This is a genomic window from Acinetobacter sp. AOR14_HL (assembly GCF_027855175.1).
In the GTDB taxonomy this organism is placed as follows: domain Bacteria; phylum Pseudomonadota; class Gammaproteobacteria; order Pseudomonadales; family Moraxellaceae; genus Acinetobacter; species Acinetobacter calcoaceticus.
In genome coordinates this window covers 115,343-173,013 of the sequence record NZ_JAKTII010000004.1, presented here as the reverse complement: position 1 = coordinate 173,013, position 57,671 = coordinate 115,343, and the positions used below count along the sequence as shown (strand labels likewise).

Sequence of the window (57,671 nt, the reverse complement as noted above, 5' to 3'; positions counted from 1 at the left end):
GTATCATTTACGCGTAAATAGACTTCATAAAAATAGAGAGACTCATCTGCCCAGTCTTCCCATAACTCTGCAAGTGCCTTTTGATTTGGATCTTCTGGATAGAGCCGAGGCGTATCTGGATAAGTTTCATCCAGATAACGAGCAATTCGAGTACTATCTTGAATACGCTGACCATTATGGTCAATTACAGGCACCTTGCCCACTTTACTCAATAAAGGAACTTTAGCTCCCAAAATACCGTTATAGTTAACTATTTCAAATGAAATTCCTTTAAATTTCAAAATTCTTGAAACTTTCTGACAAAATGGCGAAATCTCCCATTGATGCAAAATAATATCCGACATTTATTCACCTTTATTTTAATTGCCTGTTTTGCTTGCTAGTTCTTTTTTAGAACTAACCAATAAATATACAGTATGTATTTTTAAGTCAAACTGTTTTTGATGACGGACAAGTTTCAAAAAACTAAAATCATTTGATTTATATCGTTTTATGCTCAGCCAATTTTAATGAATATAATTAAAATTACGCGGAACCATTTTTACTAAAATAGAACCGCGTATATTTGATAAATTAATAAGTCACTGTAACAACTACACTGTCAGAATAGTTTCCTGGTGTACTTGCGATGGAAGTACCTTGTGGAATTTTTCCATAGACAGGTGTACTTTGAGCGCTACCTGTTCCCGTACCAGACACTCCACCGGCTCCCCCAACATTGGTTACGCCACCTGTGGCATCCCACACCGTACTATAGTTAGAGTCTTTATATAACTGATAGGGAATATATTCATTATTACCATTGGTCATACGCCTAAATCCGCCAGGAATACGGTTATTGCCATCGCCTAAATAAATGCTATATGGCGTTCCATAATTACAGGTCGAATTTACAGCTCCTTGTGCTGTGTAATCACGACTAGTGGTACTAATATCATTAATATTGCTGAAATCTACAGTTGAGGTTGAGTTTAATTGACACATACTTGGTACCACAAAGTTTGCTGTTAGTAATGCATCACCTGAATCCCAGCCACCAATTAAATCACCGCATGATAAACCCAAAAGATCCATATCCCAATACAACCGAACCGAAGCCGTATATGTTCCTTTAGGATATGCAATGAGTGACCCCGTTCGAGCTGGAACTTTCACATTTACCGAGTAACTCACAATATTATTTGATGCCACTGTTGCTACTGGACCATACCACACATTGGAGGTTTGGTTGGTGGTAGAAGACCCAGCTCCACCTACAGTTGCAGTGACCGTATATGGTAAAGTCACACTATTATTCGCAGTGGTTGCTCCTGTAAATACGGTTTTCATACACATGAAATTAGAAATTTGGGGAAGTCCTAAATTCGTGCAAGTAATTGTGCCTGAAAGGTTTACAGTTGCATCACTATTAATATTTGCTGCCGTGTAGGTAAAAGTACTATTAGTAGTTCCGCTTACTGTACAAGCAGCATGTGCTGGGCTAAAAAAAGCATAAACGAGATAAAATAAGCAAATGCCTATAAAGTATTTTAAAGCCAATGAAAATTTCTTATAGCTCTCTATTTGAGCCTTATTCATAATATTTAATGACATACATAAGGTCCCAATTTTTTAGTTGAGTACTGATTACTGTTATATGTGAAGTCAACTTGGCATGAGCCATGATCCAGAAGATCGACTTCAAGCTTGTTTTGTTTTAATAGGTTTTGAATAAATACTTCACCGTCGTAGCCAACTACCCCATCTTGTTGCCCATTAATTCGAACGCTATAACCCGGCAATAACGCTGAGTTATTCGAATCAACAAGTTTGACTAATCCAGAAATGACCTGATGAGCGCCAAAATCAATAAGACCACCTTGGCGATAACCTACAACTGTTTTCTGATCTGTAGACTTCACGCTCCAATTCAAAGGCAGATACGATGGATCTAAATAAATATGGTTCTCTTTATATGGCATGAGACTAGGAATCAGAAATCTTCCAGAATTATCGGTTACGCCTAAATTTACCCCGCCATTTATAATCTGACTTTGCGGCCCAGCATTGGTTACAACAGCGTAACCATCTCCAATTTCATTGGCCGCAAAAATCCGCCCTGCTGCCGCAACCAGTGATCCTGTCGCTGAAAGTGCAACTTGGTCATTATCCCCAATTTGGTTATATCGACCTGTTAAGTAAGCCGCCCGAGCACGGTAAGATGCATAGATAGATGCATTGTTTTGATTCGCATCTTGATCACGCTCAACATAGCCTCCCCATCCAAATGAACCGATTTGTGGTTCTGATAAACCGAATATCTCTTGACGGTAACTCAGTCTGCCAGCATCACTAGATACACTTGTAATCGCATTCACTCGGGTAGACGGTGTGTAACGCAGCGCAAAGTAAATTCCATAATCCTTACGGTTTTCATAATCTTTATATGCTGAGGTATAAAAGCCCCAGTTTTTGTTCAGACTCCCACTTAGGTTTGTAGAGAGTAATTTATAAGAGTTGTCGCTATATTTGATCTGGTTATATCCCAGATAGGCGCTATACCCTTCGTAAAAGTTATAGCTCATCCCCGCCCTAAAAATCTCATCTGCCAGTGCGCTGTAGCTCAAATAATTTTTGGGTTCAGCATCGGTTTGATTATCTTTTAAATATCGAATTTGAGAGACACGGGCAAGGTCAAAATAGTTATCGAATACTTTACGGTAACTGGTATTAAACGAAATATTCTTACTAATCCGTCCTTCTAAACCAACCAAGGCAGAATAACCGTTTTCATCTTTATATTGACTCGCTGCAATGTCAGCATTAATTACCCCAAAACCAAACAGGTTCTTGGCAAAGCCTGCGCCCAGATTTGATAGGCCATCTGTAGAAGCTTCTGCACCACCGCTTAAGGTCAATGAGTTGCTGTAGCCGTATCGGATCGCACCCGAAGCAAAGGTGACATCGTCGTAATCGTTCGAATACAGCCCATAGTTATAGCGTGGAACCCCGACATCTACTGAAAATTCTTTAATGCCTTTTGCTAAAATTTTAGATGAAAAATAGTAAGCTTGTTTGGTAATGCTCTGCTGACCCGTTGCATCGGTGGTCACAAGCGTGACTTCATTTCCGGAAATAAACGGTAGCTGCTTAATATCAAATGGGCCTGAGGGAACAAGTCCTGAATAAATCTTTTGTTGGTTGACATATAAATCTAATGTCGAAGGCAGTGCAGCCGAACCAGAAAATTGTGGGAGTGCCGAAGTGACAATATCTCCTCGTTGGGTGTAAGCACTCGACCACTGAAAACCAGCTAGACGTACACTACTCCCCCAGTCAGAACTATTGGAAATAAAGTCCCCTAAGGTATATATCCTGATCTTTTCAGGATCTACGTACTGCCACTTACTTTCCAGACGTACCCACTTTTCATGGCTATAACTAGTTTCATTACTGCCGTTGTATAAAACCCCTGATGAAAAATTACCGATTGCGCTGTTAAAGATCCCTTCTGCAGAACCGGAGAAAACATTCTCGTCATTGGTCAGGGTGTGATACAGGCTATAGTTCAAAATGGCTGCGTTTAAAGGCTTCATTTTTAGTAAATGAGGACTGGTAATCTGCTGGCCATTTAAATCAACTGAATAATCCGTCAACATGCTGGACGGAACTTGTAAGTTTAGAGATTGCTCATTCTCGATATATTTAAACTGGATTCCTTTTAGCTCATTAATACACACCCATTGGCTATCAGCAACATGCTCATCCATTTTCACTCTTAAAGTTTTTAAGGTCCCAGAGCGAATATATAGCTTTCCATCCTTAGATTGCTTCACAGCAACCAAGTCTTCAGCAGCATTTGAATTAATAGAAACAACTAAAAAAAGCTGAGTAAAATTAAGATATTGTTCCTCTTCATTTATATTCCCCTGTGTATATTTATTATTGCTATCTATAGATTTAGGAACACTGGGAATTGGAGTGTTGGTATTATCTTGGAGTTGCTCAGCAAAAGAATACGCCGGAAGATATGCAACACATAAGACACCTATAATGTATTTCATATAAGCCTCTTAAAGTGTGGTTTTCTTACCATTAACTGTCAGAGAAACGCTGTATTTATGATTTGGCTGATACGTAAAATTATTAATAGAGTAGCTTCGTGCCTGCTCCGCAAGAATATAACCATTCACGGTATTTACTTTAATCGGATAGCTTTTATTTGCTGTGGTATCCACAAGCGTTAAGTCATTTAAAAGTGCATGCCGGTTTCCAATATTGCTAATATTTAAGGAAGGCACCTCCTGATTAGCATCAATTTTCCAATTCAATTGAGTAATCGCGTCTTTATTTACTACAAATACAGGCAATGACGAGCGTAAAAGCACGTTAACCCCTTGAGCTGCTTTACGGCTATCAATCGGTTTTGGTAGTTCATCAATAATAATGCGATACGTTTTTTCACCAGAAACGGGTGCTGGATTAATTCTAACTACACGCAAGTTATAAGAATCATTAGACTGTAATTTTAAAAATGGTGGACTAATTGCGATCTCATCTGTAGGTGTTAACTGATCCTGTCCATTTTTTTGAGTCCATTCAAATACGCGAATCTGCAAATCAGTACTTTCATTTGACTGATTAAATAAACTAATTGAAGACGCGTTTTGATTACTTAATATTTCTACATTCACAGGTGAAAGACGAATTGTAGCGGCGTTAATAATGCTAGAAAAAGATAAGAATAATCCCGTAATAATAAAGATATTTTTTTTCATGATTTACTCAAATATAACTTTTTTAATGTGTTAGCCCTTTCAAAAGGGCTAACAATATTTCTAATTTATAAAAATTAATAAGTTACTGTTATTGTTACTGTATCAAGATAGCTACCCGCACTCGGCAGCGTTGAGCCAGCTGGAATACGGCCATATACATTCACTGTTTGTACTGCACCACTACCAGTTCCACTATAGGCAGTCGTTGCAATGCCGATTGCTGTGGCATGCCCCGAATCTGAGTAGAGGTTATAAGGAATATATTCGTTGCTTGTTGCTCCACCAATCATACGACGTTGAGTCGTCTGCGCATTTTGCCCAGCATCGAAAGCCAAGGTCCACGGCACAGTGTTGTTACAAAGGACTTTGATTGAGGTACCACCTGTCGTTGTAGTGTCTGCATCGACGTTGCTAGCAAGAGAACTTAAAGTCCCAAAGTCTAAAACTGCATTCGCTGTTGTACCTGTAGCGGAAGTATTCAATACACAACTATTCGTTACTGTTGCCTTAACAGTTAATGTACCCGTTGCTGTAGCTGCATTTGCTGAATTGAGAGAAAATAATGCTACAGCTATTACTGATAAATGAAAAAAATTCTTTTTCATAGTCAAAACCTTTTAAATTAAATTATTAAAACTAATAGATATAAAAAATTTAGCACTTATTCTTACAATCATTTTTTATTTGACTGCTCCTTTTAAAGTTTATTTTTTTACCCTATTTTTTAACATCATACATAAAAACAATTAAAATGCATGACCTTATTATTATTTTAATTTCTAATTAACAAAATATAATTACTCAAACCAACTTCACAGATACAAAAATTAACATATCAAAAACTCAACCTATTGATTTAAATAATTTAAATAAAACCTTCACAAAGTTTATTAAGTAAAATTTAAATAAATATGTCAAAAATTTAGCTAATTTTATGAAACTAAATGCTAAATACAGATTTACTTACTTTATTTTTATATTATTGCTCTCTTAAATTTTGATTGTATATGATTACTTAACGATAAATTTCGAACAAACTATGAAACATTATAATTTAAATAAAAGTAAAATGATGAGCAATGGGGCTAAAGACGAATCACTATAAGGAAAGTTTTATTTTTTAAGCGTTAAATCACTATAGAGATATATAAAAATAAAGGCCTCTTACGAGACCTTTATTTTTTATATTTAAGTCTAATTAAACACTCAACATACTATTTAAAGTTTCAGAGACATTTTTCGATTTCACTTTAGGCTGCAATGCTTGCAAAGCCTGTTGCACTTGAGTCCGCTGAGGTTCTGCCAAAGTGTACCAACGTGACAATACCTGTAACAGTCGTGAACCTAAAATTGGGTTCTTCTCGTCTAGATATTGTGCAAGGTTAATAAAGTGAGCTACACCAAAGCCCCACGTGTTTTCAGGATTATTTGATAATCCTCCACTCACCGCACGAATACGATTTGGAGTTGTTAAATCATAATCTGGATGTTGAGTAAGGTATTCAATTGTTTCAGTTGTCGCATTCGGGTTTGCAGCCTGAATCATAAACCACTGATCTAAAGATAAAGCTTCATCTTTAAAACGATCATAGAAATCAGCAAGTACATCTTGAGCTTGAGGCGCATTTTGCCAAACCAGTACACGTAGCGCACCTAAACGTTCAGACATATTACCTGTGTTTTGGTATTGCACATGTGCGAGTTCAAATGCAGTTTGATCACCCTGACGAGCCATCATCATCAGCATAATGTTCTTTAACGCACGCACACCCATTGCCAAAGAAAATTCTTTTTGCAGATCAGGGTCAAGTGTAAGGTAAGTATCTTTCCAGAATGAACCCAACTCTTGTGCTAAACGATTGAGCAATGCTTCACGTTTTACATGAATATCAGCTGGTGCATAGTTTTGATCGATACGACTACCCAAATAACCTTCGCTTGGTACATCAAACAAACGCGATGCTAAAAGCGGGTCGCGACCGACTAACTCAGGCAAAGTACTTTGAATTGCCTGAATGTATGCATCAGCAGAATGGTCTTCTAACAAAATACGTTCAAGCAAAGTTTGCGTTGCTTGCCATTGGTTAAAGCCGTTTGTTTCGTGCTGAATTAAGAAAGCTAATTCTTCATCGGTATAATTAAACACAAGATTTACGGGTGCAGAGAAATTACGGAGTAGCGACACAACTGGTTGTTCAGTCACACCTGTAAACTCAATGGTTGCCTCATCTTGTTCAAACAAATACACGCCATCTTTAACATCGTTTACAAACAAGCTTTCACTATGCAATGTATATTGCTCACCTGTTTTAGCATTAAATAGTGCTAATGCCACAGGAATCGGAACAGCTTTTAAATTTGGATATTTAGGATGTGCTTTTAGGCTTTGTTTAAAGCTTAAACGGTAAGTTTGTGCTGCTGCATCATATTCTCCTTTTGCCTCAAGCTTTGGAGTTCCTGGTTGGTTATACCAAGTTAAAAAGGCAGATAAATCGACACCTGAACCCGCAGTTAATGCAGCAACCCAATCTTCTACAGTCACGGCTTGTCCATCATGACGGCGGAAATATTCATCCGTTCCTTGACGGTATTTTTCTTTACCTAACAAGGTCGACATCATGCGGTTAATTTCCGCACCTTTTTCATAAACAGTCGCCGTATAGAAGTTATTAATTTCCACAAAGTGATCTGGACGTGGTGGGTGCGACAATGGACCTGCATCTTCAGGGAATTGATGTGATTTCAGCACAGCTACGTCATCAATACGTTGAACCGCAGCAGATTGTAAATCTTCAGAAAAAGACTGATCACGGAATACGGTTAAACCTTCTTTTAAGCAAAGCTGGAACCAATCACGACAAGTAATACGGTTACCTGTCCAGTTATGGAAATATTCGTGAGCAATCACAGACTGTACACGCATAATCGCAGCATCAGTCGTATATTCTTCATCAGCAAGCACACACGAAGTATTAAAGATGTTTAAACCTTTATTTTCCATGGCACCCATGTTGAACTGGCTAACAGCAACAATCATATAGTTGTCTAGATCATAAGCACGGCCGTAGTGTTCTTCATCCCAACGCATAGAATGCTTTAATGCTTCCATCGCGATATGGCATTTTGGAATGTCTTTCTCGATTGCATAGATTTCTAAAGCAACATCACGCCCTTCCGAAGTCGTATAACGATCTTTAAGAACAGCTAAATCCCCAATGACACAAGCAAATAAATAGCTCGGTTTTTTAGTCGGGTCTTGCCAGATTGCAAAGTGGCGGTTTTCACCAACCTCACCTGTTTCAAGCAAATTACCATTGGCAAGTAATACTGGGTATTTTTTGTCTGCTTCTACACGTGTCGTAAAGACAGAAAGTACATCTGGACGGTCTGGATAGAATGTGATTTTACGGAAACCTTCAGGTTCGTTCTGCGTTACAAACAAGTCATCTGCTTTATATAAGCCTTCTAATTGAGTATTCGTTTCAGGATGAATAATGACTTGCGTTTGTAAAATGACTTCATCTGGTGCATTAGTGATCACCAGTTGTTCACTATCGAGTGAATATTGTGCAGGAGTGAGAATTTGTCCATTTAACTGAACAGACTGTAATTCTAGGTCACGGCCTAATAGCACCAGATCTCCAGCAGTTTGACGCTTCATCACTAATGTCGAATCAACAATTGTTTTATCATCATATACTTGGATATCAAGATTAATTGATTCAACCAAGAACGCAGGTTTTTGATAATCTTTTAAATAAACTGTCTGATCTGCCTGAACTGGAGGCTGCGCCGCAATATTCATCTTTATTCCTTATATACTCGTCTAAACGGTAGTATGAGTCGTCATGAAATATCATACGCCAAGTCATACATACTGTATTTGATTACCTTTATGAAATTAATGGGACTTCATTTATACATTTCAAATTAGAATCTTGTTTTATTAGCACAGATTAGACCAAATTTACGATAATCGTTGTTTATATAAGCAATCTATACAATAAAAATAAAACACCTTTAGCTTTTAACATTTTTTAGAGTCAGCTTACATTTTGGGCATGGTTCTTGCCTAATTAAATATACCAATATGGGTATCTAAATTAGAACAAGAGGTGTCAGCATGGAATTTAAAGCACATTTTCATCGACTAGAGAACATTAAAGCTATTCATGATCTATCAGCAGCAGGACTCGATCACCATGTGATTGCCGTGTTCTTATCTGCGGAAGGTATTTCCATTACCACTCAGGAGGTTACTTCTATTGTTAATACTTACGATGCGTTAGGGAAATTGAAATTACCAAGTAAAAAAGTACAGGCGCTTATTAAGGCCAAAAAGCTTGGCCAAAATGATGAGAGCTTGCCGTGCCCTGTTTAATTCAACTTTTTAGCCCACTATGAAAACCTAAAATCGAAACATAGATTTTAGGTTTTTCTATTTTAGCAACAAACGAAATTGGCAATCTCCGCCATCTACAGCGCGGCTGTGTATAATAGCCCCATCATTTTTATTTTATGTTCGGAGCAAAATGGCCTTACAAATTCTACAGAAACAGCTAGATGAAAGTAGCCATTGTCCTCTCTGCCAAGCCTCAATGTACTGGGTAGATGCCGAGCAATTTGAACAAGACATTCAATTCCATGAATGCAGTCATTGTCAGCACCGTCTATTTAAAGATCAAAGAATGACTTGCCACTGTGATACATGCACAAAACAACGGAAAAAGCTTCTACAACAAACACGTCTACAAGAACAACGCCAATTTAAGTCAAAAGAACAACCACAACGCAGTCTGGAACAGCTCAGCTTTTTACATAAACTTTTCTTGCTAAGTCTCCTAGACGACTATGCCCGTGAAGAAATCGCTCATGATGAATATATTCATTGGGACAAAATTAAATACCATCACATCACGCCTAACTGGATGTTTCAGAGCTATTTAATTAAACAGTTGCATAAAGACGGCATTTTGAATGCAAATGACCAAACTGATGACCCACAATGTTTTCACTTAAATATTCGTTTAGATGGCTACAGCGATCCAAGTTTATTTAGTGTGGCTCAACAGTTACGTAATTGGTTTTATGAAAATTTAAGCTTTGGTATTCCTTTTCGTAGTGCAGATGAAGTGAAAGACGTACTTTTTCAGGTGCTCTATCAAGAAATTATCCAGTTTATGCAATTCTACTGCCGAACTTGGGGTATCCAGATTGCTGGGAATTCAAATTTTCAAAGCTTTTGCTATCGTTTAATGGATTCACTCGCAATTGGACAGATTTATTATCTTGTACAAACTGCACTAGAATATCTGTATAAACAAAAAGCTTTACAGCCTCGCAATGATAAGTTTATTAATACCAATCTATTAAAGAAGACTTTAGAACAATATCGCGAAAGAGCCGTGACCGAAAAGTGGGAAACCTCTATGCTCCCCCGTCCTCACAATATTCCTTACAGTAAAATGAGTTATATTTTGCTTAATCGTTTCTTGGGTTACGACGAACAGATATTTGTGCAACCTGTATGGAAAGCATGGCGAAAAATTGAACCACGTTTAAACTTTTATTCTGTCAAACGTTGTATGTATTGTGGTTCAAATGATTTAACCGTTGACTATGATGCAGCAGATTATGTTTCTTTGATTTGCCAAAAATGTAAGCATCAAGACCACTATTTTACCCACTAAATTTATAATCACTTTGGCTTACTAGGGATAATAATATGACATCGACATCTAGTTTGATTGAACAGGTCATTGAAGCTTGGCACAACATGCAAGCCAAAACGCCTCTTGTACAATGTATTACCAATAGCGTTGCTGCAAACTATACTGCCAATGTATTACTCGCGTCTGGTGCCTCGCCTGCGATGATTGATAATCCTTACGAAGCAGAAAGCTTTACCAAAATCGCATCGGCCTTGAGCATTAATTTAGGTACACCCACCACTGAGCAAATGCAAGCCATGCAGATCTCAGCTAAAACAGCTCAGCTAAATGATATTCCATGGGTACTTGATCCGGTTGGCTATGGGCCAATTTTAGCTTGGCGTAGTCAAATGACAGATGAGCTTTTGCAATTTAAGCCAAGCGTTATTCGTGGTAATGCTTCAGAAATCAGTACGCTTGCAGGTAATCAGGTTCAATCTAAAGGTGTAGATAGCACCCTAAGTAGTGATGATGTCTATCGACAAGCTTACGCGCTATTAGTACATACAGACTGTATCGCAATTTCAGGCGAGTCTGATTACATTCTATCTAAAGAACTAGATGTCGTTATCCAAATTAATGGCGGTAGCCCCTTACAACCTAAAATTACAGCAACAGGATGTGCTTTGGGTGCGTTAATCGCTGCATATAGTGCGGTAACGTCTCCAACCATTGCAGCACTTTCAGCTCATATACATTTTGCAATTGCGGGTAAACTTGCATCTAATCAGGCACAAACCATGGGAAGTTTTAGTACCATTTTTATGGACTATATTCATATGTTAGATGCTAACCTGATTGAGCAATATGCGAATATCAAACTATTTGGTTTAAAGGCATAACTACAAGAAGTTATGCCTTTGTGGGTAACGGACTACTTTAAAAGTAAGTAGATGTCTGTGATAAGATCGCATTCTTTCACATCATGCACAAAGTTATGATAATGAAAGAAAACTGGATAATCTCCAGCTTCTTCAGGCTGCTCAGGTAACCAGTTTTTAAAAATGTAATACACACTTTCTTTAATCTGGTCATGGCTACCAAAATGTCTTACGGTCGCGTAACGTCCAGCAGGAATTTCCCCTGTTTGTACGCCATAAATATTTTCAGGTACAGCCGTTTCAATTGACCCTGCAATGTCAAACCTAAACGCGTCTGATGGTGTTTGTTCAGGGTCAGAAAAAGGAATGCCATACGTTCTTGATTTAGTCACAGGTGATAAACCCGTTTCTTTACGCCAAGCAATAAAACGTGCAGCAGTTTCAAAAACTTTATCTGGACTTCCCAGATGCGACAGATACGCAATCTTCTGGGCAGGACGCTCAACAATATTTACATTCATTTTTAGCTCACTTTTCGGAAGTGTAAAAACAAACTTCTGGTGCCAAGATTCCCAGTCCGGTTTATCTCTAAAAGCCCGAGGAGTTTGATCAAATGAACGCTTAAATGCACGAGTAAATGCCTCTGGACTATCAAACCCTGCTTGTAATGCAATCTCAATAATTTTGAGATCGGGTTCAAAAGCCAATTGAAAAGAGGCCCGCTTTAAACGAGAAAGTTGAATAAACCTCATCACATTTAAACCAATATGAACGGCAAAAATACGATGAAAATGAAATTTGGATAAGGCTGCAATCTGGCTCAATCGCTCAACATCTAAATCTTCATCTAAATGTCTTTGAATATAATCGCAAACCAGTTGCAGCTTTTGTGTATATACAGCCATACATTTATGTCTGTTCATTCGATAGCACTACTTTTACATAGTGCTGATCTCTATTCTTGATCGAAATTGCGCTTTTTAAAATTATACAACTTGCTTAAAATAATCTTCTTTTGGCATATCAACAAGTTCAACACACAATTGAATTTCTTTATTAAACTCTTGTTGTAGATAATTTTTATTGCTGAGTGCCGCTAACAACTGATCACCCATCAGTTGTTTTTGCTCTGCATTTCTTCCCGACAAAATATAAACTTTTACATGAATATAAGCCTGTTCTAGTCCCAAACCAATTAGGAAAACATCATCTTTACGCGCACGGCTTTTAATGTCTTCTGGGCTAAACAACTCTGTTTTAATGAGCGTTGTATTAATTTCTTCAAGTAATTGTTTTGCATTTAATCCAGTTAAGTTATCTGAATAATCAACTACAATGTGCGGCATAGCCACCTCAATTTATGTAATAAGTAATTAAGCTAATTAAACTTTACTCAATAAATAATAAAGCTAATCGAACCTGATCATATCCCATTCGAGGGCTGGTTGCTTCAACGATTGGTCGTAGTTTGATCGAACCATCATCAGAAAAATGATCTGGATTTTGGCGCTTTTTCAGTTTCTTATAAATTTTTCGGATTTCTTCAACTACTTCTTCTCCAGGATGGGCAACCGAAATATCCAGTTTTTGTTCTTTATGCAGTCGCGCCAAATGGTTAATGATTGTTGCTGGGGTAAGGCCACGTTCATGCGCAATATCTTCAATCTCATAGCCTTCTTCAAACAACGCACGTGTTTCGTCTAGAGTTGCCGAGGCATAATTTTGTTTCGCACCTTTTGAGAGTTTTTTCTCATTACGAGAAATCTCAGTTTCATTTAAAGTTCCGCCACAATGACGAATAAATGCTTTGTGCTGAGCAGTTAAATCTACATCTGCAAAGTTGTCCTCTGCTTCTTTAGACAACTCTTGGAAACGACGATCGGCTTTTACAGCCAAGCTATCTAGCTCTAGAGCTTGCTCGTTAATCCCTAATAACTTTAAGCCTGTTAAAGATTTCAAACGCGACAATGCCACATAGCCCTGACCTTTTTCAAAGGTATTCGTGAGGTTAATTTCAGCAGCTTCTAAGGTCATCCCTTGGCTTTTATGAATGGTAATCGCCCATGCCAAACGAAGTGGAATTTGCTGGAAACTGGCAATCACTTTACCTGCATCATTTTCAACTGACCAAGTTTCAGGCGCAACCAGCAATGTCGTGCCATCGGTTAGTTTCACCTTTGGCAACAATCCGTTTTCATCATCTTCTTCAAAACCAATGACTTCACCTAAACTCCCGTTGATATATCCCATATCAAAGTTGTTTTTTACAAACATGACTTTTGCATGTTTCTTTAAGGTGAGCTCTTCTGGTGCGCGAACTGAAGATTTTAAAGTTTCTACCAGTTTTTCATTACCATCTAAAACCGCATTGAATTGATGCCCTTCATTATCAATTTCATTTAAGTGCTGATAATTGATATTGTCGACATCCATATTGTGCGTATAGAGACGAGTAAAGGTCTCACCAATATCATGCGAGCGTGATTGACGTAATGCGTGTAAATGATCTGATTGAATATTTTGTGCGCGAATGGCATTTAAAATCTGGTTAAGGATTTCATCATCTTGGCGGTGTTGTTCTGTTAAATAACATACGCGAAATTTAGCTTCAACCCATGCATCAGACATAAAACAGAACTTGTCACGGTTGGCTTCACTATTACGTCCAACTGGTGGCAACTGAAAGAAATCTCCGGCAACAATGACTTGGATACCACCAAATGCCTCATCGCTTTCTTTAAAATATTTTAAAACCTGATTTACCAGATTAAGCTGTTTGGCATGGAGCATCGAGATTTCATCGATGACGAGAACTTGCGCATTTTCAAGGTGTTCCTTGAGATATCTACGCTCTTTCATACGTTTTAGGTCATCATCAGTTAACTGATCTTTAATCCCGATGCCTGCCCATGTATGAATCGTCATGCCGTTCATATGCGTTGCAGCAATACCTGTAGATGCCGTAATCGCCACAGGCACTTTACGTGCTTTTAAGTATTGGATGTACTGATTGAGTGTATAGGTTTTCCCTGCACCAGCCGAACCGGTTAAAAAGACATTTTCACCTGCTTTAAGCAGTTTAAGCGCAGTTTCCTGTTTCATAATCTCATAAGTACATCTTCAACAGCCCATAGCTTAACGACTTTCCCGAAAAAATTAAATGAATGCGCCAGAATTTCTGTAAAATCAATATAAATCAACAATTAACATTAAAATAATATTTGGTAGGTTTTTGGTAGGTAGGAAAATAATCTTCACATCACAATACTAAGGCCATGGTGAGGCTCACCTGTAATAACAAACAATGGATTTATGGAAGAAGGAATCACTCCATGGCTTTTAAAAATATTGCAGATCAAACAAACGGTTTTTATATTCCCTGTGTATCACTCTTTGGACCAGGATGTGCCAAAGAAATAGGTACAAAGGCACAAAACCTCGGCGCAAAAAAAGCATTAATTGTGACCGATGAAGGCTTATTTAAATTTGGTGTCGCAGATCTTATCGCAAACTATTTAACTGAAGCAGGCGTTGCTAGCCATATTTTCCCTGGTGCTGAACCAAACCCAACCGATATCAATGTCCATAATGGCGTAAATGCCTATAACGAAAATGGCTGTGACTTTATCGTCTCGCTAGGTGGCGGTTCATCTCATGACTGTGCAAAAGGGATTGGCCTAGTTACTGCTGGTGGTGGTCATATTCGTGATTACGAAGGTATCGATAAAAGTAAAGTACCGATGACGCCATTGATTGCAGTGAATACAACGGCTGGTACTGCTTCTGAAATGACTCGTTTCTGTATTATTACCAATACAGACACTCACGTAAAAATGGCAATTGTCGACTGGCGTTGTACCCCACTCATTGCAATTGATGACCCGAAACTCATGATTGCAAAACCGGCTGGTTTAACGGCTGCAACAGGTATGGATGCTTTAACCCATGCTGTTGAAGCCTATGTTTCTACAGCAGCCAATCCAATTACCGATGCGTGTGCAGAAAAAGCTATCACCATGATTAGTCAATGGTTACAACCTGCTGTAGCAAACGGTGAAAATATCGAAGCACGTGATGCAATGAGCTATGCACAGTACTTGGCTGGTATGGCATTTAACAATGCATCTCTAGGCTATGTACATGCAATGGCGCATCAATTGGGCGGTTTCTATAACCTACCTCACGGCGTATGTAACGCAATCTTGTTACCACACGTGTGCGAATTTAACTTAATTGCTTGTCCAGATCGCTACGCAAAAATCGCAGAGTTAATGGGTGTAAAAACTCATGGACTGACCGTGATGGAAGCTGCGTATGCTGCAATTGATGCCATTCGTAAACTGTCTTCATCCATTGGTATTCCATCAGGATTAACAGAGCTTGGGGTAAAAACTGAAGACCTTGCGGTTATGGCCGATAATGCTCAAAAAGATGCATGTATGCTGACCAATCCACGTAAAGCAAATCATGCACAAGTTGTGGAGATTTTCAAAGCAGCACTTTAATCTTGATGTAATGGCACATCCCTCTAGTAAGTCAAACCCCTCCGACCGTTGACTTACTTTTTGGGGAATACTTAGCTCCAGCGGTATTCCCTTTTTTTAAACCTCTATTCCAATCCAACCTCTAAACCTGATTGACAATTCGCCCATTTCATTGAAGGATACTCAGCATGTCTTAATTACAATAGCTCGATAAAAATGAATACATCCTCAGCTACTCAAAATTATGTTCCAGATATTTTAGGTACTGGCTACGAACAGCTCACACTCAACTTTCCCGATGATTACGAAGGTAAAGTTGTTGCCACATTGGTTCGTAAAAAGGCCGCTCAATCTACTCAAAAAGCTGTGCTTTATATTCATGGTTTTTTAGATTATTTCTTTCAAACTGAAATGGCTGAACAATTCAATGCACATGGTTATGACTTCTATGCACTAGATTTAAGAAAATATGGTCGTTCCAAGCTACCCCATCAAATCTTCTATAATGTGCTTGATTTAAGTGAATACGATGCCGAAATTACTCAAGCATTAGATATCATTGCTAAAGAACAGCACACTCAAGTATTGCTTGCAGGCCACTCGACTGGCGGTCTGACAGCAACGCTTTATGCTGCCCATCACCCAAACCATCCTCTTGTTAAAACGCTGTGGGCAAACAGCCCGTTTTACGACTTTAATTTAAGCTTGGTCGAAAAGAAATTTGGTATTCCAGTACTCAGTCGAGTAGGAAAATATCTACCTAAAGTTAAATTCCCAAGCCAACTGAACAAATGGTACACCGCGAGCCTTCACAAACAGCTCAAGGGCGAATGGGACTTTAATCTGGACTGGAAACCTACCTCTGCCCCTACGGTTCAACTCAGCTTTCTACATGCGATTCATACGGCACAAAAAGAAATACATCGCGGGGTTAAACTCGATATCCCTGCACTGATTATGCATTCTCATCAGACTAAAAACCCTAAAAAATGGGGAGCAGATGCGACTCAAAGCGATGTAATTTTAGACGTTAAAGACATTGAAAAATTTGGTAAAAAAATCAAAGGCGATGTCTCTGTTGTCTCTATTCACAATGGCTTGCATGATTTAGTCCTTTCGGCCCAGCCAGTACGAGAACAAGTCTATCAACAATTGTTCCAGTGGCTGGATCAAAAAATCACTTAACTGAGCTTAGGTGAGTCAAGGTATTTCATCAGCAATTGATGCGCGGGATGTTCACTCGGTACTAACTCCATAAGACGTTCTACCGCATCGATTGCTTCAGGAAAATGAGCTAAATGCTTAAGTAATAAATCTGTTTCTTGCGTTTTAAAAATTGCATCGCTCAAGCGCGATTCAAGGCAGTCACGCCATGCACATAAAAACGGGCTTTCAGTTTTTGCCAGAAAAACACCTGTGTAAAGCTGCAAAGCAGAAGCCGCATATCCCGCATCCAGTGCTTGTTCAGCTTGTAAAAAATCGGCTTCAACATGTACAAGCAAACGATATGGCCGAGATCCAAGTAAACCACCCAAAATATCTCGAAGTTGAGACATTTCAGCTTTAAGCGTACCCATACTCACTTTACGTTCGCCATAGAGCGCCTGATAGAGATGCTCTAAAGTTAAACCATGTGGACATAACGCCAATATGGTTAAAATTTCAATTTGACGCGGTGTTAATAATAAACTTTTGCCATTAAATTTAACTTGTGGTGTTGAAAAAGCACGAATATGTAATTGCTGACGCTGCTGCTCTAGCAAGGCAGATTGAATAATTGATGCACAACGTTCGGCAGCCAATATTCCTAAACTATTATGGTTCTTCCAAGTAGTCGATAAATCAACGACACCTAGAGTTTGTTTTGAGTATGGATCGATAATTGGCGCGGCATAGCACACCCAATCATGAATCGATTCCATATAATGTTCATTAGAAAAAACACAACTTGATTGCTGAGTTTTTAAAGACAAAGCCAATGCATTGGTGCCAACAAATTCTTCACGCCATTGCCCACCCTGCACAAAGTGAACACGCTCAGCTGCACTTTGCATTTGAGCACTTGTTGCCGTCCAAATGATCGTACTACCAATGTCACCAACAGCGATCACCATTGAGGATTGTTCAGCGATATGACGTAAGTCGTTGGCACACTGACTTAAAGCCATATCTAAAGCATTTTGTGAAGCAGATTTTTTCTCGACTAATGGAGCCGCAAAACGCTCTTTAGGAATCGCAGCAGAGGCTGAACGTTCCCATGAGCTTGCAATACTTTGACCCAGTTTGGCAGCATTTTGAGGAGAGAGACTATTTTGCGTACGCAGTTGATCAATCAACGTCCGTTGCTGCAATAAATCCTTTTTTGTGAACATTTGTAAATTCCTTATATATCCACATTTCTATTCCAACCTTTCTCCAACCTTCTTCTTTATATCCTAATTATACAAAGTACGAAAGTACCTACTGACAGGGTTCTTGTTAGTCTTTAGTCCTAAAAAGCAAAGGAATATTTATATGCGCTATATCGATCCAAATCAACCAGGCTCAAAAGTTCAATTTAAATCACAATATGAAAATTTTATTGGCGGTGAATGGGTTGCACCTGTAAAGGGTGTATATTTTGATAATGTATCTCCTGTTGATGGAAAAGCTTTCACCCGTATTCCACGCTCTAGTGCCGAAGATATTGAACTCGCTCTAGATGCAGCACATAAAGCGAAAGCAACATGGAATAAAGCCTCACCAACGGTACGCTCTAATATACTTTTAAAAATTGCTGATCGTTTAGAAGCAAATCTTGAAATGCTTGCTGTTGCAGAAACTTGGGATAACGGTAAAGCGGTTCGTGAAACTTTAGCAGCAGACCTACCACTTGCGATTGACCATTTCCGTTATTTCGCAGGTTGTATTCGTGCTCAAGAAGGCGGCATCTCTGAAATTGATGAAGATACCATTGCCTACCATTTCCATGAGCCATTAGGTGTGGTTGGCCAAATCATTCCATGGAACTTCCCAATTTTAATGGCAGCATGGAAACTTGCTCCTGCTCTAGCGGCTGGTAACTGTGTCGTGATTAAACCAGCAGAGCAAACACCAGTAGGTATTTTACTGGTTGCTGAACTCATCCAAGATATCTTACCGCCGGGTGTACTTAATATTGTTAATGGTTTCGGTGCAGAAGTCGGTCGTCCGTTAGCGACAAACCCACGTATTGCCAAAATTGCTTTCACAGGTTCGACTCAAACTGGACAAATGGTGATGCAATATGCGACCGAAAATATTATTCCAGTGACATTAGAACTTGGCGGTAAGTCACCAAACCTTTTCTTTGAAGATATCATGGATAAAGAGGATGACTTCTTAGAAAAAACACTTGAAGGTTTTGCCATGTTTGCCTTAAACCAAGGTGAAGTATGTACTTGCCCTTCTCGAGCTTTAGTACAAGAAAGTATTGCTGATCAGTTCTTGGAGTTGGCTGTAGAGCGTGTAAAACGTATTAAAACTGGTCATCCACTTGATACTGAAACCATGATTGGCGCTCAAGCATCTCTACAACAGCAAGAGAAAATCTTACGTTGTATTAATACGGGCCGCGAAGAAGGTGCAGAACTCTTACTTGGTGGTAGTGGCCGTAAAGAAGTAGGTGATGGTTTCTATGTTGATCCGACTATTTTTAAAGGTCACAATGGCATGCAAGTTTTCCAAGAAGAAATTTTTGGACCTGTACTTGCTGTGACAACATTCAAAGACTTTGACGATGCAATTAAAATTGCCAATGACACCATGTATGGTTTAGGTGCAGGTGTTTGGTCACGTTCAGCACACATTTCTTATCGTGCTGGTCGCGCTATTGAAGCGGGTCGTGTCTGGACAAATTGCTATAACATCTACCCTGCTCATGCTGCATTCGGTGGCTACAAAAAATCAGGTATTGGCCGCGAAAACCACAAGATGATGCTAGATCATTATCAACAAACTAAAAACTTGTTGGTGAGTTATTCAACTAAACCTATGGGCTTCTTCTAAGTTCTGCACCAAGTTGATACCAGACTATCAGCACTAGAAAGAAGTAAGATCATTAATTATGTAAGAAGCCAGTAATTTAGATTACTGGCTTCTTTATTTAGTACTGTTAGTTCTCAAGTTTTTATCATTTGGAATAAAAAAGCGTCATCTATTATCTAAAGTGCTTCATTTAGGCATTGCTTTTGCATTGATTCATACAAACCCACTCGCAGGAGTATTGTATGAATCAACCAGAAACAGCTTCCGTTATTGCTTCAAGCGCAGAAGTTTCATCAGCAGAATATTTTGCTCAGCGTCAACTTAAACAAGGTACGGTTGGTTGGTTACTCCTGATTGGTTTAGGCGTAGCTTATGTGATATCGGGTGATTTTGCTGGCTGGAACTTCGGCATAGCCCAAGGTGGTTGGGGTGGCATGTTTATTGCCACTGCCCTCGCTGCAATCATGTACCTGTACCTATGTCTTTCTATGTCAGAAATGTCCACCATGATGCCTACAGCAGGTGGCGGTTATAGTTTTGCACGTGCAGCTTTTGGTCCTTTTGGGGGCTATTTAACAGGAACAGCGATTTTAATTGAATACGCAATTGCGCCTGCTGCTATTGCCGTATTTATTGGTGGTTATTGTGAATCTTTATTTGGCATTAATGGCTGGATGATTTACCTCGCCTGCTATGCCGTTTTTATGGGCATACATTTAAAAGGTGCCGGCGAAGCCTTAAAAATTATGTTTGCAATTACTGTTGTCGCAGCAGTTGCTCTGGTTGTGTTTATTGTCGCAATGATTCCGCATTTTAATGCACAAAACCTGTTAGATATTCCAGTCGGTACAGCAGCTGGCGCTAGTCGTTTCTTACCCCATGGTTACTTAGGTATATGGGCAGCAGTTCCATTTGCAATCTGGTTTTTCCTTGCAGTTGAAGGTGTTCCTTTAGCAGCAGAAGAAGCAAAAGATCCTGCAAAATCATTACCGCGTGGTTTGATTGGTTCAATGCTAATTTTAACTGCCTTTGCTATGCTCATTTTATTCTTGGGTGCGGGCGCAGCAGGTGCAAGTACTTTACAAAACTCAGGCGCTCCTCTCGTCGATGCTCTGGTTAAAGTTTATGGCAGCAACACTTGGCTTGCGACCTTTGTAAACTTTGTTGGTTTAGCAGGTTTAATCGCGAGTTTCTTTTCAATTATCTATGCTTATTCACGTCAAATCTTTGCATTGTCACGTGCTGGCTATTTACCAACCTCACTCTCTTTAACCAATAAAAATAAAGCCCCTTATCTCGCAATTATTATTCCGGGCATTATCGGTTTCTTGCTTTCACTTACCAAAGAAGGCGACTCACTGATTTTAATCGCGGTTTTTGGTGCCACCATTTCTTATGTGTTGATTCTTTTATCCCACATCAAACTACGCCTATCTAAACCCGACATGCCTCGTCCCTATAAAACACCAGGTGGCATTGCGACCTCAAGCATTGCATTAGTTTTAGCAGTGGCTGCGGTAGTTGCAGGTTTTGTGGTTAACCCTAAAGTCTGGTTTATTGCTGCTGCTATTTATGCTGCATTTATTGCTTACTTTTTATTCTACAGTCGCTATCATTTAGTCAAGGGAACACCTGAAGAAGAGTTTGCAAATATTAAAGCTGCTGAACAAGAGCTATAAATAAAAGGATGCAACCATGAGTTATCGCAATATTGTCGCCAATCAGCAGTATCACTTTGCTGACCTAAAAACTTTAATGGCAAAAGCAACGCCATTACGTTCAGGCGATGAGTTAGCCGGTGTAGCTGCCAGAGATGCAACTGAACATGTTGCGGCACAAATGACACTGGCCGATGTACCACTTAAAACCTTTTTAAATGAAGTTGTAGTCGATTACGAAACCGATGAAATTACACGACTGATTATTGATGAACATAATCTGGCAGCCTTTGCCCCTATTTCACACTTCACAGTAGGCGATTTTCGGAATTGGTTACTTGGAGAAGAAGCAACTGCACAAAGCTTAAAAGCATTAGCATCAGGTTTAACTCCAGAAATGGTAGCTGCTGTCAGCAAAATTATGCGCAATCAAGATTTGATTTATGTCGCTAGCAAATGTGAAGTGGTCACCCAATTTCGCAACACGATTGGTTTAAAAGGCCATCTTTCTACCCGTTTGCAACCCAATCACCCTACCGATGATGTACTCGGTATTTCCGCCAGTATTTTAGATGGCTTGATGTATGGCAATGGTGATGCCGTGATTGGTATTAACCCTGCGACAGATAATTTACATAATTTGTCAGAGCTACTGAAATTGCTTGATCATGTAATTCAGGAGTATCAAATTCCGACGCAGTCCTGCGTGCTCACGCATATCAGCTCAGGTATTCAACTGGCTGAAAAAAATGTGCCGATTGATTTAATGTTTCAATCGATTGCTGGCACCCAACTAGCTAACGAAGGTTTTGGAATTTCACTTGATTTACTGCAAGAAGGATATGAAGCCACACTTGCACTCAAACGTGGAACCATTGGACAAAACGTTATGTACTTTGAAACTGGTCAAGGCAGCGCCTTATCAAGCAATGCACATCACGGCGTTGACCAACAAACATTGGAAACTCGTGCCTATGCCGTAGCCCGTAAATATAACCCGCTGTTAGTGAATACAGTCGTCGGTTTTATTGGCCCAGAGTACCTTTTTAACGGCAAACAAATTATACGCGCAGGTCTAGAAGACCACTTCTGCGGCAAGTTACTTGGCGTCCCCATGGGATGCGATATTTGTTACACCAACCATGCCGATGCAGACCAAAATGATATGGATGTTCTCCTTACCCTATTTGGCGCGGCGGGCATCAACTTTATTATGGGTATTCCAGGCTCAGATGATGTCATGCTCAATTATCAAACGACTTCGTTCCATGATGCCCTTTACCTAAGACAACTCTTAGGTTTAAAACCCGCTCCTGAGTTTTCTGCTTGGCTTGAACAACAGGGCATTTTTAAACAACAAAACTCTCAAATTTGTTGGGCGGACCACATGCCTGACCAATTCTCTCGTCTGCTCATGAATTAGGGAGAACACTATGAAACTCAGTCGAGATATTCAATATCCCTCCTCTACCCATCAAGATCAGTGGGAAAAACTCAAACAGTTTACCGATGCCCGTATTGCTTTGGGTCGTGCGGGTTGCAGTATCCCAACACGAGCCTTACTCGAGTTTCAGCTATCTCATGCACAAGCAAAAGATGCGGTTTATCAAGATATGGACGTTTTTCATTTATCTGAACAATTACAGCAACAGCAGCTTCCAAGCATTCATGTACAAAGTAATGCATCTAATAAAGAAATTTATCTCAAACGCCCAGATTTAGGACGTCAGCTTTCAAGCCAATCAAAAGATGTCTTAATTAAGGAATATGCAGAAAATCCACAACAGTACGATGTGTGTATTGTGGTAGGTGATGGACTCTCTGCAAGAGCAATTGAAGCGAATGCTGTGGCATTTATTGCAGCGCTGAGTGAACAAATTCAGCAAGAAAACTGGAGTCTTGCACCAATTGCACTTGCGACAGGTAGCCGAGTTGCTCTTGGCGATGAAGTTGCTGAAATCTTTAAGGCATCCATGCTTGTTATGCTTATTGGCGAACGTCCAGGACTAAGCTCTCCGGACAGTATGGGCATTTACTACACGTTGAATGCATATTCAGGCTGCCTCGATGCGAAACGTAATTGTATTTCCAATGTTCGCCCAGCAGGCTTAAGTATTCCAGTTGCGGTACAACGTTTAATCGCATTAATGAAAAAATCAAAACAACTCGGATTTTCAGGCGTTAATTTAAAAGACGAACATCAACTTTCAAACATAGGCCTTGAGGAAACTCAAAAGCTATTATTTTAAACAGTAGAATATGTTTAGGGATTTATTCATAAATAGATAATCCTTTGCATAACAACATCATTTTAACGAAAAATATCAATTTTTGGGTATTGGCGATTTATACAGATATTCTCTTCTTTATATTTATCGCTATACTCCACGTATTGATCTTCTATGAATCATTTGTATGAGCACAACAAACGCCTTCCCAAAAACTATTTATGCCATTCAGCATCTTGCTTTCGAAGACTTAGGTTCATTAGAAGATGTCTTTTATCAACTCGGATTTCGCGTCCGTTATTTTGAGGCAGGTGTTGATGATTTAACCCCTGCTTTTTCACATGAAGGTTTAACCATTATTTTAGGTGGCCCAATCGGAGTTTATGAAACTGACGATTATCCATTCTTAAAAGATGAAATTGCTTTACTCAAACAACGTTTAGCCGCTGATAAACCTACTCTGGGCATTTGCCTAGGTGCACAGCTTATTGCTCATGCACTTGGTGCAAAAGTATATGCAGGACATCAAAAAGAAATTGGCTGGGGTCCACTGAGTTTAAGCCTACGCGCTAATCAAGTTTTATCTGGTTTGCTTAATAATGTGCATGTTCTACATTGGCATGGTGACACTTTCGACCTTCCTGAAAATGCAGTGCTTTTAGCAAGTTCTGATGTTTATACTAATCAGGCATTTGAAGTCGGGAATAATATTCTTGCGTTGCAGTTCCACATTGAAACCACTGAAGAGCATTTTGAAAAGTGGTTAATTGGTCATACATGTGAACTTCGCCATGCAAATGTTTCGATTCCAAAGCTTCGCGAAGATAATTTGCAATACGCTCAAGCGCTCGAACATGCTGCATTTGAAATTATTCAAAAATTTCTCAAACGTATTGGATATAGTGGTTAATCGCTTTTTTATTACTACAAATAAGTTTAAATGCTTTTTTATTAACCAAAAGGTAGCGTAACAACCTATCTTTTGGGACATTTTATATTAAATTAAGTCTACTGCTTCACTATACTTTTCTTCACAAATATAAATAGTTAAATCATTATGGAAATCCTGAAATTTATTAAAAGCTTTAATACGGTGAATACCTATTTATCGCTAGCGTCTATTCTTCTTATAATCATTGTCCTTTATTTTTATGTGGTTAATCCAGCCTAGCTTATTTGCCAAAGCACCATAAAGCATAATATATGTAAGAAAATAGATATAAAAAAGCCCAACTGAGTTGGGCTTTTTTATATCTGCTATTTACTTAAAACCTGTTACTCGTCGTGTTACTTTTTCTCAGGCTTAAAGCTATCTTTCAAATCAAGAATACGGTTAAACACTGGTTTTTCAGGTGAATGATCGTGCTGATCTGCAACGAAATAACCTTCACGTTCAAACTGGAAACGATCTTCAGGACTCGCTTGTGCCAAAGCAGGTTCAATTACAGCTTCTAATACTTTCATCGAATCTGGATTTAGGTTTGCCAAGAAATCATCACCTGTTTCAGGGTCTGCTTCTGTGAACAAACGATCGTAAATACGTACTTCAGCAGGAATACCTTTGGTTGCAGATACCCAGTGAATCACGCCTTTCACTTTACGACCTTCAGGGTTTTTACCTAAAGTTTCAGGGTCGATTGAACATTTCAGCTCAACCACTTCACCATTTGCATCCTTAATGACTTCATCACATTTAATCACGTAAGCATGACGTAAACGTACTTCGCCGTCAGGAATTAAGCGTTTAAAGCCTTTTGGAGGTACTTCCTCAAAGTCTTTACGGTCAATATAGATTTCCTTAGTTAAAGGAATTACACGATCACCCATATCAACGTTAGGATGGCGAGCATGCGTAAGATCCATATCTTCTGGCAAATTGGTCAAAGTCACTTTAAGTGGACTTAAAACAGCCATACCACGCGCAGCTGTATTTTCCAAAGATTGGCGAATACAGAACTCAAGCATTGCAACATCTACAATACCATCAGTTTTTGACACACCTACACGTTTACAGAAATCACGTAAACCTTCTGGAGTAAAACCGCGACGGCGCATACCTACTACTGTTGGCATACGCGGGTCATCCCAACCATTCACATGACCACCTTCCACCAACTTACGTAATTTACGTTTTGATGTAATGGTGTAGTCCACGTTTAAACGTGAAGATTCATACTGATGTGGAACTGCTTTAGATTTTACCTTTTCTACAATCCAGTCATAAAACGGACGGTGATCTTGGAACTCTAATGTACAAAGCGAATGAGTAATCCCCTCAATAGCATCAGACAATGGATGAGCATAGTCATACATTGGATAGATTTTCCACTTATCACCTGTTTGGTGATGCTCTGAATGCAATACGCGATATAAAATTGGATCACGCATGTGTACGTTTGGGCTTGCCATATCAATTTTGGCACGTAAAACAGCTTCACCCTCTTTAAATTCACCACTGCGCATTTTTTCAAAGCGAGCAAGGTTTTCTTCAACAGATGCATCACGGTATGGTGAATTTTTACCCGGTTCAACAAAACTACCGCGGTTTAACTTAATTTCTTCTGGAGACTGTAAATCAACATAAGCATCACCTTGCTCGATTAATTGAACAGCCCATGCATATAATTGATCAAAATAACTTGATGCATAGCGTGGCTCACCATTCCAGTTAAAACCAAGCCACTTCACATCATTTGCAATACCGTCAACGTACTCTTGTTCTTCGGCATCAGGGTTTGTATCGTCAAAACGTAAATTACATAAACCATCAAACTCTTCAGCCACACCAAAGTTTAGGCAAATCGCTTTTACATGACCAATATGCAAATAACCATTTGGTTCTGGTGGAAAACGCGTTACGATCTGATTTGCACGTCCAGCAGCCAAGTCTTCAGTAATGACTTGGCGAACAAAATCTAAGCCAGCCTGTTGTTCTTGCTGCGCAGAATCGACAGAGGCATGAGTATTCGGTGTCGGGTTATTTGGCAGGCTCGAGACAACATCATTAGGCTTCATAGTGTATCAATCACTTCTTTGTAGATAAAATTTCGAAAAATTTAAACGCTATCTTCATTTTTAACAAAGATTTTAACGTTTTTTACTTGCCTTGTAGTTTACAGTTTGCTTATGCTTCTCTCAACCAAAAACCCATGGTCATAAGCCCATGTTTAGGAGATTAATGTAATGAGTTTTCCTCAAGTCGAATTAAACACCAATAAAGGTCGTATTGTTCTTGAACTGAATGCTGAAAAAGCACCTAAAACAGTAGCAAACTTTTTAGAATATGTACGTGACGGTTTTTATGACGGCGTTATTTTCCACCGCGTCATTGATGGTTTCATGATCCAAGGTGGCGGTATGGATGAAAACTTCAAAGAAAAAGCAACACGTGATTCAATTGAAAATGAAGCTGATAACGGTTTAAGCAACGACGAAGGTACGATTGCAATGGCGCGTACTCAAGCTCCTCACTCAGCGTCTGCTCAATTCTTTATCAACGTGAAAAATAACTCTTTCTTGAACCATACCTCTAAAACTGCTCAAGGTTGGGGTTATGCTGTATTTGGTAAAGTTGTTGAAGGTCTAGACATTGTTGAAGCGATCAAAGGTGTTCGCACTGGTAACCGTGGTTATCACGCTGACGTTCCGTTAGAAAACGTTGTAATCGAATCTGCTAAAATTATTTCTGAATAATTTTAGGATAAAGCTGTGACTTATCTGTTTATCTCAGATTTACATTTGTCACCTGAACACCCTCGACTCGTTCGAGGGTTTTTAGACTTATTAGTGCATTACCAAGATAAAAATACTCAACTCTATATCTTAGGCGATTGGTTTAATGCCTGGATTGGAGATGACTATTCAGCACCATGGCTTGATGAAATTGTTGAGGCCCTAAAAGACTTTAACCAAAAAGGAAATCGAGTTTACTTTCAAGTAGGCAACCGTGATTTTGCTCTTAATCAAGTTTTCCTCAATAAATTTAATGGCGTTTTACTCCCTGACATTTATTCCCTCAATATTGCAGGACATCAATATCGTCTAGAACACGGCGATGCATTATGTACAGATGACGTTTCCTATCAAAGATTTAAAAAGATTATTCGAAATCCTCTATTAGTCGCTCTTTTACGTCGAACTCCACTCAGTTTTCGCACTAAGTTGGTTAATGGCTTCCGCAAGAGAAGCTCCGCGGATAAACAACAAAAAAGCTATGAAATCATGGATGTGAATGAGCAAGCAGTTCTGTCTGCTTTAGCAGATGTAGATACACTGATTCATGGGCATACTCATCGCCCTTCAATTCATCAAGTGCAAGATAAACAACGAATTGTTCTTGGCGATTGGCGTGAGGATCAGGCTTATATTTTAGAAATTGATCCGTCTTCAAATATGCAACAGCTCGAATTGGTTGTCTGGAATTATTAGCTAGAAATTAGTCACTTTTTATTTCAACTTTCAATTCTTTAATTTTTTTATTTAAATCAGAATCGTAAATCACACACATGCTGGCAATAAATATAAATTTCCAGCTTATATGTGCATGATCGTGATACTCAATGTATAAAATAAGAAGACTCAATACAAATATAAGAATGATAAAGGCTTTAACAATTCTAATTTCTCGCAGCTTACTCTTTGCACCTGTTGGCATTAAATCAATCATTTTCAATAGATTACTAAACTTTTATATAAACATTATATTTCTTTATCAAATTACATAGGAAATGTTTTTGAATAAAATAGCGTATGATGACAAAGATTAAATTCTCTCAATTGCCATAAGATTGATATGGAGCACGCCTATGGACCTCTTGAATTCTGTTAAAAGCCGCTATACAACAAAAGCGTATGATTCTGAAAAGAAAATCCCCCAAGAAAAAATTAATAAATTATTAGAAATTTTACGTTTTTCACCTTCTTCAGTGAATATACAACCTTGGCACTTTTTCGTTGCAGATAACCTTCCTGCTAAAGAAAGAATAGCGAAAGCCTTAACAGGTAAATATGCTTACAATGGCCCCAAAGTGCTTGAGTCATCACACACACTTGTATTTTGCACAAAAACAGATATTTCATCTGAATACTTAAATCAATTACTTGAACAAGATGATTTAAGTGGCCGTTTTAAAGATGAAAAAGCTAAATTAGGCCAAAAAGATACTCGCCATGGCTATGTTGAGTTCTATCGAAATGAGCAGAAAAATTTATTTGGATGGATGGAAAATCAAACATTCATTGCTCTGGGACAACTGCTTTTTGCTGCGGGTTTAGAAGGAATTGATGCAACCCCAATGGGCGGCTTTGATGAAGACATTTTAAATAATGAGTTAGGTTTAACTGAAAAAGGCCTACGTAGTTCAGTCATTGTTTCTCTAGGTTATCGTAGTGAAAACGATTTTAATGCCAAACTACCAAAATCACGCCTACCAGATGAAGTTATTTTTACCTATTTATAAAATTAGAATAGTTCAAGAGATTCAAGTCTCTTGAACTATAAAGCCATTGCCCTAGCTAAACAAATCACGCCACTGATCCCAAATAAAATACCTAAAGTGGTCGGCCATTTTAATTTTTCTTTATATAAAATAACGCCACTTGCAATGCCTAATAGCACCACAAGAATATTCATACTTGCAAAAACAATTGCAGGTGAGTCCTTTAAAAGAATATGAGCCTTCACATATAAAGCAATATTTGAAAAATTAAGTACACCTAATATCAACCCAGCTATAGCACTTTTAAACTGCCATTTTTGGGTTTTCTGCACCAATAAATATGAAAGTGATAATATAAAAGCTGTAATAAAAATAAGATTCAAAGTGAGTGTAAATTGAAGACCTAAACTACTCGTATATTTTAAGAGAATATCTACTGCGGCATATCCACACCAAACACTTAATAGAGCAAAAATTGCTTTTCGAGATTGATGATTCGAAGAATTACTCATTTGTCCAAAAAGAACAAGTAAAACAGCAAAAATTCCTAAACCTATTCCCCATAGCTTTAATGCATTAAATTGCTCATGAAAAAAGAAATAAGCTGCGAGTAAAGAAAGTACGACAGAAAGACGCTGTGCAACTTCGGTCTTAACAATTCCTGCATATTCTAATGACTTGGCTAAACACAGAAAAATACTGGGCAAAATCAGTCCCAATGCAATAATTAACCACCAAGGAGTCTTTGATATTGAAATGTGTTGAATATCAGGCTGAAACCACCAAAAGCAAAGAAGACTTGCGCTCGCATAGTTCCATGCAATCATTTGTAACGGCTGATACCCTTTTTTCTTTAAGTTTTTTAGTAGAATAGACACCAAGACACTACTTAAAGCAGCAGCCAATATTAATATCATCGATTAAAACTCTATTTATTTAAATATATGAGTCACCATGGCCAAATTATGACCTTTGATGAATTTAATATTTTGAATTAACTTTTAAATAAACATAAAAAAACCAGTCATTATCTGACTGGTTTCTTTTTTAGATATCAATTAACGATTATTTTCGTCTTCTTGACCATCTTCAAATTTAGTATCGTTGTCAAAACCACCTTGATGACCACCGAAGCCGCCTTGACCACCGAAACCACCGCCTTGACCACCGAAGCCACCTTGACCGCCGAAGCCGCCACCTTGACCACCGCCAAAGCCGCCTTGACCACCGAAGCCGCCTTGAGCGCCACCGAAGCCACCTTGAGCACCACCAAAGCCACCGCCTTGACCGCCACCGAAGCCACCAGTAGGTTGACCACCAAAACCGCCTTGTGTGCCACCTTGTGCTGGGAAGCCTGTACCTTGCGCGCCTGCTGGGCGTGGGTTACGAGCTGGAACAACAGTTGAAATCGCGTGTTTGTAAACCATTTGACTTACTGTATTTTTTAATAAAACAACATATTGGTCAAATGATTCAATATGACCCTGTAATTTAATACCGTTCACAAGGAAAATAGAAACAGGGATACGTTCTTTACGGAGAGAATTTAAGAACGGATCTTGTAAAGTTTGACCTTTAGACATTTTTAACTCCAAAAAAAAATTTTTAAATCAGCGCAAAAAAACTATCTTTATTTTTCAACTAAAAATTATAAAAAGACAGTGTGCAAATTTTGCTTTATCCATAAGAGTTTCGCAAGTCTTCTTTCGCCTGCTTTATCGTCAAGTAAGTTTTAAAATCGTGTATTTCTTGCAAAGAACGTAACCACGTATATTGACGTTTGGCAAGTTGTCGTGTTGCAAATAAAGCTTTATCCTCCATTTCACGTTTACTTTTGAGACTTATATCACTTTTTAATAGAAATTCTAGTGCTTGTCGATAACCCACCGAACGCATTGAGGGTAAATTTTCATCTAAATCGTATTTTTCAATTAGAGCTTCAACTTCACTCAAAAAACCGATATCCCACATTTTGCTTAATCTTTGCTCAATGCGTTGATGTAATTCTACCCGATCTGGAAGTAAAGCATAATTATGAAATATGTATCGATATGGTACGTTTTTTGGTTGTTCTGCCTGCAATTTAGTAATTGGCTCACCCGTAAGCTTATAAACTTCGAGTGCTCGAATAATCCTTTGCTTATCAGTCACATTAAATTTTATAGCCGCGGCAGGATCTACAGAAACTAATTCGTCATAAACAGCCTGCCACCCTTCATTTAAAGCTTTTTCTTCAATTGACGCTCGAACTTGGGGATCTGCACTCGGCAAATTACTCGATAGACCTTCTAATAATGCCTTAAAGTACAACATTGTGCCTCCTACTAAAATAGGAGTTTTCCCACGTGAATGCATGTCATCAATCAACTTAGACGCATCTTCAACAAATTGAGCAGCTGAATAAACTTCAAGAGGAGTAATAAGATCAATGAGATGGTGAGGATATAGCGCTTGTTCTTCACGAGTTGGTTTAGCAGTACCGATATCCATATCTTTATAAACGAGAGCAGAATCAACAGAAATCAGCTCAAAATTTCCACGTTCGTATAATTCACATGCCAAAGCGGTTTTACCACTTGCAGTTGGTCCCATTAAATTGATGACGGGCAATTGATTTGACATGTAAAACTACTCTCCTCGAGCAAATAATTTATCTAATTGAGATAATGGGAATGCACGCCAAGTTGGCCGCCCATGGTTACATTGGCTCGCAAATTCAGTTTGTTCCATTTGGCGAAGTAAAGCATTCATTTCTGAAAGACTGAGTTGTCGATGTGCACGCACTGCTCCATGACATGCCATTCCAGCTAATAACTCATCTCTTTTTTGAAGTAATCCTTGTGCTTCATCATTTGGGTCTAAATCATTTAAAAGTTCAGGAATAAGATTTTCAAAGTCAGCTTTTTGTAATATGGCTGGCACTCCCCGAACAATAATCTGCTCGTCTCCATATAAATCAATTTCCAGTCCTAAACGTTCCAGTTGAGGTTTTAACTCTTCTACCCGCACTGCCTGCATACGGCTAATAGAAATGACTTTAGGTATGAGTAACTGTTGAGATGTCCAAAACTCTGGTTTGTCCCAAGCATTTTTCATTTGCTGTAATAAAATACGCTCATGTGCTGCATGCATATCAACAATAATCAGCCCTTCTGTATTTTGCGCTAAAACATAAATTCCATGAAGTTGAGCAATTGCGATGCCTAACGGAAATTCATCGACTTTAGTTACTGGCTCAATATCTTCATTCACTGAAAAATTAGCAGGTTGATCACGCAGTGGCGCTAAGTATGTCTTTAACGCATTATTTAACTGAGGAGAACCGTTATATTTTGGGGTTTGATCTGCATAGTGAACAGCTTGCGGACGACTAGCGTTAAAATCGGTTAATAACTCTGTTGGTGCGTGCTGAGTCTGTGGCTCACTATCTGCATTTAAAGTTTCATTTGCTCGGTGTAATGAAAATTGTTCTTGATATTTAGGCTGCGGTTGTACTGAATAATCAGAGTTTTCATCTACTTTCATCGCTTGAGCTAAATCAGCGCTCGCTGTCTGAAATTGCGACAAAGTTTCTTTCGCATAATGTCTTACAAACTCATGCACTTCTCTCTGATTTAAAAAGCGAATTTCATGTTTTGTAGGATGAACATTCACATCGATATTTTCAGGGTCAACTTCTAAGAAAAGTAAATATGATGAATGTTGGTGGCCGTGTAAAATACCGTCATATGCCATACGTAGTGCATGTGAAATCGTTTTATCTTTAACAATACGACCATTTACATAGACATATTGCATATCAGCCTGCGCACGAGCATCTGAAGGATGGCCAAGCCAACCTGATAAACGCATGCTAATACTTTCGGCATCCATCCAATATGCATTTTGTACAAATTGCGAACCTAATAATTGCTGTACTCGCTGAAAACGAAGTTCTCCGCTATCTGCTATAGGTAAATTAATTCTAATATTATCATTATGTTCAAGCACAAAACGTATATCAAAATGCGTTAAAGCCAGACGACGAACAATCTCTTCAATATGACCAAATTCAGTCGTTGGTTTCTTTAAAAATTTACGGCGTGCCGGTACATTAAAAAATAAGTCCTGAACACGTATGTGAGTCCCCTTTTGAGCAGCAACAGCTTGTACTTCTTGATGATCAAAGGCTGTACCATTGACTTCAACCTGATGGCCAATACCACTTTCATCTTGGCTACTAGTCAATGTCAATCTTGAAACTGCGGCAATCGAAGCAAGGGCCTCCCCGCGAAATCCTAAACTCACAATAGCGTGTAAATCTTCTGCAGTTTTAATTTTACTTGTCGCATGGCGCATGACGGCTAATGCCAAATCTTCAGAATGAATGCCATGCCCATTATCAATAATTTCTATGAGGGTCGAACCACCTTGAGCGATCCGTACAATGAGTTCAGTTGCACCCGCATCGATGGAGTTTTCTAATAATTCTTTAACAACAGATGAAGGACGTTCAATCACCTCACCAGCAGCAATCTGGTTGGCTAACGCTGCGTCTAAAGTATGAATACGACGTTGTGTTAGCTTTTCATCAGTCATGAAGCTGTTCCTGCAAAGTCTGATACAAATGTTCTGTGGGTAGAGTTAAAGTTACAAAACGACTCAGCTCATCCTCTGACTTTTGAATATCGATGATGATATCTGCCTGAGGAATTTCATCACCACCTTTTGATGGCCATTCAAATAAAAATAATGCATCTGTGACATCTAGATAATCACGGATTCCCATTAATTCAAGTTCATAAGGGTCATTCAAACGATATAAGTCAAAATGAAAAATTTCTTTCTCATTGATTTTATAGGGCTCAACTAGTGTATAGGTTGGACTTTTAACAGAGCCTTTATGATCCAAAGCCTGTAAGAAATAGCGCGTAAGTGTGGTTTTACCCGCACCTAAGTCTCCAATTAAATAAATCACACCTGACTGAACATGTTGCGCCAACGCTTGAGCTAGACGCCCAGTATCTTCTTCATGATTTAAGACCAATTTCAATGAATACGACATAGCACACATAACATGATTCAAAATAATCGATATGATAACATTGCCCTGCCTTAAAAGCCTACTCAAGCCCTAGAAGTTGGCTTTTTTATATCAATTCTCTTACATATTTATACTTTTTTATGTCTAGTCCGAACGATTTTTTGCCACCTATGGTTGATGGTGTAAGCGCAAGCCAAGTTTATCTTCCTGCACAAACAAATACTCAAACTATTTATGAGTATCTATGCCAACATTTTCAACATATTAAAGTTCAAGAGTGGCAACAACGATTTCAGGATGGACTTATTTATGGGGCAAATGGACAAAAATTAACATTAGATAGCCCCTATCAAAGCAATACCCATATTTTTTATTATCGATTTCTTGCCTATGAGCCACATGTTCCTTTCGAGCATCGAATTTTATTTGAAAATGATGACTTACTGGTGGTCGATAAACCTCATTTTTTAACAATTAGCCCAACTGGACAATATGTACAAGAAACATTATTAGTTCGACTTAAAAAACAGACAGGTAATGAATTTTTAACACCGATACATCGATTAGACCGTGAAACTGCTGGGGTGGTTCTATTTTGCAAACGGGTTGAATCGCGAGGTATTTACCAACAATTATTTGCAGAGCGTCAAGTCAATAAAACTTACCACGCTATCGCGCCTTATAAAAAAGAATTAAAACTTCCTCAAACATTACATTTGCATTTAGATAAAGGGTCTCCTTTTTACACCATGCAAGTTGTGGCAAATGCTAAAGCAAACACTCAGACCTATATTGAGCTTATTGAACACAACCAGATTTGGGCTAAATATCGTTTAACACCGACGACAGGTAAACAGCACCAGCTTCGTGTACATCTTAATTATCTAGATATTCCGATTAAAAATGATCCATTTTACCCGACTGTTCAACATAAGGCAGATGATGATTTTTCAGAGCCACTACAACTTTTAGCGAAGCACATTTCATTTGTCGATCCACTCACGAAAGGGGAAATGTTTTTCAATTCTCAGTTTGAATTGACGTTGTAATGTAAGCGTAATGACAAAAAGATTGTTTTTTATGCCGAAAAACATTGAAATTACATTGCGATGGTTTAAAATAAATTCCTAAAAATTAAAAATCATTTGGTTTTGTTATTCATGCGAAAAACAGAAGTTTATCAGGTTCGACTGGACTCCCAAGAGAAAAAGCAGGCTTTTGCTGTTTTTAAACAATTGGGAATTACCCCTGCCCAAGCGGTACGACTTTTTTTTAAACAGGTCGTATTAACTAAATCTATTCCGTTTGCGATCGAAAATCAGAGTATTAATATGGAACAATTATTAAAACTCCGAAAAGCAAAAGCATCTTCATTAAATCAAAACCCATCGACTTTAAGCGAAGATGATGATCATGAAGATTTGTTTGAAGAACTAAACGCACTTCTTGGTGAGAGCGACAAAACTTAACACTGTTGCATTTATAAACAAGTTTTAACGTCAAAAAGCTCTTTTTTTCGTTATGCTCTCTTTGTAAAAATATAATGATAAGTTACAAGGAGTACCAAATGATCGTTAGACGAGCGACTTTTGAAGATTTAGACCAACTCGCCGTTTTGTTTGATGAATACCGCCAGTTTTATGGGGCCTCTTCTAATTTTAATGAATCACTTTACTTTCTTAAACAACGTTTTGAGAATAGAGAAAGTGTTTTTTTTATTCATATTAAAGATGACAAAATCACCGGATTCGTTCTACTCTATTTAGGTTTTTCTTCAGTTGCTTGTTCAACATATTATATTTTAGATGATGTATATGTTACGCCAATTTTTCGTCGCCAAGGCTCAGCCAAACAGTTAATCGATACTGCCATTTTATTTGCAAAACAACAAAATGCCCTACGCATTAGCCTAGAAACTCAAAGTAATAACCATGAGTCTCATCGTCTATATGAACAAATGGGCTTCATTCGGGATAGTGAGTTCCAAACCTTCCATTGCTTTCTTAAATAATATTTTGTGCTAGCTGCTTTTGCTGCTCTGATAAATAAATCCATTCCCCATCTGCTATTTCAGGTAAAACCAATTGACCTACTTGATGGCGATGCAATGCTTCTACTTTATTTCCTACAGCAGCAATCATTCTTTTGACTTGGTGATAAACACCTTGATGAATGGTCATCGTTAATTGGTGAGTTTCCAACATTGCTACATCGGTTGCAGCAAAAATGCCTTTTTCCTGATGTAAGCTGACACCTTCGCTTAACATTACGATTTGCTCAGGTGTCACTGGATCGAGAGTCGTAACATGATAAACCTTTGGAACATGTTTACGGGGATGGGTTAAAGCTTGAAGATATTTACCATCATCAGTAAGTAAGAGTAAGCCTGTTGTGTCTTGATCTAAACGCCCAATTGCTTGGACGCCTCGATGAATCATGATTTCAGGTAAAAGACTAAAAACGCTTTGATGATGCTGAGGCTGATGTGAACATTCAAAACCTTTTGGTTTTTTTAATGCAATATAAACTTGTTCTCGATATTGGTAAGTTTGCCCAAAAAGCGAGAATTCTAAATTTTCAGGAGAAAATTGCTTTTTGAGATCATCTGCAACCTCTCCATCAACACTTACAGAACCATTTTTTATTAACTGCTGACAATATTTACGTGAACCAAACCCTTGTGATTGTAAAATTTTTTCCAGCAGCATGGAGTTTCTCTTTAGAACAAAACACTCATTTTAACGCAGTTTCAACTCCCTACTCACTACTCTTTGCATTTAGTTCATTAAACTGCGCTCTATTCTTCAATTACTCGATAAATATTTTCGTTCTGTTCACTTTCGAACAGTAATTCAGTTGTAGGTAAAATAATTTCATTATCAACAATAATATGTTCAATACGTTGGCTTAGCTTTAAAGTTTCATTTTCGTGTTCAACTAAATTTTGCTTTAATTGAGCCTTGGCATCATGAATCTGATCAAACTGATCTTTAATTTTGATATCTACAATTTCCATAGTCATTATCCTATGTTCATGAGTAATGACTATTTTTATAACACAACTTCAAAAAACTATAAGATTTAACTTGTTAATTTATATAACATTGTGTCCAAGCGTAACCGAAAATTAAAACTCTTTATCAATGAGCGATATACAATAAAATTTTATTAAAGATAAAATCCAAGATCTGCTGAATCTTTTAAAGCTTTCACATTCCTACTCTTAAATATTATACAATTCCATTTTATTTACTTGCCCACCCCGCTCCCATGCTTGCCCAATTTGATGTTAATTTAGTTGTCCTTCTAGTTCTACTTATCTGTGGTTTACTAAGTCAAAATGCAGCTGTAACCATTGCAGCAGGTGTGCTCATTGTCGTTAAAATTACGCCTTTAAATCAGTTTTTCCCTTTTATTCAAGCACATGGTCTTAATTTAGGAATTCTTATTTTAACCATTGGGGTACTCACACCCATTGCCAGCGGAAAACTGAGCGGAGAGAGTATTTTAAAGTCCTTTGTTAGTATTAAATCACTGGTTGCCATTGCAATCGGTCTGTTAGTCGCATGGTTAGGTGGTCGCGGCGTAAAACTTATGTCGAGTCAGCCTGATGTTGTTGCAGGTCTATTAATTGGCACAGTTGCAGGCGTCGCCTTGCTCCGTGGTGTACCTGTCGGCCCTCTTATTGCAGCAGGCTTGCTCTCGTTATTTATCGGTAAATAAATTTTTTCGATATAAAAAAAGGCGCCATTGGGCACCTTTTTTATGCTTAAGCTAAATGAATTGCTCTAGCCAGAATAATACGAAGTTCGTTTTAAAGAGAATTTTTCTAACTGCTTTAAGAACCCTTCAAAATAACTTTTTTCTTTTTCTTCAGTTCGATAGCCCGCATATAACGTCCGTCGTAAGCCTGTAGGTGAAACACAATCTAAACGGCGACTCGTAACCCATCCCTTTTGTTCATATTCATTCACTACCCAATCAGGCAATGCCGCAATGCCCCTCCCACTTGCTACAAGCTGAATGAGCATTTGGGTTAAATCTGTTGTTCGTATTTGTTTAGGCTGAATATTTGCCGGAATGAAAAGTTTAGACATAATATCTAAACGATGCTTATCAACTGGATAAGTAATTAAAACTTCTTCTGCTAACTCTTGAACCGTAATATTTTCAGCACGAACCAATGGATGTGTGTTGGATAGAACCAAACGCGATTCATATTCAAAAATAGGAAAATACTCAATTCCTTTTAATGCAATTGGATCGGCTGTAATAAGCAAATCAAATTCAGCATTTTGTAAAAGCTCATGTGGATTAGCTTCAAATCCAGAAGCAAAGTCTAAATCAACATCTGGGTATTGATGTCGATATTGATTCAATAACGGCATTAACCAATCAAAGCAGCTATGGCATTCAGATGAAAAGATAATTCTACCGGTCTGTCCATGCACAATACGAGTAATATCACTATGTGTAATCTGGATTTGCGGTAAAACATCATCAGCTAACTTAAGTAAGCGTTGCCCAACATTAGAAAAGCTAACAGGCCGGCTACGTCGATTCACCACCTCTACCCCATACCAATGATCTAATTCTTTTAATTGGTGAGAGATAGCCGAGGGCGTTAAACAAAGATCATTCGCAGCAGAAACTAATGAACCATGTTCACGTAAGGCAACTAAAGTTTTAAGGTGGCGTATTTCTAACATGGGCCCAAGCCTAAAAAAGAGATTTATCTGTGAGTGTCTTAATCTCATCTTTGCTTTTCAGCAAATAGGATAACTGTAGATAAATCTTCACTAATGAATATTATTCATTTTACCATGGAATTAATTAATTTGTCTCAACATGAATTATTTTTCATAATTATTCTATCAGATGAATTTTTTTAATTTAAAGGTACAACTGTGTAGCTTATTACTGCTTAATTGAAATCGAAAAGAATTTTATAAAAACAAAAAATAGACCCAATCTAGGTCTATTTCTTATGAAAATTAATAATTACTGCGCCCACACATTTAAGCTAATAATCGTATAACTTTGATTTTTAGGTTTTACCTTTAAATTTAGTGGAGCTGTTACTTCTACTAAATACTCTCCAGCCTTTGGAAATTTAAGCTCAACCTGACCGTTGCTATCTGCTTTAAACTGCTGCACTTGTTTATCAGTCGCGCCTTTTTCTCTTAAATTAATTTCAGCATTCGCGAGACTCGTTCCTTTCTCACTTATGGTTAATTTAATAGGTTGAGCAACTTTAATTGCGTTGGGATGTACAGAGAAGTTAACTTTAATCGGTGTGTTTGGAAGTTGAATATCTGAAACTTTTCCTTTAGAAAGATAACTTTGTAATACCCACTCTCGTGTTACTTCTTCTGTTTTAATATTTTTCGCTTTAATGTCAGCTGGAATTAAATATTCACGTTCTGCTTTCGGTGGGGCTTTATCAGCTGGCATATCAAAAAATAAATGCCATGCTTTTTGGTCATATACATATTTTAAAGGATAACTTGCTTGTGTCTGAATGATATAAGTTCCCTCTTCCGGCAAATCGACATCAAAAACCGTGGCCGATTTATGCAAAGCTTCCGCAGTAATCGTCTTAAGCTCATTTTTAGGAGTAATTACGGTAAGTTTGGCATCCTTTAAAGCATACTCACTATTTAATGCTTCTTCGGCATAACCAGCAATTACGGGTACTTGAGTTTGTTCTGTTTTATAAGCTAAAGGCGCTACATAGGGCTCATGAGCAAAGCCTGTGGTACATATAAATGCAAGAGGCACAATTAAAAATTTATTCATTCTTACAAAATCCTGTTGTACACAAAGTTAAAAAATTTCAGACAAAAGATACGCAGCTACAGTATACATAAATAAAAATCATTATTATTATCATTTAATATTCAAATTTAAAATTCTCTAATCTTTTATTCAAAAAGAAAGAGGCCCACAGGCCTCTTTCATCTACATTATTGCTCTTTTACTTTTGGAAATGCCTCATTAAAATCAATAAGCTTATAACTTTTTACTAAATCATCTGGTCCGTAAGATACTTCGTAAGATGTTTCTTTACCGTTAAAATATGCTTCAGTCGGCGTCCCAAATACTTCCCAAAGACCGATTGAAGCAACATCTGCTACACCATGACCAAAAGCTCTGCCGACTTTCACCCACTTTGAATAACCTTGCTGAAAAGTATAGATCTCAACGCGTGTTCCATCACGGTATTCTGAAAGTACAGGCGCACCAAACTCGGCAATCACATAATTACGAGAACTGCCTGGATTTAGAACATTTAAATTTTTTTTACTTGGTTGATTACCCGCCATAAATACTGCGCAACCAGACATAGATAACATAGCCATACCCATAAGGCAGGTAATAAATAATTTTCCCACGTTTTAGCATCTCTATTTTTAGATATTTATACAACTTGTTGTAATGCTTAAAGTATTACGCGCTCATCATATATAATTTTTAAAAGTTTTTCGATGAATTATTCCATATAAAAATTTAAATTTACTTCATTTGAATATGTAATCCTTATCTCAATATTTTAGTTTTTTATTATTCTGTACTCTTTTCCCTTATACTTCTCTTTTTGAGTCTTTTCTTAACCTATTATGGCGTCCCCGCAATCTCCTCTATCTACACATCAACACTATTCACTATTTTTAGCAATTTTCTCACTCGCTGTAGGTGGTTTCTGTATTGGAACCACCGAATTCGTCGCAATGGGACTGATTCAGGAAATTGCCAATAACTTAAAAATTACAGTACCAGAAGCTGGACACTTTATTAGTGCTTATGCATTAGGTGTGGTTATTGGTGCTCCCATCATCGCTATTCTTGGAGCTAAAGTTCCTAGAAAAACGTTATTACTTGGCTTAATGCTTTTTTATGGTATCGCAAATGCCTGTACCGCTTTAGCCCATACACCTGAAACTGTTTTAATCTCACGTTTTATTGCAGGTTTACCGCACGGAGCATATTTTGGTGTTGGTGCATTAGTTGCAGCTGAACTAGCTGGTCCTTCACGAAGAGCATCGGCTGTTGCCCAAATGATGATGGGGCTTACAGTTGCAACTGTGATTGGTGTACCTTTGGCAACTTGGTTAGGTCAAAATTTTGGTTGGAGAGCTGGCTTTGAATTTTCAGCGACTATCGCTTTCTTCACCTTAATTGCTGTTGGCTTCTTTGTACCCAATATTCCAGTCCAAGCAAAAGCAAGCATAAAAACAGAATTAGCTGGCCTTAAAAATATCAACATGTGGTTAACACTAGCGGTGGGTGCAATCGGTTTTGGTGGCATGTTTTCTGTTTACAGCTATGTTTCACCTATTTTGACTGAATATACACAAGTGAATATCCAAATCGTCCCTATCGCTTTGGCTATTTGGGGTATTGGTATGGTTATTGGTGGCTTAGCCGCAGGATGGCTTGCAGATAAAAATCTGAATAAAACGATTGTAGGTGTACTCATTAGCTCAGCTATCGCTTTTGTAGTGGCTAGTTTCTTAATGAGTAATATTTATACTGCTATAGCATCTTTATTTTTGATTGGTCTTACCGTAATGGGATTAGGTGGAGCATTACAGACTCGTCTAATGGATGTCGCTGGCGATGCTCAAACGTTAGCAGCGTCACTCAACCACTCTGCCTTTAATATGGCCAATGCATTAGGTGCATTTCTAGGTGGATGGGTACTGAGTCACCAAATGGGCTGGATCGCGCCAATCTGGGTCGGTTTTGTCTTAAGCCTCGGTGGCCTTATCATTTTACTTATTGCCTTTGCAGTAGAAAAAACAAGTAAGAAAATTTAATCAAAGAAGAGGCTAACTAATTATTTCTAATCAGTTAGCTTACCGCCACAGTGAGGACAATAACATTTTGTCTCTCTAACCGATTCTTCTTCCTCTAATACTTTTTCACGCATAATTTGAATAATCAGGTTATGCGCTTGTTCTTTTGGCAATCCCACTTTTTGACGTATCCGCTCTATTTCAACTTCGTCATGTAAAATATCAATCCCTCGTACTTGAAGTAACTCACGAAACTCTTGCTCTAGTCTTTGATTCCGTTGATTGAGTTCATTTGCAAGCCCAGATGCTAAAATACCAGCTGGTAACGCTGCAATACCAACACCTAAAATGGTAATGAGTGCGCCTAATAACTTTCCTAAACTGGTCACTGGGGTGACATCGCCATAACCTACTGTGGTTAAAGTAACCACCGCCCACCACATAGATTTAGGTATTGAACTAAAGGCTTCTGGCTGAGCTTTATTTTCAACCACATAAATTCCAGAAGCAGTCATAATAATCATGATAATTAAAATAAAGATAACTGCCTGAAAAGAACCCTTCTCACGCTTAATCACACATAACAATATTTGTAGTGAGATAAAATACCGTGTCAATTTTAATAAACGAAGTAAACGTAATATTCTGAGCATACGAAGATCGATTCGTACGAAGAAATTAAGATAAGCAGGTAAGATTGCCATCAAATCAATAATTGCTTCCCCACTTTTCATCCAGTTCAAGCGGATTTTCCATGCAGATTGTGTCGTATCTCGATCTGCAACACTCCATAGTCTTAATAGATATTCAATACTAAAAATTGCAATTGAAATAACTTCAAAATAGTCGAACCAAACATGATAGCTTGTGTACAAATCATTTACTGTTTCTAACAAAACGGCAGCGACGTTGCCAACAATTAAAACAACTAAAAAATAATTAATACATCTACTTACCGTAGTTTCATAGTCATGGTTATGAAGATTATTATAGAAAAACTTACGCAATCCCTTCCAAGCTGAATTTTGCATAGTGATCTGACCACTTGATATTAAAGATATAGTAAGCTCTCGCCCTCTATTCACCAATATAGTCTTTAATAAATTTTCCTTCACTCACTTGAGCATTTAAAATTTTCTACTTTTTTCTCAGGTCAAGTCATTGCTACACATCGGAATTCATTTTCTTCCCACCACTGCACATCATAGATGCCTGGGTGTGATTTCAAAATAAGATTAATATAGTTTTGCAGCAACATAATGTGATGAGTAATATCAAGCTTTCTAAATAAAAACTTTCTTAAAATAGGTGTATTTGGAGAAATAAAAATTGCGAATCCATTACTATATTCTTCATAGACACTGATTCCAAGATACATGGTTATTTCGGGCAAAAGAATTTCAATTTGCCATCCCCAGTTTTCACTATATAGCTCTATATTTAAATGATATCTATTTTTCAAAATACTAAAAATATATTGTGCAATATCTTCAGTTTTTTGAACTAAAACACCTTCTTCATCAGAGTATGTTTTTTGATCATATCGTTGATAATCATCAAATTTAAATTCAACAATTGTCTTTAGCATTCTTAAATTCCCTATATAAAATACCCATATTTTTTTTAATTATTTTTAAGTTCGTTTAATTATTTTAAAACAAAAAACCAGTTAATTTCTAGTACTATATTTAATTTTATATATATCAAATTAAAAAATGTCATATTTAGTATTTTTAAATAAAAATATGAACCAATTCACACTTTTAATAAAAACAACAATTCATAAAGTCTATTTTTTACCCAAAATTATATATAAGTTATTTTATTAAATAATTTTTTCACTCTTTATATCTTAATCTAGATATATAATTTATTTTCTGATCTTTAATATTTTCTAAAAATTAGTATTAGAATATATTAATTTAATTAGATATCTTTATAGCTTTTTCTAAAACTAACAATACTAGGTACTATTTATTAGGCTGATATCCATACAGAGAATTTATAATTTTTGAATCAATTTCAGAGTCAAAATTTCAGAAAAACTTAATAATACCAAATAAAACAAAGAAATTCTTAACACAAAATTTTATCCCTTTTATTAAGATGAAAATTAGTACTTCCCACTCGTTATTTTTAAGTTTTTTGAATTTTTGTATCATTTAATCGATAATAGAACTTTAATACTTATTTTCTTTAGCGATTCACTCATAAAGAACTTTATTTTTTTTAAACATATGAAAACAAGGGGAAATTACATGGGATTTAAAGCCCTCCCTACACTTATTTCTTTATTTATTACATTGTTAATCTGGTTTGTGATTCCTGTACCTACTGGAGTCGACCCTGATGCATGGCATTTATTGGCGATGTTTGTAGGTGTGATTGCCGCAATCATCGGTAAAGCTATGCCAATCGGTGCAATTGCGATTATTGCTATCACCTTAGTCGCTGTGACAGGTGTTACTAATGACAGCCCAAGTGGAGCCATTCAAGATGCCCTAAGTAGCTTTGCTAACCCCCTAATCTGGTTGATTGGTATTTCCATCATGATCTCTAAAGGTTTGCAAAAAACTGGATTAGGTGCACGCTTAGGCTATTTATTTATCGCAGTTTGGGGCAAAAAAACCATTGGTATTGGCTATAGCATGGTGCTTTCCGAACTCATTCTCGCCCCTGTAACACCCAGCAATACGGCACGTGGTGGTGGAATTATTCATCCGATTGTACTGGCAATTTCTACTAGTTATGACTCCGATCCTGCTAAAGGCACTGAAGGTCGGATGGGAAAATACTTATCATTGGTTAACTACCAAGCCAACCCGATTACCTCTGCAATGTTCATTACAGCAACTGCTCCTAACCCATTAGTAGTTGATTTAGTGGCAAAGGCGACCAATAGTGAAATTTCTTTAAGTTGGAGCACTTGGGCACTGGCGATGTTAGTACCTGGATTAATTGCTTTAATCATCATGCCTTTGATTATGTATTTGATGTATCCACCCGAAGTCAAAGAAACACCTAATGCAGCTCAGTTTGCTAAAACTAAATTAAAAGAAATGGGACCTGTCAGTAAAAATGAAATCATTATGCTTAGTGTATTCGGTATTTTATTGATGCTATGGGCAGGTATTCCTGCCATGATTTTTGGCTCTACTTGGGCTGTTGACCCAACGACGACTGCTTTTATTGGTTTAGGATTATTGCTACTTACAGGTGTGCTGACTTGGGATGATATTCTGACTCAAAAGAATGCGTGGGATACTATTACTTGGTTCGCAGCATTAGTCATGATGGCGACTTATTTAAATAAATTGGGTTTAATCACGTGGTTCTCGGGTGTTTTAGAAACTAGTATTGGTCATTTAGGTCTAAGCTGGATGCCTGCTTGTTTATTGTTAATGCTGGCTTATTTGTATGCACATTATATGTTTGCTAGCACTACGGCACATATTACCGCGATGTTTGCTGCTTTTTATACGGCTGGGCTTGCACTCGGTGCACCGCCAATGTTATTTGCCTTAATGATGGCAGCGGCTTCAAGTATTATGATGACATTAACCCATTATGCGACTGGCACTTCCCCTGTAGTGTTCGGTTCGGGCTACACCACACTGGGTGAATGGTGGAAGGCTGGCTTTGTTATGAGTGTCGTTAACATCATTATCTTTGTGGTGATTGGCGGACTGTGGTGGAAAGTGTTAGGTTATTGGTGATTTTATAAATATGGAGGAACATTCTTATGCTAATAGGAATGTTCCTCTAAATTTAAATGCGAATGTATAAATAATATTACCATCAGTATAAATATCTCTTAATCTTAAAAATCTTTTGCCTAATTTTAATTTAAATAAGAATTCTCTCTATCAATCAAGGCATTCCACTCTTCATGACTATAAAGTTTAAGATTGGTCAATTGGGTACCTACTAGTAAAAAGTGATCATCCCATGTCAATACTTCTCTACTGTCCTCTAACGTTCTGTTTGAAAAAATGGGAAATAAAATCTCGTTAAAATGCATTATTCCAATTTCAAGCAAGTGCTTCACCTCTTTAGGATTCTCAGGAATTGAATAAAAGACAGGTATATTTTTAATTAATTTAGAGGCGATTTCGCGCGGTTCAGAATAGAAATCATCTAAATACCATTTTTCATCATCACATCTCCATAAATATGCATCAAAACTATTTTGCTTAATTAATAAGGTTTCAGTAATGGCATTCGGGTCTTGATACCAAACAATAAACTCTAGAGCCTTTGTTGGAATTATTGAAAATTTCGGTAATTTTAGATAAGGATAATCTTTTAATATTATGGAGAATAATTGCTGAATTGAGCTTTCCAACTCTTCAATTTTTTGTTTTTTATTCAAAATATTTTCTAATTCAAAAATATTTTTTTCTATATTTAAAATGCTTTTCATTATAAAAAATAAGGGCTGATTACTCAGCCCTTATTTTATCTTTTTGCTCAAGCAAATCATAGATTTGCTCTTGCGCTAGGGAAAAGCCTTTCGGCTTTTCTTGATCCTAGCTCATTAAGTCAATTGAGCAGCTTGGATTTTCTTAGTATCAACTTGATCAGCTTCTTTAGTATATTCGCTCATCTTGTCGAAGTTTAAGTATTTGTAGATCTCAGCAGAAGCGCTGTCGATTTGCGACGCGTACTGTTGATATTCTTCTGGGCTTGGTAATTTACCAAGAACCGCAGCTACAGATGCAAGCTCAGCAGACGCTAAGTAAACATTTGCACCTTGACCTAAACGGTTCGGGAAGTTACGAGTAGAAGTCGATACACATGTTGTGTTCGGTGCTACACGTGCTTGGTTACCCATACAAAGTGAACAACCTGGCATCTCAGTACGCGCACCAGCACGACCATAGATGTTGTATAAGCCTTCTTCCATTAATTGGTGCTCGTCCATACGTGTTGGTGGAGCCAACCATAAACGAGTAGACAATGAGCCACTAGGTACTTTGTCAAGTAACTGACCCGCTGCACGGAAGTGACCGATGTTAGTCATACAAGAACCGATGAATACTTCATCAATCTTGTCGCCTTGAACATCAGAAAGAAGTTTAGCGTCATCTGGATCGTTCGGGCAGCAAAGAATTGGTTCTTTGATGTCGGCAAGATCGATTTCGTAAACTTTTAAGTATTCTGCATCAGCATCAGCTTTTAACAAGCTTGGGTTGTCTAACCACTTCTGCATGTTTTCAGCACGACGCGCCATTGTACGAGCATCGCCATAACCTTCTGCAATCATCCACTTCAACATGGTGATGTTAGAACGTAAGTATTCAGCAACTTTCTCTTCAGAAAGTGTGATTGAACAACCAGCAGCAGAACGTTCAGCAGATGCATCAGAAAGTTCGAATGCTTGCTCAACAGTCAAGTCATTTTCCATTTCTGATAAATCGATCTCAAGGATACGACCAGAGAAGATGTTTTTCTTACCTTTCTTCTCTACAGTTAAGTCACCCGCTTGAATTGCGTAGTAAGGAATTGCATGTACAAGGTCACGTAAAGTGATACCAGGTTGCATTTTACCTTTGAACTTAACAAGTACAGACTCAGGCATATCAAGTGGCATAACGCCAGTTGCAGCTGCGAATGCAACAAGACCAGAACCCGCAGGGAAAGAAATACCGATTGGGAAACGAGTATGTGAGTCACCACCAGTACCAACTGTATCTGGAAGTAACATACGGTTTAACCAAGAGTGGATAATACCGTCACCTGGACGTAAAGATACACCACCACGGTTCATGATGAAGTCAGGTAATGTATGGTGAGTTGTTACGTCAACTGGTTTTGGATACGCAGCAGTGTGACAGAAAGACTGCATTACCAAGTCAGCTGAGAAGCCCAAGCATGCTAAGTCTTTTAACTCGTCACGAGTCATTGGACCAGTTGTATCTTGAGAGCCAACTGTAGTCATCTTAGGTTCACAGTAAGTACCCGGACGAATACCTTGACCTTCAGCTAAACCACATGCACGGCCAACCATCTTCTGAGCTTGCGTGAAGCCTTTACCAGTATCAGCAGGTTGTACTGGTGTACGGAACAATGTAGAAGGTGCAAGACCTAATTCTTCACGTGCTTTAGTTGTCAAACCACGACCAATGATCAAGTTAATACGACCACCAGCACGTACTTCGTCTAAAAGTACTGGAGTTTTAAGTTCTGCTTCTGAAATTTGTACGCCATCTTTAAAAGCAGTAACTTTTGCAGCAGCGTGGTCAATTTTCAATACAACTTCGTCGCCCATGTTCATGTTAGCAACGTCGATTTCTACAGGTAATGCACCTGCGTCTTCCATTGTATTAAAGAAAATTGGAGCGATTTTAGAACCTAAGCACACACCACCATCTTTTTTGTTTGGAATGTGTGGAAGTTCGTCACCGAAGAACCAAAGTACAGAGTTAGTTGCAGATTTACGTGAAGAACCTGTACCAACAACATCACCAACATAAGCAACTTGGTTGCCTTTCGCGATGAGTTCTTTGATTTGGTTTAATGGACCAACTTCACCTGGTTTTTCAGGATTGATACCATCACGCTCGTTTTTCAACATTGCATTTGCGTGTAATGGGATATCTGGACGGCTCCAAGCATCTTGTGCTGGAGACAAGTCATCAGTATTTGTCTCACCAGTTACTTTGAACACAGTGATTTTAATTTCTTCTGGAACGTCAGGACGGCTTGTGAACCATTCTGCGTCTGCCCAAGATTGTAAAACAGCTTTAGCATTGGCATTACCCGCTTTTGCTTTATCTGCTACGTCATGGAATGCATCAAATACAAGAAGTGTTTTCTTCAACGCTTCAGCAGCTAGGCTTGCAAGTTCAGCATTGTCAAGAAGCTCAACAAGTGGTGCTACGTTATAACCACCAAGCATCGTGCCAAGTAAGTAAACAGCACGTTCTTTAGAAACGAGTGGTGAAGTTGCTTCGCCTTTTGCAATTGCTGCCAAGAACGCTGCCTTTACGTAAGCTGCTTGGTCAACACCTGCAGGAACACGGTTTTCAAGCAAATCAACCAAGAACGCTTCTTCGCCTGCTGGTGGATTTTTTAATAGTTCAACAAGCTGAGCTGTTTGAGCATCATCAAGTGGCTTCGGTGGGACTCCGAGTGCGGCACGTTCTTCAACGTGTTGGCGGTAAGCTTCTAGCACGGTGTTCATTCCTCTTTTTTTGAAAAATTACTTGCAAATTCCAGCTTTCTTAAAAAGCTTCACAAGTAATATGGACTACAAAAGTTTACTAGAGTTCAAGGTAAAAGTTAATGAAAACGGGGTGTTTCTCCGTGATGCCCATTATTTTGTATCTAAATACCCATGTATAAATAATAAGCATATTAGCCAAATCTGGGCTATTTTTAAGCAAAAATGCCTTACATGAGAGGAAATTCAATAACCTTACACATTTAGAACGATTTATATTTTGGCATTTTGTCATGAGGTGTTGCCAAACACTCATCCATCGCTTGCTTTCTAACTTTTTCTTGGAGTGCTTGAGAATCTTTTGTCAGTTCTTCTTTTGGAATTGTGTAAACTTTATCAATAACATTAAGAATAAATTTTTTCGTAATATCATCTTCAATCTTATTTGCATGCTCAACTGCTTGAGTTTTTTCAATTGCTTGCTGACGATCAAAAACAATACTTCTCGCTGCATTTCCTACGCTAGTACAAAAGCCATGCCATTGCTCTTCAGGTGTTAATGGCTTCTTTTCTGAACAACCAACAAAGAATAAACTCACTGCCATCAATAAAATCTTTTTCATCATTTCACTACACTAATTATTGCTGCCCATATCATACGGAAAATCATCATTTTTGCAAAAACAGTCAAAAAAACCGAGATGATTTCCCCCTCGGTCTTTTTATATCAAGCATTAGAAATGCCAGTTTCATGATTCTGGTTAATTAAAAAATTTGATATCCGTAGGCGTTGGTATTTTTGCTGCATCGCCAGCAGGTTTTAAGGTGCCATTTTTTGCATCAAAGCGGAATAAACTAATGTTATTACTAAAAACGTTCGTCACATACAGATATTTACCAGACGCATCGAAGGAGAAAGCCCGTGGTTCAATACCATTCGCTTTATAAACTACTGGTTTAGCTAGCAATCCATTCTGTTGAATTTTAAATACCAAAAGTTTGTTGTCTGCACCACGATTGGCAGCAATCACATATTTGCCATTTGGACTGAGGATAATTCCACTCGCACTCTTAAATTCAGGTGTTTTGTCCTCGTGAATTAGTTTTAGCTCAGCCACTTTTTTCAAATGACCATCTTGCACATTAAATGTCACAATTTCGCTTCGCATTTCTGCGGTAACGTACGCATGTTTGCCATTTGGTGAAAAGACCATATGACGCGGGCCAGAACCATGCCTAAAAGTCACATCTCGGCTATTATCTGCTTCGAGTGGTTGAGGCTTATTTGGGTTATAACGAAAGGTATAGACTTTGTCATTTCCAAGGTCGCTCGCATATAAATACTTACCATCTGGGCTGAAAGTTGTCGAATGTGCATGACCACTCTCCTGACGACCTTTCACATGACCAGAACCTTCCGCGAAAACAATATTTTGAACCATTTCACCTAAATGGCCGTTTGGCAAAATTGGTAAAACAGCCACCCCACCACGACCTTTATCGAATGCTGAATAGTTCGATACAAACAGGAATTTACCATCTAAACTAATTGATGCATGCGTTGGATGTCCACCATGGCTATTCACTGTGTTCAACACTTCTACCTTACCATTTTGAACTGATAATGCAGTCACCGCTCCTTCATTTTCTTCATTAGTGGTATAGGCAAAACGGCCATCTTTCGATTTTACAACCCAAGAAGGACTTTTCATTTTCAACACTTTAACAGGAGTTAAAGTCCCATCGCTATTCACTTGAAGCTGGTACAAACCCTCACTGGCTTGTTTTGGTTTTTGCACAAGCGGTGCATCAGGGATAGATGTCCATGTCCCCACTAAAGCAATTTGTTGCTGTGCGGCATTTACGGCGGAACACCATCCAAATGACAAAAGCGTCAACGACAATGTTGCTGTTAACTTGTGAATTAGCCCACGATATTTAATATTTGTATCGTTGTCCTTGCCATATTTTATTTCAACATAAGTATCTATTTTCACGTTTATTTCCTTGAAAAATTCACCTTATTTGCACTTATCAACAAGGTATTATCAATCTAATTTCATTTAATGTTTCTGAAAACTAATTTATAAAACAGCAATTTTCAAGTGAATTTTCTTTAATCAGAAGTCTACTCAAAGTGGGCTTACTTTTAAGAAAATCGATGGTTTATATAGTAAATATTCAACTTTTTTAAATGTTATGAAGGTGTTATTAAATTAAAAGCCCACCGAAGGTGAGCTCTTAATTTAGTTATTACTGATTAAAATCAATGAAAGCATTACAAGCGTACTTTTCTAATACTTAATTTCCATCTACTAGAAGCGCCAATTGTAGAATAAATCGATCGCTCTTTCTAAAGATTGACTTGCTTCTAGGTATAAACGGCGGTTCATTTGATAACGTAAAGTTAGTTTGTTTACTGGTGTAAATACTCCGACACCATAACGAATAAACAGATCCGGTGTGATATAGCCAGTTAAGCTCACCTGAGTATCATCACCTGTACCTTGAGCATCTAAAGCTAATCCACTTAGACCGAAAGTACGTCCAATCTGGTTAGTTAAAGCACGTGTACCGCCCAAGCCCATACTGATACCAGCAGCAGCAATGGTGTTATTTACATCAGACTTAAATCCTTCTGCATTACTTAAACCACTTGAACCTTCATTAATACGTCCCGTGACGAGCGCATTTAATGCTTCTTGCTCAGATAGTCCTGCATCATTATAAACCTGAATGTTTGGCGATGTCGCAGTACCTGTAACACGCACCCCAACCATACTACCCTGAACATTTTTGTTTGCATCTATATCTAATGTTGGGTTTGCCAATGGACCATTAAAACGCGCAATCGCTCGATTCAAATCTAGACTTTGTCCATAGGCTTCAATTTTTACTTTTTGACTGACACCAATTGCCCCGTTAGCTCTCATCGCAGTTTCGTAGCCACGTTGACTTAAATTTAAACGACCAACTAACGGAATATTACTGTTAAAGCCTTGGAATATGACTTGCTTTCCAATATTAACAGCAATATCAGCTCGAATATCCCAAGGTTTAGCAGCACGTAAAATTGCAAGCGGGTCTTGGCCTTGTCGAACTATGCGGACATCTGATGAGGTATTAATGACTGGAGCAGTTGTTTCTGGCATTGAAATTCGCGCACGAGGAATATCCACCGATCCTTTTAAGCTTAAACGCTTATCGAAAGGATACATATCAAGTGTAAGGTTTGGATTGGCAATTGCAGTAATTAGTGGCGCCTGACGTACAAGTAAATTATCACCTTTGAGGTTTAATTGAAGACGTGGTGCATCTTTCCATTCAAAACTGCCTTTTAAAAGCCCTACACCTTGACCACTGTTAAACGCTCCATCAATGGTTGCCATGTTTTGACGAATTGATGAGTAAACCTGAACATTAGTTAAATTAACTGGCAGCGAAATCATACTGATTGCACCATTTTTCAGACGCATTTCACCAGTAAACTGTGGCTGAGTTAATGTACCATTGACCTTACCTGCTAAGGCTAAAGTTCCACTTAGTGTGCGGACATCTTGAATAAATGGTTTCAAGACTTTTAATTGAACATCATTAAAAGCGACCTCACCATGCATTGGCATTGAAGGCTGGAATGGATTGATAATAACATTCGCATATCCTGTACCAATATCAGGTGTTTTAACATCAACACGGAACAATAGACCTTCTGATACACTTTTTGCAATAACACTTAGTTCATCATAAGCCAGAGTGGTTGCAGGGTCTTGAGGATCTTCCGCAGCTAAACCAATTTCACCTTTGCGTGTAATTAAACGTGCATCAAGTTTTGGATTTCCTCCATTTACCCACGATGCCTTGGCATAACCATTTAATTGCCCAGTCATCGCTAAGCCTTCTGGCATAAATGCCGCGAAGTCACTTAAATCCATGTTTTGAGTTACAAACGAAATATTACCACGTGCTTTACTTACCCGTACTGGCTGGTCAAAACAGAGCTGGCTATTAGTACTTTGCCAGCAGTGTTGACCTACATATAGCTCAGACCTTGCCGAAGAAAAAATCACAGGAGCATTTTGATTTTGTGCCAAACGAATTCGTCGTGAATCAAAACTTCCTTTCTGAATTTGACCTAACCAATCATTATTTTGATTAAAACCACCAGCCAACTGAACATAGAACTTAGAAATCCTATTATTCCCTAGCACTTTTAATAAATGTGCTTTTCTCGTTCCAGTCAAATTCACTTCGGCAGACTGAATTTCTCGATTACCACTACGTAAATTATCTAACTTAGCTGTTAATTGAGTCGGTGTTGTTTCCGATGTTGGAAGTTCACCTTGAATACTCAACCTCTTCACACTTACTAAATTATTAAATGCAAAGTTATCTACGGCAATATTTGCTGTTGCTTTTAAACGTGGTTGTGATTGTACATTTAGGTCACCATAAGCTCGACCACGCAACCCCGGATATAACTCGTAGAGTGCAGGTGCATTGAGCTTGATTTTTAGATTTTGTGCATTACCTGTCGCCTGTAGCTGATTCTGCCCATACACTAAAAATAAATTATTTGCTTCAAACTGCTGAGGTAAAAAGCCCTTTTGATTAGAGTCTATCAATAAAGATAAATTACCCTTACCGCGAACAGGTTTATTATTTATAAAGCCAGCAAGGTTCAATTGCTGAATATTAATTCGTTTCAAATGGTCTGACCAAACCCCTTGAGTTTTCAGATTCCCTGAAATTTCGCCTTTCACAGCTGAGGTAAAATATTGAGGTTTAAAGCGAACCAATGAACTATTAATATCCCATGCAATACGATCTTTTAAATTTACAGAACCTGTTGCATAGATTTTTCCAGCCACACCATCGTGTTGTAACTGGTTAATTCGAATAAAATCTGGTGTACCTGCTATAGAAAACTTCAATAAACCATTTGCCTGTTTTAAGGCTTTTAAAGATCCATCATAATTAACTGCAAAACCTTTAAAGCCCCCACCAGCTTTCACATCATTGAATAATAATGCTGCTGTACTTTTACCGCCTAAAGTTACAGTCTCTTGACCTGCTTGAGCCAGTCGACCAGTTAAATCAATTTTCTCAAATTGAATGATTTGCTGGTTTGGTTTAGCAAAACCATTCGCTTTAATCGAACCATTTAAAAGATTAACAGGTGCTGCCGCATGAATACTTTGTGGGTTAAAATCTTTTGCATTTAACAATGCGTTCCAAACCAACTGACGTTTTTCAGTAGGAAGCAACACTTTAGCCTGACCCGTTAAACTACCTTTTTCAGCAGTAAAACTAAAATTGGGAACATTTAAAACATTATCTTTGACATTCAGATTGGCTAAATATTGTCCTGCTGGCAATAAAGTTTTTTCATGCTGATATACTTTTGTAGCAACTTTAATATCTTGCTGACCATCACGTAATGTTAAATCAACTTGACCACTGTCACTGCTTAACCAACCAACATAAGGCATTGCACGGTCTATTTTCGTCCAAGCTACATTCATGAGCATCGGTTGAGGTTTATTATTTTTTTCCGGAGCCTGATTAAACTTAAGTTTCCAAGACTCGTAACGGTCAAAATCAACATTAGCAAATACTTCAGTCCCTTTTTCCAAAGAGCCGGTTGAAGCAACAGCAGCATCTAAACTTGGCGGTAAAAAGTCTTGAACGACCTGAGGAATTACTTTGTCTTTAGGATTAATATGGTCTAAACGGCCTTTGATATCCCAAGTAACATGATCTTTCCAATTCACCAAACCTTTAAGGTTAACAGCACCTTTCATGACTTGGCCATTAAAATCAGTAATATTCAACTGATGAACCAAGTCAGTATTCATTAAAGCGTTGTATTGACCTTCAGGTAAATTCTCACCTTTTAAATCTGTATCAACTGCCAAATTAAGTTGTTTAATATCACCTTGAAACTTGATCACACCATTTTTTGCAAATAATTTTTGTTCAACCAATAAAGGTAAGTGATAATTTTTGAGCAATAACTCACCTTGCATTGGAACTTCATCACGAACAGGATGTAATACCACCCAACCCGTTAACAAATCAGGGGTTGTTGTTGCAACACCAACTTTTAAAGTATCTAAACTGCCGCGAGCTGCGACTTTAATATTTTGAATATTTAAACTTTTTAAAGATGGGATTCTTAAATCTGCTGTAGCGTCTAATGGATATTTACCACTGAAATCCATTTTTCCTGTGGCATTGTGGACTGAAAGATAGCCCATATCCATACTGGATTTTTCAAATTCCAGCTTAGTCTCCGACCAAAGTGCATCTTGCAAATGAACATCATGAAAACTTACATCTGAGGTCGCTAACTTAATCTCTAAATGATCAACATCGGCTTCATCAACACGTAGAACAAATGGTAACTTAATAGGCTTAAATTCGAACGCTTTACCAGAGGGCGGAGTTTTATTAATAATATGTAAGTTACGCACATCCGCATGGCTCAAATGCACTTCTTTTTCTAATAATAAAGAGCGCCAGCCTAAGCCTACGTCAGCTCTATCTAATGAAACATCAACGTCCTTTAATTGCACCAAAACATTCTTAAGAATAATTCCGCGCAGTAAGTTCCCGCCCTCGTATTCATATTTAATTATTTTCTGAGCGTCTAAAACCCGATCTAATAAAAAACGACTTCCGCGATCTGTTGACATCATGATCACTAACGAAGACGCTAATAATAAAAATATGATCAATATCGTCAGCAAGAAGCTACGCAAAATGCGCCGTTTCTTAGGTGAGCCAGGTGCCGAAGTTGGCTGCTGTTCTACTTCCGCCATAAAATAAACCTAATAAAATTTTATTTTTAAAGTTGTGGGCCTATAAAGAAATGTAAACGAATCGGATGGTTTTCATCTGAAATACCCGAAGCGACATCTAAACGGATTGGCCCGATTGGAGACTTCCAGCGAATTCCAACCCCAACGCTATAAGCTGCTGGATTACTAAAGTCTTTATCATAGGCATTACCAAAGTCAGAGAAAACAGCTGCTCGCCAACCGTCTTTAAACTGATAGTTATATTCTAAAGAACCTACAGCCAAAGCTTGTCCCCCAATTTTATATCCTTCTTCTTCTGGAGAAAGACTTTTATAGTCAAAGCCTCGAATGGTTTGATCACCACCAGTAAAGAATCTAAGATTGTAGGGAACTTTGTCAAAATCATCGGTAAAAATGTAACTAAGGTCAGATCTTCCAACGAATTGATGATCATCATTTTCGCCAAGAGAATAAATAAATCTCCAACCCGCACTTGCTATTGCCATATTGGCATCGGAGAGTAAACTCTCGCTACCTAATTCTACTTTATAGGTTTGTTTAAAAGCCTTAGTTGGGTTCAAACGTGTATTACTAGAAGTTTTTGATGTTTCATAACCAAATAATAATGCTTCTTGCTCCGACGCCATTCCGGCTGCTTTAAAAGCATCTGGTAACTCAGAAACGTCCACATTACCCTGCTGTGTAAGACGATCTAAACGATAGCGGACACCAAAAGTGTGTTGCCAGTTCCCTAACGGACGTTTGATTACACGCTCACCACCAAAAACAGCGGATTCAGTAAGCAAACTTACATCTGGGCCAATATCATCACGTGTTTCACGCTCATATCCACCCACAATGTTAAAATAGTCATTTAAAGGGTGTTTATAGGGAATACTATATCGGCCATCAATAGATTGGCGAATTTCAGAAACTTCCAAGTTGGCATCAAAAGAATGACCATATTTATTGACAATAGAACGGCGATACTGACTACGTAAACGTGCACCTGTATCGGTGCCGTAACCAATACCTGTTTCTAAACTATTTAGCTTATCTGCATTTAAAGTCACAATGACTGGAATTCTTTTAGTTTCACGTGCTTGTGCTTGCAGGCGGTCCTGTTCAGTTTCTTGTTCATCCTGCTGAACTGACGCACTTTGCAACATAGCAGTTTGAGGTTCTGCCTCTTTTGTTTTTTGTGTTCCGGCAAACTGTTTTTCATCTACTACGTTTTGTGTAACTTCTTTATTAGATGTCGCTAATTGACGTGCTTTAGCCAGTTGTCGTTGTTCAGGTGAAAGTAAATTAGACTCATCAACATCAATGTTTTGTTCATCGACCAAAGCCTGTAAATCTGGCGGTAGCTCAAGTTGTTTTTCAATTGGATCTGGTTTAACAGAGTCGACTAAAGTGTAATTAAAATAACGCGAGTTGGTTAAGTTATTTGCTAAAGTATTTACCCGCCAAAATGCATAGTCATCGCCCTCTTTCCACGGCGCCATACTTTCTAAAATATTCAAATTTAATGGCAAAGGTTTCGATGGATCACTCATACGAAACTCAACCTTATCTAATTTGTAACGCTCACCTGTTTCATAACGCAAGTTAATATCAGCCTTATTTTCTGGCTGACTCACTTTCACATCATGCAAACGCCAGTAAGCATCAAAATAACCATTATTAGATGCGGCATCAACAATACGACTTTTAGTGGTTTCATATAAACCATGGTTAAAAATGTCACCAACATCCTGATCAGGAACTAAACGAATAACCTGA

Annotated in this window: 49 protein-coding genes and 2 pseudogenes (2 of these 51 running past the window's edge); 20 read left to right on the top strand and 31 right to left on the bottom strand. The window is 38.1% G+C overall.

Annotated features, from left to right (window positions below):
• The 6 genes from MKL38_RS04830 to pepN form a co-directional block, all read right to left on the bottom strand.
• On the bottom strand, positions 1-344 hold the 5' portion of the coding sequence (locus MKL38_RS04830; RefSeq protein WP_270902682.1) for a glutathione S-transferase family protein. 343 nt of this gene lie to the left of the window's left edge; 344 of the gene's 687 nt are visible here — the first part of the coding sequence; the start codon lies at positions 342-344; its stop codon lies beyond the left edge, outside the window.
• A 229-nt stretch (positions 345-573) separates the two neighbouring features.
• On the bottom strand, positions 574-1,593 hold the full coding sequence (locus MKL38_RS04825; RefSeq protein ID WP_080027356.1) for a Csu type fimbrial protein: 1,020 nt from the start codon (positions 1,591-1,593) through the stop codon (positions 574-576).
• On the bottom strand, positions 1,584-4,043 hold the full coding sequence (locus tag MKL38_RS04820) for a fimbria/pilus outer membrane usher protein (RefSeq protein WP_270902681.1): 2,460 nt from the start codon (positions 4,041-4,043) through the stop codon (positions 1,584-1,586). Before MKL38_RS04820 ends, MKL38_RS04825 begins: the two co-directional genes overlap by 10 nt.
• A 9-nt stretch (positions 4,044-4,052) precedes the next feature.
• The gene (locus MKL38_RS04815; protein WP_151745366.1) at positions 4,053-4,757 is read right to left on the bottom strand and encodes a fimbrial biogenesis chaperone; all 705 of its coding nucleotides are present in this window, start codon (positions 4,755-4,757) and stop codon (positions 4,053-4,055) included.
• 74 nt (positions 4,758-4,831) lie between these two features.
• Positions 4,832-5,362, bottom strand: coding sequence for a Csu type fimbrial protein (locus MKL38_RS04810; protein WP_017392124.1), 531 nt, complete (start codon positions 5,360-5,362; stop codon positions 4,832-4,834).
• Positions 5,363-5,955: 593 nt separating this feature from the next.
• Positions 5,956-8,562, bottom strand: a complete 2,607-nt coding sequence (gene pepN, locus MKL38_RS04805; protein WP_270902680.1) for an aminopeptidase N — start codon at positions 8,560-8,562, stop codon at positions 5,956-5,958.
• 318 nt (positions 8,563-8,880) lie between these two features.
• Between pepN and MKL38_RS04800 the strand changes: the two genes are divergently transcribed.
• From MKL38_RS04800 to thiM, 3 genes are all read left to right on the top strand, one after another.
• The gene (locus MKL38_RS04800; protein ID WP_004643236.1) at positions 8,881-9,138 is read left to right on the top strand and encodes a hypothetical protein; all 258 of its coding nucleotides are present in this window, start codon (positions 8,881-8,883) and stop codon (positions 9,136-9,138) included.
• Between the two features lie 151 nt (positions 9,139-9,289).
• A complete protein-coding gene (locus MKL38_RS04795) occupies positions 9,290-10,447 on the top strand; it encodes a hypothetical protein (protein ID WP_270902679.1) in 1,158 nt (385 codons plus the stop codon).
• Positions 10,448-10,482: 35 nt separating this feature from the next.
• On the top strand, positions 10,483-11,310 hold the full coding sequence (gene thiM, locus MKL38_RS04790) for a hydroxyethylthiazole kinase (protein WP_270902678.1): 828 nt from the start codon (positions 10,483-10,485) through the stop codon (positions 11,308-11,310).
• 32 nt (positions 11,311-11,342) lie between these two features.
• On the opposite strand, the gene MKL38_RS04785 is transcribed toward thiM, so the two are convergent.
• From MKL38_RS04785 to MKL38_RS04775, 3 genes are all read right to left on the bottom strand, one after another.
• Positions 11,343-12,194 carry an AraC family transcriptional regulator gene (locus MKL38_RS04785; RefSeq protein WP_270902677.1) on the bottom strand — a complete coding sequence of 284 codons (852 nt, stop codon included), beginning with the start codon at positions 12,192-12,194 and terminating at the stop codon, positions 11,343-11,345.
• 81 nt (positions 12,195-12,275) lie between these two features.
• Positions 12,276-12,635, bottom strand: a complete 360-nt coding sequence (locus MKL38_RS04780) for a 5-carboxymethyl-2-hydroxymuconate Delta-isomerase (protein ID WP_198077661.1) — start codon at positions 12,633-12,635, stop codon at positions 12,276-12,278.
• A 43-nt stretch (positions 12,636-12,678) separates the two neighbouring features.
• Positions 12,679-14,391, bottom strand: coding sequence for an AAA family ATPase (locus MKL38_RS04775; RefSeq protein WP_270902676.1), 1,713 nt, complete (start codon positions 14,389-14,391; stop codon positions 12,679-12,681).
• A 230-nt stretch (positions 14,392-14,621) separates the two neighbouring features.
• Here MKL38_RS04775 and mdh point away from each other — a divergent pair, with 230 nt between their 5' ends.
• Positions 14,622-15,794 (top strand): iron-dependent methanol dehydrogenase, encoded by a 1,173-nt coding sequence (mdh, locus tag MKL38_RS04770; RefSeq protein WP_151822622.1) that lies wholly within the window; start codon positions 14,622-14,624, stop codon positions 15,792-15,794.
• A gap of 195 nt (positions 15,795-15,989) precedes the next feature.
• The gene (locus MKL38_RS04765) at positions 15,990-16,958 is read left to right on the top strand and encodes an alpha/beta hydrolase (protein ID WP_270902675.1); all 969 of its coding nucleotides are present in this window, start codon (positions 15,990-15,992) and stop codon (positions 16,956-16,958) included.
• Here MKL38_RS04765 and MKL38_RS04760 read toward each other — a convergent pair.
• A complete protein-coding gene (locus tag MKL38_RS04760) occupies positions 16,955-18,145 on the bottom strand; it encodes a helix-turn-helix domain-containing protein (protein WP_198077663.1) in 1,191 nt (396 codons plus the stop codon). The genes MKL38_RS04765 and MKL38_RS04760 overlap by 4 nt on opposite strands.
• Positions 18,146-18,287: 142 nt before the next feature.
• Between MKL38_RS04760 and exaC the strand changes: the two genes are divergently transcribed.
• The 6 genes from exaC to MKL38_RS04730 all read left to right on the top strand — a co-directional run bounded on the left by exaC (position 18,288) and on the right by MKL38_RS04730 (position 24,835).
• Positions 18,288-19,799 (top strand): acetaldehyde dehydrogenase ExaC, encoded by a 1,512-nt coding sequence (gene exaC / locus MKL38_RS04755; protein ID WP_270902674.1) that lies wholly within the window; start codon positions 18,288-18,290, stop codon positions 19,797-19,799.
• A 221-nt stretch (positions 19,800-20,020) separates the two neighbouring features.
• Positions 20,021-21,457, top strand: coding sequence for an ethanolamine permease (gene eat, locus MKL38_RS04750; RefSeq protein ID WP_270902673.1), 1,437 nt, complete (start codon positions 20,021-20,023; stop codon positions 21,455-21,457).
• A 16-nt stretch (positions 21,458-21,473) separates the two neighbouring features.
• Positions 21,474-22,859: an ethanolamine ammonia-lyase subunit EutB gene (locus MKL38_RS04745; protein WP_270902672.1), complete on the top strand. Its 1,386-nt coding sequence runs from the start codon at positions 21,474-21,476 to the stop codon at positions 22,857-22,859.
• A gap of 10 nt (positions 22,860-22,869) precedes the next feature.
• Positions 22,870-23,685: an ethanolamine ammonia-lyase subunit EutC gene (gene eutC, locus MKL38_RS04740; protein ID WP_270902671.1), complete on the top strand. Its 816-nt coding sequence runs from the start codon at positions 22,870-22,872 to the stop codon at positions 23,683-23,685.
• Positions 23,686-23,851: 166 nt separating this feature from the next.
• Positions 23,852-24,574, top strand: coding sequence for a glutamine amidotransferase (locus tag MKL38_RS04735; RefSeq protein ID WP_151745357.1), 723 nt, complete (start codon positions 23,852-23,854; stop codon positions 24,572-24,574).
• A 147-nt stretch (positions 24,575-24,721) separates the two neighbouring features.
• Positions 24,722-24,835 carry a hypothetical protein gene (locus MKL38_RS04730; RefSeq protein WP_227556118.1) on the top strand — a complete coding sequence of 38 codons (114 nt, stop codon included), beginning with the start codon at positions 24,722-24,724 and terminating at the stop codon, positions 24,833-24,835.
• 116 nt (positions 24,836-24,951) lie between these two features.
• Here MKL38_RS04730 and MKL38_RS04725 read toward each other — a convergent pair whose 3' ends face one another.
• Positions 24,952-26,679: a glutamine--tRNA ligase/YqeY domain fusion protein gene (locus tag MKL38_RS04725; protein WP_005039731.1), complete on the bottom strand. Its 1,728-nt coding sequence runs from the start codon at positions 26,677-26,679 to the stop codon at positions 24,952-24,954.
• Positions 26,680-26,847: 168 nt separating this feature from the next.
• Between MKL38_RS04725 and MKL38_RS04720 the strand changes: the two genes are divergently transcribed.
• Positions 26,848-27,357 carry a peptidylprolyl isomerase gene (locus MKL38_RS04720; RefSeq protein ID WP_003652397.1) on the top strand — a complete coding sequence of 170 codons (510 nt, stop codon included), beginning with the start codon at positions 26,848-26,850 and terminating at the stop codon, positions 27,355-27,357.
• A 15-nt stretch (positions 27,358-27,372) separates the two neighbouring features.
• A complete protein-coding gene (locus tag MKL38_RS04715; RefSeq protein ID WP_270902670.1) occupies positions 27,373-28,092 on the top strand; it encodes a UDP-2,3-diacylglucosamine diphosphatase in 720 nt (239 codons plus the stop codon).
• A gap of 7 nt (positions 28,093-28,099) precedes the next feature.
• Here the strand turns inward: MKL38_RS04715 and MKL38_RS04710 are convergent, their stop codons facing one another.
• Positions 28,100-28,330, bottom strand: coding sequence for a hypothetical protein (locus MKL38_RS04710; protein WP_270902669.1), 231 nt, complete (start codon positions 28,328-28,330; stop codon positions 28,100-28,102).
• Positions 28,331-28,469: 139 nt separating this feature from the next.
• On the opposite strand from MKL38_RS04710, the gene nfsB reads away from it, so the two are divergent.
• Positions 28,470-29,123: an oxygen-insensitive NAD(P)H nitroreductase gene (nfsB, locus tag MKL38_RS04705; RefSeq protein ID WP_231764969.1), complete on the top strand. Its 654-nt coding sequence runs from the start codon at positions 28,470-28,472 to the stop codon at positions 29,121-29,123.
• A 35-nt stretch (positions 29,124-29,158) separates the two neighbouring features.
• Here nfsB and MKL38_RS04700 read toward each other — a convergent pair whose 3' ends face one another.
• The 5 genes from MKL38_RS04700 to tsaE form a co-directional block, all read right to left on the bottom strand.
• A complete protein-coding gene (locus MKL38_RS04700; protein ID WP_270902668.1) occupies positions 29,159-30,019 on the bottom strand; it encodes a DMT family transporter in 861 nt (286 codons plus the stop codon).
• Between the two features lie 141 nt (positions 30,020-30,160).
• Positions 30,161-30,685, bottom strand: coding sequence for an RNA chaperone Hfq (gene hfq / locus MKL38_RS04695; RefSeq protein WP_209831057.1), 525 nt, complete (start codon positions 30,683-30,685; stop codon positions 30,161-30,163).
• Between the two features lie 94 nt (positions 30,686-30,779).
• Positions 30,780-31,724 carry a tRNA (adenosine(37)-N6)-dimethylallyltransferase MiaA gene (gene miaA, locus MKL38_RS04690; RefSeq protein WP_198077672.1) on the bottom strand — a complete coding sequence of 315 codons (945 nt, stop codon included), beginning with the start codon at positions 31,722-31,724 and terminating at the stop codon, positions 30,780-30,782.
• Positions 31,725-31,730: 6 nt separating this feature from the next.
• The gene (mutL, locus tag MKL38_RS04685; RefSeq protein ID WP_270902667.1) at positions 31,731-33,680 is read right to left on the bottom strand and encodes a DNA mismatch repair endonuclease MutL; all 1,950 of its coding nucleotides are present in this window, start codon (positions 33,678-33,680) and stop codon (positions 31,731-31,733) included.
• Positions 33,673-34,146: a tRNA (adenosine(37)-N6)-threonylcarbamoyltransferase complex ATPase subunit type 1 TsaE gene (gene tsaE / locus MKL38_RS04680; protein WP_270902666.1), complete on the bottom strand. Its 474-nt coding sequence runs from the start codon at positions 34,144-34,146 to the stop codon at positions 33,673-33,675. Before tsaE ends, mutL begins: the two co-directional genes overlap by 8 nt.
• A 119-nt stretch (positions 34,147-34,265) precedes the next feature.
• On the opposite strand from tsaE, the gene MKL38_RS04675 reads away from it, so the two are divergent.
• The 3 genes from MKL38_RS04675 to MKL38_RS04665 all read left to right on the top strand — a co-directional run bounded on the left by MKL38_RS04675 (position 34,266) and on the right by MKL38_RS04665 (position 36,136).
• The gene (locus tag MKL38_RS04675) at positions 34,266-35,174 is read left to right on the top strand and encodes a pseudouridine synthase (RefSeq protein ID WP_004643265.1); all 909 of its coding nucleotides are present in this window, start codon (positions 34,266-34,268) and stop codon (positions 35,172-35,174) included.
• A gap of 111 nt (positions 35,175-35,285) precedes the next feature.
• Entirely contained in the window at positions 35,286-35,594 is a 309-nt protein-coding gene (locus tag MKL38_RS04670; protein ID WP_004643266.1) for a type II toxin-antitoxin system RelB/DinJ family antitoxin, read from the top strand.
• Positions 35,595-35,692: 98 nt separating this feature from the next.
• A complete protein-coding gene (locus tag MKL38_RS04665) occupies positions 35,693-36,136 on the top strand; it encodes a GNAT family N-acetyltransferase (RefSeq protein WP_017392103.1) in 444 nt (147 codons plus the stop codon).
• On the opposite strand, the gene MKL38_RS04660 is transcribed toward MKL38_RS04665, so the two are convergent.
• Together MKL38_RS04660 and MKL38_RS04655 are read right to left on the bottom strand one after the other, a co-directional pair.
• Positions 36,129-36,833: a pseudouridine synthase gene (locus MKL38_RS04660; RefSeq protein ID WP_270902665.1), complete on the bottom strand. Its 705-nt coding sequence runs from the start codon at positions 36,831-36,833 to the stop codon at positions 36,129-36,131. The genes MKL38_RS04665 and MKL38_RS04660 overlap by 8 nt on opposite strands.
• An 89-nt stretch (positions 36,834-36,922) precedes the next feature.
• A complete protein-coding gene (locus tag MKL38_RS04655) occupies positions 36,923-37,141 on the bottom strand; it encodes a hypothetical protein (protein ID WP_004643270.1) in 219 nt (72 codons plus the stop codon).
• A gap of 254 nt (positions 37,142-37,395) precedes the next feature.
• Here MKL38_RS04655 and MKL38_RS04650 point away from each other — a divergent pair, with 254 nt between their 5' ends.
• A complete protein-coding gene (locus MKL38_RS04650; RefSeq protein ID WP_003652413.1) occupies positions 37,396-37,848 on the top strand; it encodes a DUF441 domain-containing protein in 453 nt (150 codons plus the stop codon).
• Between the two features lie 65 nt (positions 37,849-37,913).
• On the opposite strand, the gene MKL38_RS04645 is transcribed toward MKL38_RS04650, so the two are convergent.
• From MKL38_RS04645 to MKL38_RS04635, 3 genes are all read right to left on the bottom strand, one after another.
• Positions 37,914-38,834, bottom strand: coding sequence for a LysR family transcriptional regulator (locus MKL38_RS04645; RefSeq protein ID WP_003652415.1), 921 nt, complete (start codon positions 38,832-38,834; stop codon positions 37,914-37,916).
• A gap of 292 nt (positions 38,835-39,126) precedes the next feature.
• Positions 39,127-39,924, bottom strand: a complete 798-nt coding sequence (locus tag MKL38_RS04640; protein ID WP_270902664.1) for a DUF4198 domain-containing protein — start codon at positions 39,922-39,924, stop codon at positions 39,127-39,129.
• A 167-nt stretch (positions 39,925-40,091) separates the two neighbouring features.
• Positions 40,092-40,520 (bottom strand): hypothetical protein, encoded by a 429-nt coding sequence (locus tag MKL38_RS04635; protein WP_270902663.1) that lies wholly within the window; start codon positions 40,518-40,520, stop codon positions 40,092-40,094.
• Between the two features lie 225 nt (positions 40,521-40,745).
• Between MKL38_RS04635 and MKL38_RS04630 the strand changes: the two genes are divergently transcribed.
• Entirely contained in the window at positions 40,746-41,945 is a 1,200-nt protein-coding gene (locus tag MKL38_RS04630; protein WP_151745552.1) for an MFS transporter, read from the top strand.
• Between the two features lie 26 nt (positions 41,946-41,971).
• On the opposite strand, the gene MKL38_RS04625 is transcribed toward MKL38_RS04630, so the two are convergent.
• Together MKL38_RS04625 and MKL38_RS04620 are read right to left on the bottom strand one after the other, a co-directional pair.
• On the bottom strand, positions 41,972-42,955 hold the full coding sequence (locus MKL38_RS04625) for an ion transporter (RefSeq protein WP_270902662.1): 984 nt from the start codon (positions 42,953-42,955) through the stop codon (positions 41,972-41,974).
• Between the two features lie 122 nt (positions 42,956-43,077).
• Complete coding sequence (locus tag MKL38_RS04620; protein WP_270902661.1) at positions 43,078-43,512, bottom strand: hypothetical protein; 435 nt, start codon at positions 43,510-43,512, stop codon at positions 43,078-43,080.
• A 670-nt stretch (positions 43,513-44,182) separates the two neighbouring features.
• Between MKL38_RS04620 and MKL38_RS04615 the strand changes: the two genes are divergently transcribed.
• Positions 44,183-45,640, top strand: coding sequence for a DASS family sodium-coupled anion symporter (locus MKL38_RS04615; protein ID WP_270902660.1), 1,458 nt, complete (start codon positions 44,183-44,185; stop codon positions 45,638-45,640).
• A gap of 125 nt (positions 45,641-45,765) precedes the next feature.
• On the opposite strand, the gene MKL38_RS04610 is transcribed toward MKL38_RS04615, so the two are convergent.
• The 7 genes and pseudogenes from MKL38_RS04610 to MKL38_RS19270 all read right to left on the bottom strand — a co-directional run.
• Complete coding sequence (locus tag MKL38_RS04610) at positions 45,766-46,347, bottom strand: hypothetical protein (RefSeq protein WP_270902659.1); 582 nt, start codon at positions 46,345-46,347, stop codon at positions 45,766-45,768.
• Positions 46,348-46,461: 114 nt separating this feature from the next.
• A complete protein-coding gene (locus tag MKL38_RS04605) occupies positions 46,462-49,101 on the bottom strand; it encodes a bifunctional aconitate hydratase 2/2-methylisocitrate dehydratase (RefSeq protein WP_026056210.1) in 2,640 nt (879 codons plus the stop codon).
• A 251-nt stretch (positions 49,102-49,352) separates the two neighbouring features.
• On the bottom strand, positions 49,353-49,715 hold the full coding sequence (locus MKL38_RS04600; RefSeq protein WP_270902658.1) for a hypothetical protein: 363 nt from the start codon (positions 49,713-49,715) through the stop codon (positions 49,353-49,355).
• Between the two features lie 135 nt (positions 49,716-49,850).
• The gene (locus tag MKL38_RS04595) at positions 49,851-51,086 is read right to left on the bottom strand and encodes a lactonase family protein (protein ID WP_270902657.1); all 1,236 of its coding nucleotides are present in this window, start codon (positions 51,084-51,086) and stop codon (positions 49,851-49,853) included.
• A 318-nt stretch (positions 51,087-51,404) separates the two neighbouring features.
• The gene (locus MKL38_RS04590; RefSeq protein ID WP_270902656.1) at positions 51,405-55,910 is read right to left on the bottom strand and encodes a translocation/assembly module TamB domain-containing protein; all 4,506 of its coding nucleotides are present in this window, start codon (positions 55,908-55,910) and stop codon (positions 51,405-51,407) included.
• 26 nt (positions 55,911-55,936) lie between these two features.
• Positions 55,937-57,004 (bottom strand): annotated as a pseudogene (locus MKL38_RS19275) (autotransporter assembly complex protein TamA); the annotation flags it as partial.
• Between the two features lie 89 nt (positions 57,005-57,093).
• Positions 57,094-57,671 (bottom strand): annotated as a pseudogene (locus MKL38_RS19270) (POTRA domain-containing protein); its annotated part runs 1,004 nt beyond the window's last position; the annotation flags it as partial.

What these genes read in the sequence shown, in the direction of transcription:
- hfq (WP_209831057.1), bottom strand. Translation starts at nt 30,685, where the DNA reads ATGTCTAAAGGTCAAACTTTACAAGATCCGTTCTTAAATTCTCTCCGT.
- MKL38_RS04610 (WP_270902659.1), bottom strand. Translation starts at nt 46,347, where the DNA reads ATGAAAAGCATTTTAAATATAGAAAAAAATATTTTTGAATTAGAAAAT.
- mutL (WP_270902667.1), bottom strand. Translation starts at nt 33,680, where the DNA reads ATGACTGATGAAAAGCTAACACAACGTCGTATTCATACTTTAGACGCA.
- MKL38_RS04630 (WP_151745552.1), top strand. Translation starts at nt 40,746, where the DNA reads ATGGCGTCCCCGCAATCTCCTCTATCTACACATCAACACTATTCACTA.
- MKL38_RS04775 (WP_270902676.1), bottom strand. Translation starts at nt 14,391, where the DNA reads ATGAAACAGGAAACTGCGCTTAAACTGCTTAAAGCAGGTGAAAATGTC.
- MKL38_RS04735 (WP_151745357.1), top strand. Translation starts at nt 23,852, where the DNA reads ATGAGCACAACAAACGCCTTCCCAAAAACTATTTATGCCATTCAGCAT.
- MKL38_RS04625 (WP_270902662.1), bottom strand. Translation starts at nt 42,955, where the DNA reads ATGCAAAATTCAGCTTGGAAGGGATTGCGTAAGTTTTTCTATAATAAT.
- eutC (WP_270902671.1), top strand. Translation starts at nt 22,870, where the DNA reads ATGAAACTCAGTCGAGATATTCAATATCCCTCCTCTACCCATCAAGAT.
- MKL38_RS04800 (WP_004643236.1), top strand. Translation starts at nt 8,881, where the DNA reads ATGGAATTTAAAGCACATTTTCATCGACTAGAGAACATTAAAGCTATT.
- MKL38_RS04760 (WP_198077663.1), bottom strand. Translation starts at nt 18,145, where the DNA reads ATGTTCACAAAAAAGGATTTATTGCAGCAACGGACGTTGATTGATCAA.
- exaC (WP_270902674.1), top strand. Translation starts at nt 18,288, where the DNA reads ATGCGCTATATCGATCCAAATCAACCAGGCTCAAAAGTTCAATTTAAA.
- MKL38_RS04650 (WP_003652413.1), top strand. Translation starts at nt 37,396, where the DNA reads ATGCTTGCCCAATTTGATGTTAATTTAGTTGTCCTTCTAGTTCTACTT.
- nfsB (WP_231764969.1), top strand. Translation starts at nt 28,470, where the DNA reads ATGGACCTCTTGAATTCTGTTAAAAGCCGCTATACAACAAAAGCGTAT.
- MKL38_RS04765 (WP_270902675.1), top strand. Translation starts at nt 15,990, where the DNA reads ATGAATACATCCTCAGCTACTCAAAATTATGTTCCAGATATTTTAGGT.
- MKL38_RS04745 (WP_270902672.1), top strand. Translation starts at nt 21,474, where the DNA reads ATGAGTTATCGCAATATTGTCGCCAATCAGCAGTATCACTTTGCTGAC.
- MKL38_RS04675 (WP_004643265.1), top strand. Translation starts at nt 34,266, where the DNA reads ATGTCTAGTCCGAACGATTTTTTGCCACCTATGGTTGATGGTGTAAGC.
- MKL38_RS04720 (WP_003652397.1), top strand. Translation starts at nt 26,848, where the DNA reads ATGAGTTTTCCTCAAGTCGAATTAAACACCAATAAAGGTCGTATTGTT.
- MKL38_RS04815 (WP_151745366.1), bottom strand. Translation starts at nt 4,757, where the DNA reads ATGAAAAAAAATATCTTTATTATTACGGGATTATTCTTATCTTTTTCT.
- MKL38_RS04615 (WP_270902660.1), top strand. Translation starts at nt 44,183, where the DNA reads ATGGGATTTAAAGCCCTCCCTACACTTATTTCTTTATTTATTACATTG.
- MKL38_RS04645 (WP_003652415.1), bottom strand. Translation starts at nt 38,834, where the DNA reads ATGTTAGAAATACGCCACCTTAAAACTTTAGTTGCCTTACGTGAACAT.
- MKL38_RS04780 (WP_198077661.1), bottom strand. Translation starts at nt 12,635, where the DNA reads ATGCCGCACATTGTAGTTGATTATTCAGATAACTTAACTGGATTAAAT.
- MKL38_RS04665 (WP_017392103.1), top strand. Translation starts at nt 35,693, where the DNA reads ATGATCGTTAGACGAGCGACTTTTGAAGATTTAGACCAACTCGCCGTT.
- thiM (WP_270902678.1), top strand. Translation starts at nt 10,483, where the DNA reads ATGACATCGACATCTAGTTTGATTGAACAGGTCATTGAAGCTTGGCAC.
- MKL38_RS04590 (WP_270902656.1), bottom strand. Translation starts at nt 55,910, where the DNA reads ATGGCGGAAGTAGAACAGCAGCCAACTTCGGCACCTGGCTCACCTAAG.
- MKL38_RS04640 (WP_270902664.1), bottom strand. Translation starts at nt 39,924, where the DNA reads ATGAATAAATTTTTAATTGTGCCTCTTGCATTTATATGTACCACAGGC.
- pepN (WP_270902680.1), bottom strand. Translation starts at nt 8,562, where the DNA reads ATGAATATTGCGGCGCAGCCTCCAGTTCAGGCAGATCAGACAGTTTAT.
- MKL38_RS04655 (WP_004643270.1), bottom strand. Translation starts at nt 37,141, where the DNA reads ATGGAAATTGTAGATATCAAAATTAAAGATCAGTTTGATCAGATTCAT.
- MKL38_RS04795 (WP_270902679.1), top strand. Translation starts at nt 9,290, where the DNA reads ATGGCCTTACAAATTCTACAGAAACAGCTAGATGAAAGTAGCCATTGT.
- MKL38_RS04710 (WP_270902669.1), bottom strand. Translation starts at nt 28,330, where the DNA reads ATGATTGATTTAATGCCAACAGGTGCAAAGAGTAAGCTGCGAGAAATT.
- MKL38_RS04700 (WP_270902668.1), bottom strand. Translation starts at nt 30,019, where the DNA reads ATGATATTAATATTGGCTGCTGCTTTAAGTAGTGTCTTGGTGTCTATT.
- MKL38_RS04810 (WP_017392124.1), bottom strand. Translation starts at nt 5,362, where the DNA reads ATGAAAAAGAATTTTTTTCATTTATCAGTAATAGCTGTAGCATTATTT.
- miaA (WP_198077672.1), bottom strand. Translation starts at nt 31,724, where the DNA reads ATGTCAAATCAATTGCCCGTCATCAATTTAATGGGACCAACTGCAAGT.
- MKL38_RS04820 (WP_270902681.1), bottom strand. Translation starts at nt 4,043, where the DNA reads ATGAAATACATTATAGGTGTCTTATGTGTTGCATATCTTCCGGCGTAT.
- mdh (WP_151822622.1), top strand. Translation starts at nt 14,622, where the DNA reads ATGGCTTTTAAAAATATTGCAGATCAAACAAACGGTTTTTATATTCCC.
- MKL38_RS04670 (WP_004643266.1), top strand. Translation starts at nt 35,286, where the DNA reads ATGCGAAAAACAGAAGTTTATCAGGTTCGACTGGACTCCCAAGAGAAA.
- MKL38_RS04785 (WP_270902677.1), bottom strand. Translation starts at nt 12,194, where the DNA reads ATGGCTGTATATACACAAAAGCTGCAACTGGTTTGCGATTATATTCAA.
- MKL38_RS04660 (WP_270902665.1), bottom strand. Translation starts at nt 36,833, where the DNA reads ATGCTGCTGGAAAAAATTTTACAATCACAAGGGTTTGGTTCACGTAAA.
- MKL38_RS04620 (WP_270902661.1), bottom strand. Translation starts at nt 43,512, where the DNA reads ATGCTAAAGACAATTGTTGAATTTAAATTTGATGATTATCAACGATAT.
- eat (WP_270902673.1), top strand. Translation starts at nt 20,021, where the DNA reads ATGAATCAACCAGAAACAGCTTCCGTTATTGCTTCAAGCGCAGAAGTT.
- MKL38_RS04725 (WP_005039731.1), bottom strand. Translation starts at nt 26,679, where the DNA reads ATGAAGCCTAATGATGTTGTCTCGAGCCTGCCAAATAACCCGACACCG.
- MKL38_RS04730 (WP_227556118.1), top strand. Translation starts at nt 24,722, where the DNA reads ATGGAAATCCTGAAATTTATTAAAAGCTTTAATACGGTGAATACCTAT.
- MKL38_RS04825 (WP_080027356.1), bottom strand. Translation starts at nt 1,593, where the DNA reads ATGTCATTAAATATTATGAATAAGGCTCAAATAGAGAGCTATAAGAAA.
- tsaE (WP_270902666.1), bottom strand. Translation starts at nt 34,146, where the DNA reads ATGTCGTATTCATTGAAATTGGTCTTAAATCATGAAGAAGATACTGGG.
- MKL38_RS04600 (WP_270902658.1), bottom strand. Translation starts at nt 49,715, where the DNA reads ATGATGAAAAAGATTTTATTGATGGCAGTGAGTTTATTCTTTGTTGGT.